This is a genomic window from Hymenobacter nivis, from assembly GCF_006439025.1.
GTDB lineage: Bacteria > Bacteroidota > Bacteroidia > Cytophagales > Hymenobacteraceae > Hymenobacter > Hymenobacter nivis_A.
This window is the reverse complement of sequence record NZ_RCYZ01000016.1, coordinates 1-50,505: the sequence shown is the minus strand read 5'-3', so window position 1 is coordinate 50,505 and position 50,505 is coordinate 1. Positions and strand designations below refer to the sequence as shown.

General features: G+C 61.4%; 46 protein-coding genes. 34 read left to right on the top strand and 12 right to left on the bottom strand.

What is annotated here, in order from left to right; all coding sequences use genetic code 11:
- Positions 1-228 precede the first annotated feature (228 nt).
- The 3 genes from EAH73_RS22495 to EAH73_RS22485 all read left to right on the top strand — a co-directional run bounded on the left by EAH73_RS22495 (position 229) and on the right by EAH73_RS22485 (position 4,712).
- Entirely contained in the window at positions 229-1,089 is an 861-nt protein-coding gene (locus EAH73_RS22495; RefSeq protein WP_140469686.1) for a universal stress protein, read from the top strand.
- A gap of 340 nt (positions 1,090-1,429) precedes the next feature.
- A complete protein-coding gene (locus tag EAH73_RS22490) occupies positions 1,430-3,994 on the top strand; it encodes a cation-translocating P-type ATPase (RefSeq protein WP_140469685.1) in 2,565 nt (854 codons plus the stop codon).
- Positions 3,995-4,046: 52 nt separating this feature from the next.
- Positions 4,047-4,712, top strand: coding sequence for a phosphatase PAP2 family protein (locus EAH73_RS22485; RefSeq protein WP_161599661.1), 666 nt, complete (start codon positions 4,047-4,049; stop codon positions 4,710-4,712).
- Positions 4,713-4,715: 3 nt separating this feature from the next.
- Here EAH73_RS22485 and EAH73_RS22480 read toward each other — a convergent pair whose 3' ends face one another.
- Complete coding sequence (locus EAH73_RS22480; protein WP_140469683.1) at positions 4,716-6,200, bottom strand: helix-turn-helix domain-containing protein; 1,485 nt, start codon at positions 6,198-6,200, stop codon at positions 4,716-4,718.
- 425 nt (positions 6,201-6,625) lie between these two features.
- On the opposite strand from EAH73_RS22480, the gene aceB reads away from it, so the two are divergent.
- The 3 genes from aceB to pckA all read left to right on the top strand — a co-directional run bounded on the left by aceB (position 6,626) and on the right by pckA (position 11,579).
- Positions 6,626-8,251 (top strand): malate synthase A, encoded by a 1,626-nt coding sequence (aceB, locus tag EAH73_RS22475; RefSeq protein ID WP_140469682.1) that lies wholly within the window; start codon positions 6,626-6,628, stop codon positions 8,249-8,251.
- Positions 8,252-8,507: 256 nt separating this feature from the next.
- Positions 8,508-9,791: an isocitrate lyase gene (gene aceA, locus EAH73_RS22470; protein WP_140469681.1), complete on the top strand. Its 1,284-nt coding sequence runs from the start codon at positions 8,508-8,510 to the stop codon at positions 9,789-9,791.
- A gap of 150 nt (positions 9,792-9,941) precedes the next feature.
- A complete protein-coding gene (gene pckA / locus EAH73_RS22465) occupies positions 9,942-11,579 on the top strand; it encodes a phosphoenolpyruvate carboxykinase (ATP) (RefSeq protein WP_140469680.1) in 1,638 nt (545 codons plus the stop codon).
- A 55-nt stretch (positions 11,580-11,634) separates the two neighbouring features.
- On the opposite strand, the gene EAH73_RS22460 is transcribed toward pckA, so the two are convergent.
- Both EAH73_RS22460 and EAH73_RS22455 read right to left on the bottom strand, forming a co-directional pair.
- Complete coding sequence (locus EAH73_RS22460) at positions 11,635-12,693, bottom strand: response regulator (RefSeq protein WP_140469679.1); 1,059 nt, start codon at positions 12,691-12,693, stop codon at positions 11,635-11,637.
- Positions 12,671-14,284, bottom strand: coding sequence for a PAS domain-containing sensor histidine kinase (locus EAH73_RS22455; RefSeq protein ID WP_140469678.1), 1,614 nt, complete (start codon positions 14,282-14,284; stop codon positions 12,671-12,673). Before EAH73_RS22455 ends, EAH73_RS22460 begins: the two co-directional genes overlap by 23 nt.
- A 157-nt stretch (positions 14,285-14,441) precedes the next feature.
- Here EAH73_RS22455 and EAH73_RS22450 point away from each other — a divergent pair, with 157 nt between their 5' ends.
- From EAH73_RS22450 to hemF, 12 genes are all read left to right on the top strand, one after another.
- Positions 14,442-14,750, top strand: coding sequence for a thioredoxin (locus tag EAH73_RS22450; RefSeq protein WP_140469677.1), 309 nt, complete (start codon positions 14,442-14,444; stop codon positions 14,748-14,750).
- Positions 14,751-15,004: 254 nt separating this feature from the next.
- Complete coding sequence (locus tag EAH73_RS22445) at positions 15,005-17,419, top strand: heavy metal translocating P-type ATPase (RefSeq protein WP_140469676.1); 2,415 nt, start codon at positions 15,005-15,007, stop codon at positions 17,417-17,419.
- A gap of 10 nt (positions 17,420-17,429) precedes the next feature.
- A complete protein-coding gene (gene ccoS, locus EAH73_RS22440) occupies positions 17,430-17,615 on the top strand; it encodes a cbb3-type cytochrome oxidase assembly protein CcoS (protein ID WP_140469675.1) in 186 nt (61 codons plus the stop codon).
- Positions 17,616-17,683: 68 nt separating this feature from the next.
- A complete protein-coding gene (gene ccoN, locus EAH73_RS22435) occupies positions 17,684-19,885 on the top strand; it encodes a cytochrome-c oxidase, cbb3-type subunit I (RefSeq protein ID WP_140469674.1) in 2,202 nt (733 codons plus the stop codon).
- Between the two features lie 36 nt (positions 19,886-19,921).
- A complete protein-coding gene (locus tag EAH73_RS22430; RefSeq protein WP_140469673.1) occupies positions 19,922-20,128 on the top strand; it encodes a hypothetical protein in 207 nt (68 codons plus the stop codon).
- Positions 20,122-20,454 carry a hypothetical protein gene (locus EAH73_RS22425; RefSeq protein ID WP_140469672.1) on the top strand — a complete coding sequence of 111 codons (333 nt, stop codon included), beginning with the start codon at positions 20,122-20,124 and terminating at the stop codon, positions 20,452-20,454. The genes EAH73_RS22430 and EAH73_RS22425 overlap by 7 nt, the downstream gene beginning before the upstream one ends.
- Complete coding sequence (locus tag EAH73_RS22420) at positions 20,451-21,323, top strand: cbb3-type cytochrome c oxidase N-terminal domain-containing protein (RefSeq protein WP_140469671.1); 873 nt, start codon at positions 20,451-20,453, stop codon at positions 21,321-21,323. Before EAH73_RS22425 ends, EAH73_RS22420 begins: the two co-directional genes overlap by 4 nt.
- A 43-nt stretch (positions 21,324-21,366) precedes the next feature.
- Positions 21,367-22,776 carry a cytochrome c oxidase accessory protein CcoG gene (gene ccoG / locus EAH73_RS22415; RefSeq protein ID WP_140469670.1) on the top strand — a complete coding sequence of 470 codons (1,410 nt, stop codon included), beginning with the start codon at positions 21,367-21,369 and terminating at the stop codon, positions 22,774-22,776.
- 33 nt (positions 22,777-22,809) lie between these two features.
- Entirely contained in the window at positions 22,810-23,268 is a 459-nt protein-coding gene (locus tag EAH73_RS22410; protein WP_140469669.1) for a FixH family protein, read from the top strand.
- 39 nt (positions 23,269-23,307) lie between these two features.
- Positions 23,308-24,033 (top strand): sulfite exporter TauE/SafE family protein, encoded by a 726-nt coding sequence (locus EAH73_RS22405; RefSeq protein ID WP_140469668.1) that lies wholly within the window; start codon positions 23,308-23,310, stop codon positions 24,031-24,033.
- Between the two features lie 109 nt (positions 24,034-24,142).
- On the top strand, positions 24,143-25,045 hold the full coding sequence (locus tag EAH73_RS22400) for a universal stress protein (protein ID WP_140469667.1): 903 nt from the start codon (positions 24,143-24,145) through the stop codon (positions 25,043-25,045).
- A 6-nt stretch (positions 25,046-25,051) separates the two neighbouring features.
- The gene (gene hemF, locus EAH73_RS22395; protein WP_140469666.1) at positions 25,052-25,975 is read left to right on the top strand and encodes an oxygen-dependent coproporphyrinogen oxidase; all 924 of its coding nucleotides are present in this window, start codon (positions 25,052-25,054) and stop codon (positions 25,973-25,975) included.
- A 39-nt stretch (positions 25,976-26,014) separates the two neighbouring features.
- Here the strand turns inward: hemF and hemA are convergent, their stop codons facing one another.
- Positions 26,015-27,280 (bottom strand): glutamyl-tRNA reductase, encoded by a 1,266-nt coding sequence (gene hemA / locus EAH73_RS22390; protein ID WP_140469665.1) that lies wholly within the window; start codon positions 27,278-27,280, stop codon positions 26,015-26,017.
- A gap of 261 nt (positions 27,281-27,541) precedes the next feature.
- Positions 27,542-28,483 (bottom strand): phosphatase PAP2 family protein, encoded by a 942-nt coding sequence (locus tag EAH73_RS22385; protein ID WP_140469664.1) that lies wholly within the window; start codon positions 28,481-28,483, stop codon positions 27,542-27,544.
- Between the two features lie 243 nt (positions 28,484-28,726).
- Here EAH73_RS22385 and EAH73_RS22380 point away from each other — a divergent pair, with 243 nt between their 5' ends.
- The 6 genes from EAH73_RS22380 to EAH73_RS22360 all read left to right on the top strand — a co-directional run bounded on the left by EAH73_RS22380 (position 28,727) and on the right by EAH73_RS22360 (position 32,922).
- Positions 28,727-29,125 (top strand): hypothetical protein, encoded by a 399-nt coding sequence (locus tag EAH73_RS22380; RefSeq protein ID WP_140469663.1) that lies wholly within the window; start codon positions 28,727-28,729, stop codon positions 29,123-29,125.
- A 20-nt stretch (positions 29,126-29,145) separates the two neighbouring features.
- Positions 29,146-29,313: a hypothetical protein gene (locus EAH73_RS23255; RefSeq protein WP_161599660.1), complete on the top strand. Its 168-nt coding sequence runs from the start codon at positions 29,146-29,148 to the stop codon at positions 29,311-29,313.
- Positions 29,314-29,353: 40 nt separating this feature from the next.
- Positions 29,354-30,274 carry a universal stress protein gene (locus EAH73_RS22375; protein ID WP_140469662.1) on the top strand — a complete coding sequence of 307 codons (921 nt, stop codon included), beginning with the start codon at positions 29,354-29,356 and terminating at the stop codon, positions 30,272-30,274.
- Between the two features lie 101 nt (positions 30,275-30,375).
- On the top strand, positions 30,376-30,609 hold the full coding sequence (locus EAH73_RS22370) for a hypothetical protein (RefSeq protein ID WP_140469661.1): 234 nt from the start codon (positions 30,376-30,378) through the stop codon (positions 30,607-30,609).
- Positions 30,606-31,733, top strand: a complete 1,128-nt coding sequence (locus EAH73_RS22365) for an Acg family FMN-binding oxidoreductase (protein ID WP_140469660.1) — start codon at positions 30,606-30,608, stop codon at positions 31,731-31,733. The genes EAH73_RS22370 and EAH73_RS22365 overlap by 4 nt, the downstream gene beginning before the upstream one ends.
- A gap of 241 nt (positions 31,734-31,974) precedes the next feature.
- Complete coding sequence (locus EAH73_RS22360) at positions 31,975-32,922, top strand: bestrophin family protein (RefSeq protein ID WP_240047372.1); 948 nt, start codon at positions 31,975-31,977, stop codon at positions 32,920-32,922.
- Positions 32,923-32,991: 69 nt separating this feature from the next.
- On the opposite strand, the gene tpiA is transcribed toward EAH73_RS22360, so the two are convergent.
- Positions 32,992-33,780 (bottom strand): triose-phosphate isomerase, encoded by a 789-nt coding sequence (tpiA, locus tag EAH73_RS22355; protein ID WP_140469687.1) that lies wholly within the window; start codon positions 33,778-33,780, stop codon positions 32,992-32,994.
- Positions 33,781-33,942: 162 nt separating this feature from the next.
- Here tpiA and EAH73_RS23940 point away from each other — a divergent pair, with 162 nt between their 5' ends.
- A complete protein-coding gene (locus EAH73_RS23940) occupies positions 33,943-34,074 on the top strand; it encodes a hypothetical protein (protein WP_262711103.1) in 132 nt (43 codons plus the stop codon).
- A 15-nt stretch (positions 34,075-34,089) separates the two neighbouring features.
- Here EAH73_RS23940 and EAH73_RS22350 read toward each other — a convergent pair whose 3' ends face one another.
- Positions 34,090-34,539 (bottom strand): BLUF domain-containing protein, encoded by a 450-nt coding sequence (locus EAH73_RS22350; RefSeq protein ID WP_140469658.1) that lies wholly within the window; start codon positions 34,537-34,539, stop codon positions 34,090-34,092.
- Between the two features lie 144 nt (positions 34,540-34,683).
- A complete protein-coding gene (locus EAH73_RS22345) occupies positions 34,684-35,019 on the bottom strand; it encodes a thioredoxin (protein WP_140469657.1) in 336 nt (111 codons plus the stop codon).
- 277 nt (positions 35,020-35,296) lie between these two features.
- Here EAH73_RS22345 and EAH73_RS22340 point away from each other — a divergent pair, with 277 nt between their 5' ends.
- The 5 genes from EAH73_RS22340 to EAH73_RS22320 all read left to right on the top strand — a co-directional run bounded on the left by EAH73_RS22340 (position 35,297) and on the right by EAH73_RS22320 (position 40,727).
- A complete protein-coding gene (locus EAH73_RS22340; protein WP_140469656.1) occupies positions 35,297-36,907 on the top strand; it encodes a PAS domain-containing sensor histidine kinase in 1,611 nt (536 codons plus the stop codon).
- Positions 36,885-37,937, top strand: coding sequence for a response regulator (locus tag EAH73_RS22335; RefSeq protein ID WP_140469655.1), 1,053 nt, complete (start codon positions 36,885-36,887; stop codon positions 37,935-37,937). The genes EAH73_RS22340 and EAH73_RS22335 overlap by 23 nt, the downstream gene beginning before the upstream one ends.
- Positions 37,938-38,091: 154 nt before the next feature.
- Positions 38,092-38,850: an MlaE family ABC transporter permease gene (locus EAH73_RS22330; protein ID WP_140469654.1), complete on the top strand. Its 759-nt coding sequence runs from the start codon at positions 38,092-38,094 to the stop codon at positions 38,848-38,850.
- 8 nt (positions 38,851-38,858) lie between these two features.
- On the top strand, positions 38,859-39,641 hold the full coding sequence (locus tag EAH73_RS22325; protein ID WP_140469653.1) for an ABC transporter ATP-binding protein: 783 nt from the start codon (positions 38,859-38,861) through the stop codon (positions 39,639-39,641).
- Positions 39,642-39,749: 108 nt separating this feature from the next.
- Complete coding sequence (locus EAH73_RS22320) at positions 39,750-40,727, top strand: MlaD family protein (RefSeq protein ID WP_140469652.1); 978 nt, start codon at positions 39,750-39,752, stop codon at positions 40,725-40,727.
- A gap of 225 nt (positions 40,728-40,952) precedes the next feature.
- Here EAH73_RS22320 and EAH73_RS22315 read toward each other — a convergent pair whose 3' ends face one another.
- Positions 40,953-41,954, bottom strand: coding sequence for a YhcG family protein (locus EAH73_RS22315; protein WP_140469651.1), 1,002 nt, complete (start codon positions 41,952-41,954; stop codon positions 40,953-40,955).
- Positions 41,955-42,103: 149 nt separating this feature from the next.
- Between EAH73_RS22315 and EAH73_RS23250 the strand changes: the two genes are divergently transcribed.
- On the top strand, positions 42,104-42,247 hold the full coding sequence (locus EAH73_RS23250) for a hypothetical protein (protein ID WP_161599659.1): 144 nt from the start codon (positions 42,104-42,106) through the stop codon (positions 42,245-42,247).
- A gap of 371 nt (positions 42,248-42,618) precedes the next feature.
- Here the strand turns inward: EAH73_RS23250 and EAH73_RS22310 are convergent, their stop codons facing one another.
- Together EAH73_RS22310 and EAH73_RS22305 are read right to left on the bottom strand one after the other, a co-directional pair.
- On the bottom strand, positions 42,619-43,872 hold the full coding sequence (locus EAH73_RS22310; RefSeq protein WP_161599658.1) for a hypothetical protein: 1,254 nt from the start codon (positions 43,870-43,872) through the stop codon (positions 42,619-42,621).
- 283 nt (positions 43,873-44,155) lie between these two features.
- Positions 44,156-44,860: a hypothetical protein gene (locus EAH73_RS22305; protein ID WP_161599657.1), complete on the bottom strand. Its 705-nt coding sequence runs from the start codon at positions 44,858-44,860 to the stop codon at positions 44,156-44,158.
- Between the two features lie 448 nt (positions 44,861-45,308).
- On the opposite strand from EAH73_RS22305, the gene EAH73_RS22300 reads away from it, so the two are divergent.
- The 3 genes from EAH73_RS22300 (at position 45,309) to EAH73_RS22290 (ending at position 49,965) form a co-directional block, all read left to right on the top strand.
- Positions 45,309-48,425 (top strand): CHAT domain-containing tetratricopeptide repeat protein, encoded by a 3,117-nt coding sequence (locus EAH73_RS22300; protein ID WP_140469648.1) that lies wholly within the window; start codon positions 45,309-45,311, stop codon positions 48,423-48,425.
- A gap of 402 nt (positions 48,426-48,827) precedes the next feature.
- Positions 48,828-49,484 (top strand): recombinase family protein, encoded by a 657-nt coding sequence (locus EAH73_RS22295; RefSeq protein WP_140469647.1) that lies wholly within the window; start codon positions 48,828-48,830, stop codon positions 49,482-49,484.
- Positions 49,485-49,665: 181 nt separating this feature from the next.
- Entirely contained in the window at positions 49,666-49,965 is a 300-nt protein-coding gene (locus tag EAH73_RS22290; protein WP_140469646.1) for a hypothetical protein, read from the top strand.
- 263 nt (positions 49,966-50,228) lie between these two features.
- On the opposite strand, the gene EAH73_RS23245 is transcribed toward EAH73_RS22290, so the two are convergent.
- The coding region (locus EAH73_RS23245) for a hypothetical protein (RefSeq protein ID WP_161599656.1) at positions 50,229-50,505 on the bottom strand (277 nt) is incomplete at its 5' end.

The following is a 50,505-nucleotide window of genomic DNA, read 5'->3' as shown; positions in this document are numbered from 1 at the left end:
GAGGTCAGCTGGTTGCTGTCCGAAAGGCAGTTAGCTATCCTGAATTAAGCTAATGTTCAAAGAGGCGCGGGCCTGCGCAACGACAACCGGTCGGCCGGCTCACGCCGGCGGACCGGAACCTAGCCACTCGCCACCCCCTCACCTGACAAAAATCACCTTCCCGACCTGCGCCTCGTCAGGAAGCCGCCCGCGCGCGGCCCGCACCTTTGGCTTCTGTAAATCAGCTGTTTGCTGCCTAAAGAAACCGTCATCGCCATGGAACTGAATTTTGTCGTGCTCACCGATGCCGCCCCGGCCGACGAGCCGCTGCTGGGCTACGCTGCCGCCCTGGCCGCCGCCGTGGGGGCCACCCTGCACCTGGTGCACGTGGTGTCAATGCCGCCCATCGCCACCCTCGAATACGGCTTGCCGCTGCTTGACAAGACCTACGTGCCGGCCGTGCGCGAGGGCCTGCGGCTGGCCGCCGCCCGCCTGCCCGTGCCCACCACCGTGGACGTGTTGGAAAGCGACTGGTCCGGAGCCCTAACCCAGGTGCTGGCCGCCCACCAGCCGGCGCTGGTGCTGGCCGGCCTCACCGCCACCAATGGCCCGCTGGATGAGCAGCTCAGCAACCGCGCCCTGTCCTTGCCGCACCAAACCGGCTACCCCCTGCTGCTGGTGCCCGAGCGCCTGCCCGCCGCCGCCCAGCGCCCCCCGCGCCACCTGGTGCTGGCCGTGGAGGACCAGCCCTTCCAGCTCACGCCGCCGGCGCGGGCGCTGGCCCCGCTGCTCGATGGCCTGGCCTGCCCCATCACGCCCGTAACGGTGCTGCCCCTGCACCACCCCCTGGCCGCCGGCGAGGCCGGCCTGCTCGCCGCCCGCACCTGCGGCCTGGCCGCCGCGCTAACCAGCGCCCAGCTGCGCCGGGTAGTGGGCGTGCGCCCCGCCACGGGCATCGGGGAGGCGGCCGACGCGCTGGAAGCCGACCTGGTGGCGCTGCTCGACCAGGGCCACGGCTGGGTGCATAAAGTGTTCAGCGGCAGCGTCATTGCCGATGTGCTGCGCTTCTCGCAGGTGCCCGTGCTGCTGCTGCCAGTGGTTACGGAGTAGCCGCGGAGTTGACTGCTGGCTGTAAACGGCCCGGTCCGCCGGCGCGAGCCGGCCGACCGGTTGTCGTTGGATGGCGCAAGAGGGTAGGGGGCACTACCAAGGCCACAACTGTGAGCCGGCAAACCAGCGGGGGAAGCAAAGGAGCTAGCCAGGGGCGCTTTCTCCCGCAACGACAACCGGTCGGCCGGCTCGCGCCGGCGGACCGGACACGTGTCTTCAAGTCTGAAGCTAAAAACTAGTCCCCCCTCCTTTTTGGAGAGGGGGCTATGCCCCATAGGGGTCTCATGAGGTCCGCGCCCGCCGAGCCCACGCCGGCCCCACCATAACGCCCCAAAATCCCATGCCTACCAGTACCCTGCCCGCCCCAAGCGCCGCCATTCAGCCGCCCGGCCTTACCACCGCGGCCGTGGCCGCCGCCCGCGCCGCGCACGGCCCCAACGTGCTGCCCGACAGCGCCCCCACCGGCCTGCTGGCCACGCTGAAAGACGTGGTGACTGAGCCCATGTTTTTGCTGYTGCTGCTGGCCTGCGGGCTGTACGTGGCGCTGGGCGAGGTGGCGGAAGCCCTCACGCTGGGTGCGGCGCTGCTCGTGATAGCCAGCATTTCGGTGTACCAGGCGCTGCGCAGTGACGCGGCCCTCGGGGCCCTGCGCGAGCTGACGCAGCCCCAGGCCCAGGTGCGGCGCAACGGCGCGCTGGCCACCGTACCGGTGGCCGACCTGGTGGTGGGTGACGCCGTGCGCGTGGCCGAAGGCAGCCGCCTGCCCGCCGACGGCATCATCACGGCGCTCAACGACTTTTCGGCCGACGAGGCCATCCTCACCGGCGAGGCCGTACCGGTAGCCAAGGCCGTGGGCGACCCGGTATTCGGGGGCACCAGCACGGCCTCGGGTAGCGCCTGGCTCACGCTTACGGCCGTGGGCGGGCACACCAAGCTGGGCCTGATTGGGCAGAGTATGGCGGCCATCGCCACCGAAAAAACGCCCTTGCAGCTGCAAGTGCAGCAGTTTGTGGCCCGCATGGCCTGGGTGGGGCTGGGGGCGTTTGCGCTGGTGTGGGGCGTCAATTATGCCAAGTCGGGCGACTGGGTGACGGCCCTGCTCTTCGGTCTCACGCTGGCCATGTCCATTTTGCCTGAGGAAATTCCGGTGGCCTTCAGCAGTTTCATGGCGCTGGGCGCGGCCCGCCTGAGCCGGCTGGGCGTGCTCACCAAGCAGCCCCAAACCGTGGAGAGCCTGGGCTCGGCCACCGTCATCTGCACCGATAAAACCGGTACTCTCACCGAGGAAGGCATGGCGGTCAAGCAGTTATACGACGGGGCCACGGCTAGCCTCGTGTCGTTGCCCGGCCCCCTGGGGCCCTCCGCCGCGCCGGTGCTGGCCTACGCCCGCTACGCCAGCGAAACCGACCCCTTCGACCCCATGGAAAAGGCAATCGTGGCTGCCTTTGCCACCGCCGACCCGGCCGCCGCCGCCGCCCCCGCCCCCATGCTGCACGAGTACCCCCTAGGCGGCACCCCGCCCATGATGACGCACGTGCGCCGGGTAGCGGGCCAGCCGCTGATTGCCGCTAAGGGCGCGGTGGAGCACGTGCTGGCCGTGTGTTGCCCCGCGCCAGCCGTGGCCGCCGAAATCCGCCGCGTCACGCAGGAGCTGTCGGGGCAGGGCTACCGGGTGCTGGGCGTGGCGCGCGGCACCCAGCCGGGCCTTGATTTTCCGGCCGAGCAGGACGATTTTGCCTGGGAATTCCTGGGCTTAATCGCCCTCGAAAATCCGCCTAAGGCCAACGCGGCGGCCGTTATCCGGGCCTTCACCGAAGCCGGTATTCAGGTGAAGATGATAACCGGCGACTTCCCCGAAACGGCCCAGGCCATTGCCCGCCAGGTGGGCCTGCCGGGGGCCGATACGCTGCTTACCGGCCAGCAAGTCATGGACTTGCCGGCCGCCGAGCTGCCGCCGCTGGCAACCCGCACGGCGGTGTTCGCCCGCATGTTTCCGGAGGCCAAGCTGAAGGTGGTAGAAGCCCTCAAAGCCACCGGCGCGGTGGTGGCCATGACCGGCGACGGCGTGAACGACGGCCCCGCCCTCAAGGCGGCCCACATCGGGGTGGCCATGGGACGGCGCGGCACCGAAGTGGCCCGCCAGGCCGCCTCCCTAGTGCTGGTCGATGACGACCTGGGCGGCATGGTCACGGCCATCGCCCAGGGCCGGCGCATCTACCAAAACTTCAAGAAAGCGGTGTTCTACGTCGTCTCCATCCACATCCCGATTGTGCTCACGGTGGCCGTGCCGCTGCTGGCCGGCTGGCGCTGGGAAAACCTGTTTACGCCCGTCCATATCATCTTTCTGGAACTCGTGATGGGCCCCACCTGCTCCATCGCCTTCGAAAACGAGCCCGCCGAGGCCGGCCAGATGCGCCAGCCGCCGCGCCCGCTCACCAGCACCTTTTTGGCCGGGGCCGAGCTGGGCCGCAGCATGGCGCAGGGCCTGGGCATTGCGGCGGCCGTGCTGGGCGTGTACTACTACTTTATGCAGCAGGGCGCGGCCCTGCCGGTGGTGCGCACGCTCACTTTCGCCACGCTGGTGCTCAGCAACATCGGCCTCACGCTGGCCAACCGCTCGTTCACGCAGTCCATATTCCAGACCCTGCGCGTGCCCAACCGCCTGCTCTGGCTGATGCTCGGCCTCACGCTAACCCTGCTGCTCGCCACGCTGCTGCTGCCGCCGGCGCAGCGGCTCTTCGGCTTCGCGCCCGTGCCGCTGGCGGCGTTGGGCTGGTGCGCCCTGGCCGCGCTGGTGGGCGTAGGCTGGGTGGAGGTGTACAAGGCCGTGCTGCGGGCGCGGGCGCCCCGCCCCATTACTAACGCCCCGCACGCCTATGAAAAGTCTGCCGGGGCCAGTGGATAGCGCCCGGTTGTGGCGCCTTTTGGCGCAGCTTTGGCTACGCTGGGCAAGTCGATTGTGGCCTTTGCTGCGGGGCCCGCTGCTGGGATTGCTGGGGCTGCTGCTGCCGTGGCTGCTGTTCATGCGGCTGGCCCACGAGGTGTGGGAGGGCGACGGCCTGCCGGGCGACCAGCGCCTGCTGGTGCTGCTGCACGCCCACGGTGGTCCGGCCCAGAACGCGGTGGCGGCTTGGTTGTCGCGGGCCGGTGGCCCGGTGGGAGCTTCCGCGCTGGCGGCCCTCGGGGCGCTGGGGCTGCTGGTGGCCCGGCGCTACCGCGCGCTTCGTTTTTGGGGCGCGGCTGTGGTAGGGGCCGCGCTGCTGAACCTGGCCGCCAAGCTGCTGCTGACCCGGCCGCGCCCGGCCCTGTGGGCCGTGCAGCCCCCCGAGCTATCGTACAGCTTTCCCAGCGGCCACGCCATGGCGGCCGCCGCGCTGGCAGCGGCCCTCGGCTGGCTGTTGTGGCCCACCCGTTGGCGCTGGGTGGCGGTGGGGTTGGGGGCCACCTGGGCGCTGGGCATGGGCTGGGCGCGCATGTACCTGGGCGTGCATTACCCCTCCGATGTGCTGGCCGGATGGCTGGGCGCGGTGGGCTGGGTGAGCGGCCTGCACCTGGTTTTAGTGGGTTATAAGCGCGCGCGGCCGTTGGGCATCGCGTTCGTGCCTAGCTCTCGTCGGGTGTGAAACTCACCCCTGCACCAGCGCCGCCACGGCCACCTCGAAGCTGGCGCGCTCGGTAGCGTGCTGCACCTGGGTGGGGGGCGCGGCGCGCACCTCGCAGTCGGCCAGGGGGCAGCGCTCGCAGGTTTCGTTCACTACTTTGAGGGGGAGGGCGGGGTCGGTGAGGAAGGCGAGCTGCTGGCGCAGGTTGTCGTCGCAGCGTAGGCCCACGGTCACGCTCATGGCGGGCTCGGTAGCGGCGCCCACGCGGGCCAGGGTCAGGCAGAGGTACTCGTCGGTGGTACCCAGGTACTGCGAGCGCTGAATCCCGAGCAGCAGGTGCGGGGCATTCCCCTCGGTTGGCAAAGCGCGACCCTCGGCCAGCAGGCGCAGGCTCACCCATCGGCGGCAATAGTGCTCATTCAGCTCGTTGCCGTGGGGGTTGTGCTGGCGCGAGAGGTGCAGTTCCTTGGTCAGCCGGTAGGGCGCGGCGGCCTGGGGCTGGTCAAAGCGCAGGAAGAACAAGCTGTTGAGCCCGAATTGCTTGGGTAGCAGCGTTGTGAAGCGTTGGAGTAGCATTTCGGGGCTCACGCCGTAGCGCGTGAGCAGGGCCAGTAGCGCGGCGGGCTGCCACTTTTTGGCACTGAATAGCCGGCGCAAATCGCGCACTAGGCTGTCCTCTTCCATCAGCAACGCGCTGGCGAAGTACGAGGCCCGAAAATTATTCAGTACTTCCTCAAACGAGCGGACTTCCAGCGGGTTAGGACTGGCGTAGTGGCGCTCTTTGAGACCTAGGTAGTTGTAGCCGATTTCGCGGCCCAGCACAAAGGCCTGCTGGCCCTGGCTGAGGCTGGGCAGCAATAATAGGGTTTTGGTCTTGGGCTGAAATACCGAGCGCAGCCGCCCCGCCGCCGCCACCGCATTATCAGCCAGGGCCGTGCGGTCAATGGTGTAGCCGTATTCCTGGGTCAAAATAGCTTCGAGAGCGGTGAGCGTTGGTACTAACTGGTGGCTCGCCACGAAGGCCCGCACGTCCTGCTCCAGGTCCTCAAAATAGTTGTCGTGCATCTCCTGGTACGAGCGTAGCGCGGCCAAGTAAAAGTGCTCCTGCCGCAGCTCGTAGTTGCGCGCAATCTCGAAGAGCGTGCTGATGAAGGCGTTGATTTTGGCCGGCGCGTTGGCAATCAGCTCGAAAAGCTGAGCCGGCTCCAAGCCGTACATGGCCAGCGGAAAATCTTGCAGCACCTTCGAGCTGAGCAGGTCGGCAATGGGCTCCAGCCGGCGCGGCAAGGCGGTAGAAATCAGCTGGTCGTAGCGCACGTTCAGAAACTTGCTAAAGCTCAGAATCTTGTCGGCCTTGGGGTATTTTTTGCCCTTCTCAATCTCGTTGAGGTAGCTCAGGCTCACGTCGCAGCCCCGCGCCAGCTCGGCCGGCGACAGTCCGCGCTCCTGCCGCAACTCGCGCAGCTTCAAGCCAAAAATAAGACGAACGATTTGGCCGTGATTAAGCATGGGAAGGGGGGTAGGGAAGTGGTCGAGGCTGGCAGTTGGCCCCGGTCCGCCAGCGCTAGCCGGCCGACCAATTGACGCTGTTAAGTCCGCCAGAAAAATTAAAGGAAGCAGCGCCAGCCAGCCAAACGATTCAACGATAACCGGTCGGCCGGCTGGCGCCGGCGGACCAAAGCCACTGTAAACAGCTATATCTAAATTTTATAAAAAATATTTTCAAAAGGCAAAAACTGCCTACACAAGCCGGAAAGCAAATTTCCGTCCCCCACAAAGCTACTCGCCGCTAGCAAATTATTCATCTTTAGCGAATATTCGCTAATTCATAAAATTCGCTGACGTATGTTTGTCATAGTGCTACTCGCTTCGGCCAGGGTAGCCGGCTGCTAGCCGGAATTGCGCGTCATTTTCCACCCTTACTCCCTATTCTCATGCCACTTACCACCACTGCCCCGGTTGCCGCGCCGGCCTACCGCACCCCCGAGCGGGTGCGGGTCACGGGAGAATTTCGTTCCGAATATGCGGAGATTCTGACCTTCGCGGCCCTGAATTTTGTGGCCGAGCTGCATCGGCAGTTCGACCCCACCCGGCGCGAGCTGCTGGCCCGCCGCGCGGCCCGGCAGGTGGAGCTGCGGGCCGGCCAGCTGCCCGATTTTTTGCCCGCCACCCAGAAGCTGCGCGAGCAGGACTGGACGGTAGCCCCCCTGCCGGCCGACCTGCTCGACCGCCGCGTCGAAATCACGGGCCCGGTCGAGCGGAAAATGATTATCAATGCGTTGAACTCGGGGGCTAAGGTATTTATGGCCGATTTGGAGGACTCCAACTCGCCCACCTGGGCCAACGTGATTGAGGGCCAGCGTAACCTGCGCGATGCCGTGCGCCGCACCATCAGCCTCACTACCCCCACCAAGGAGTATAAGCTGAATGCCGAAACGGCCGTGCTCATGGTGCGGCCCCGCGGCTGGCACCTGCTCGAAAAGCACATTCTCGTTGATGGCGAGCCGATTAGCGGGGCGCTGCTCGACTTTGGCTTGTATTATTTTCACAATGCCCACGAGCTGGTGCAGCGCGGCACGGGGCCGTATTTCTACCTGCCCAAGCTCGAAAGCCATCTTGAAGCCCGCCTCTGGAATGACGTGTTCAACTTCGCCCAGCAGGCCGTGGCGCAGGCCCGCGGCACCATCAAGGCCACGGTGCTGATTGAAACGCTGCCCGCCGCTTTCGAGCTGCACGAGATACTCTGGGAGCTGCGCACGCACAGCGCCGGCCTCAACTGCGGGCGCTGGGATTATATCTTTAGTTATATCAAGCGCCTGGGTCTGAATCCCGAGTTCCGGCTGCCCGACCGTGCCGAAGTGACGATGACCGTGCCGTTTATGGCCGCCTACTCGGCGCTCGTCATCCAGACTTGCCACCGCCGGGGCGTGCACGCAATGGGCGGCATGGCGGCCCAGATTCCCATTAAAAACAACCCTGACGCCAATGACATCGCCCTGGACAAGGTGCGTCAGGATAAAATCCGGGAAGCCCGCAACGGCCACGATGGCACCTGGGTAGCTCATCCCGGCCTGGTGCCGGTAGCGATGGCCGTCTTCAACGAGCTAATGCCCAATGCAAATCAAATAGACAACAAGCGCCTCGATGTGCAGGTGACCGCCGCCGACTTGGTGCGCGCTCCGCAGGGCCACATCACCGAAGGCGGCCTGAAGCTCAACATCGACGTGGCCATTCAGTACCTGGCCTCGTGGCTGGGCGGCAACGGCTGCGTGCCGATTTACAACCTGATGGAGGATGCGGCCACCGCCGAAATCTCTCGGGCCCAGGTGTGGCAGTGGTTGCACACGCCCGATACCTACTTGGCTGATGGCCGCCCCGTCACCAGGGAATTGTACAAGTCACTGGTGCCCGGCCAGCTGGCTAAAATCGAGGCGCTGGTGGGGAGCGAAGCGTTTGCAAAAGGTCATTTCACGGAAGCCGCTCGCATTTTCGACTGGCTAGTGCTAAGCGAGCATTTTATCGAGTTTTTGACCGTGCCGGCCTACGACGAGTTGGCCTAAAGCCGCCGCCCCGGTCCGCCGGCGCTAGCCGGCCGACCGGTTGTCGTTGAGTCGTTTGACTAGCTGGTCTTGCCCCCTTTTTTGGTGGGCTTAACAGCGTCAACCGGTCGGCCGGCTAGCGCCGGCGGACCGGACTCCTACCCCCTTAGATTTTCTGGTGGACTTAATAGAGTCAACTGGTTCGTCAGCACAAGCTGACGGACCGGAGCCTACCCTCTTTGTCTTTTCTTAACCCTCACTATTCACCCCCAACGCCATGACTACCAATGCAAAGCGCATGACTGAAATCACCCTTGACTGGGCGACGAACCCCCGCTGGGCGGGCATCGAGCGGCCTTACTCGGCCGAAGACGTGGTGAAGCTGCAAGGCTCGGTGCGCATCGAACACTCGCTGGCCCGGCAGGGGGCCGAGCGCCTTTGGAGCTTGCTGCACAGCGAGGAGTACGTGGCCGGCCTAGGGGCCCTCACCGGCAACCAGGCGGTGCAGGAAGTGCAGGCCGGTTTGCAAGCCATCTACTTGAGTGGCTGGCAGGTAGCGGCCGACGCCAATAACGCCGGCCAAATGTACCCCGACCAGAGCCTCTACCCCGTCGACAGCGTGCCGGCCGTGGTGAAGCGCATCAACAACGCCCTGCTGCGGGCCGACCAGATTCAGCACCTCGCCGGCAAGTCCGACGTGCATTACCTGGCCCCCATCGTGGCCGATGCGGAGGCGGGCTTCGGGGGCAACCTCAATGCGTTTGAGCTGATGAAGATGATGATTGAGGCCGGCGCGGCGGGCGTGCATTTTGAGGACCAGCTCTCCTCCGCCAAGAAGTGCGGGCACCTAGGGGGCAAGGTGCTGGTGCCTACCCAAGAAGCCATCAATAAGCTGGTTGCGGCCCGCCTGGCGGCCGATGTGCTGGGCGTGCCCACGTTGATTGTGGCCCGGACGGATGCCGATGCCGCCGACCTGCTCACGGCTGATGTGGACGAGCGCGACCAGCCTTTTGTGCGGCTGGAAGCCGACCGCACGCCGGAGGGCTTTTACCGCATCCGGTGCGGGGTAGAGGCCGCCATTGCGCGGGGCCTGGCCTACGCGCCCTACGCCGACCTTATCTGGATGGAAACCTCGGACCCCGACCTAGGCCACGCCCGCCGGTTTGCCGAGGCCATTCACGCGCAGTTTCCGGGTAAGTTGCTGGCGTACAACTGCTCCCCATCCTTTAACTGGGCCGCCAAGCTAAGCGTGGCGAAGATGGAAACCTTCCGGGAGGAGCTGGCCGCGCTGGGCTACAAGTTCCAGTTCATCACCCTGGCCGGCTTCCACGCCCTCAATACCAGCATGTTTGAGCTGGCCCAGGCTTATCGCAAGCGCGGCATGGCCGGCTACTCCGAGTTGCAGGAGCGCGAGTTTGCGCTGCAAAAGGATGGTTACCAGGCCGTCAAGCACCAGTCCTTCGTGGGCACCGGCTACTTCGACGCCGTGCAGCAAGTGGTGTCGGCCGGCAAGGCCAGCACGGCGGCCTTGGTGGGCAGCACCGAGGAGGCGCAGTTTTAGGTAGGGGTGCGCGGTGGGCTGGCTAGCTAGTTCATCACTGCCCTTGCTTGTCGGATAACTTATTTATTTCCTATCACTTAACGTGGTTTTTTAGGATGGGGCCGCGCTAGAACGGGCCCATCCTAAAACCATTTTACCCCCCTTATCCCCATGCCTACTTCGTCCATCCCCGCCCTGCTCGCCCGCCTGCGCCCGCTGGGCTTCACCCGCGCCGCTCGCGCCCACTTCAACTTGCCGCCAGCCGCGCTGGTCGAGGCCGCCCTGTGCCGCGTGGAAGGCGTGCTCACCGACACCGGCGCGCTGATGTGCGACACGGGTAAGTTCACCGGCCGCTCGCCCAAGGACCGGTTTATCGTGCGCGACGCCATCACCGAAGACAGCGTGTGGTGGGGCGATATCAACATCCCTTTTGGGCCCGATAAATTTGATGAGCTGCACCAGAAAATGGTGGATTACCTGGAGGACAAGGAGCTCTACGTGCGCGAGGGCTACGCCGGGGCGCACCCGGCCGCCCAGCTCAAGCTGCGCGTAGTCACCGAGCTGGCCTGGCACAACCTGTTCTGCTACAATCTCTTCCTGCGGCCTGCCGAAACGGCCGATACCAGCTGGTTGGCCGATTTCAGCATCATCTGCGCGCCCGGCTTCCTGGCCGACCCGGCCGTGGACGGCACCCGGCAGGCCAATTTTGCCATCCTCAATTTCACCAAAAAGCTGATTCTGATTGGCGGCACGGCCTACGCGGGCGAGATGAAAAAGGGCATTTTTGGGGTGCTCAATTTCCTGCTGCCGCACACCCAGGACACGCTGCCCATGCACTGCTCGGCCAACATCGGGGCCAGGGGCGATGCGGCCGTGTTTTTCGGCCTTTCGGGCACTGGCAAAACCACCCTCTCCACCGACCCCAACCGCCACCTGGTGGGCGACGACGAGCACGGCTGGCTGCCCGGCCAGGGCGGTATTTTCAACTTCGAGGGCGGCTGCTACGCCAAAGTCATCGACCTGGCGGCCGACAAGGAGCCCGAAATCTGGCAGGCTATCCGCTTCGGCAGCATTGTCGAAAACACGCGCTTCGTGCCCGGCACCCGCACCGTGGACTACGCCAACAAATCGGTGACCGAGAACACCCGCACGGCCTACCCCATCGACTACATCCCCAACATTGCCGTGCCGAGCGTGGGCCCGGTGCCCACCCACATTTTCTTCCTCACGGCCGATGCCACGGGCGTGCTACCCCCCCTCAGCAAGCTCGATAAAAGCCACGCCATGTACCACTTTCTCTCGGGCTACACCGCCAAGGTGGCCGGCACCGAAATGGGTATTTTGGAGCCCCAGGCCACGTTTTCGGCCTGCTTCGGGGCCGTGTTTTTGCCCCTGCACCCCACCCGCTACGCCGAAATGCTGGGTGAAAAAATGGACGAGCACCCTGTGAGCGTGTGGCTCGTAAACACCGGCTGGACCGGCGGCGGCTACGGCGTGGGCAGCCGCATGAAGCTGGGCTACACCCGTGCCCTCATCACGGCCGCCCTCACCGGGCAGCTCGATGAGGTGAAATTCCGCCCGCACCCCATCTTTGGCGTGCAGGTGCCGGGCGCGGTTCCCGGTATTCCTACCGAGCTGCTCGACCCGCGCCGCACTTGGGTCAACAAAGCCGCCTACGACCAGGCCGCTAGTACCCTAGCCAATAAATTCGTGGCCAACTTTGAGAAATACGCCGCCGCCGCCAGCCCCGACATCATGGCCGGTGCCCCGCTGGTCGCCGAGCCGGTAGGGCAGGTACTGGTCGGCTGAGGTAAGAATTCGATTAACCGCCCCGTCCGACCGGCTAAGGCCGGCGGACCGGGGACTACCAGTTGCTGCGGCGTAGCTTGTCAGGCAGTAGAACCTTGATAAACTTGGGCGTCAGCTCGATGCTCTCGTCCTGGCGAAACTCACTTAGGATGCGGCTCAGTGACTCGGGCGTGGTGCCGATGAGGGCGGCCATGTCCTCGCGGGCCAATTGGATGAGCGGGTCGGCCGGGGCCAGCAATAGCTGCTGAGCATGCAAGTGGAGGAGACTGTCAGCCACGCGCTTGCGCAGCGAGCCGTAGGCTAAGTCCAGCAGCTGGTCATCCTGCTGGTCGGCCCGGTTGGCCAGCATGCGCACAAACTGCTGGCTTACCTCGGGGTTGCGCAGCAGCAGCTGAGTGAAGTCATCGGCCGGGATATATAATAGGGTTGAGTCGTCGAGGGCCACGGCCGCATCGTGGTGGGGCGCGCCGGCCAGCAGGGCCCGGTAGCCAAAAAATTCGCCGGCGCCGCAAATGCCCGTTATCAGCTCCTTGCCGGCGGCGGTGGTTTTGCTGATTTTGACCCGGCCGGCCTGCACAAAGTAGAGGCGGGTGGCCTCGTCGCCTTCGGCGTAAATAATCTGCTTGCGGGGTACGGCGTGGGGCCGGCGGTCGGCCGAGAGGCTGGCCAGGCTGCCGGCTTTTTGGGCATCAGCCAGAAATTCGGGCAGGCCGTTGGCGCGCAGGTCGTAGGCGGGCTTCAGGTGCTGGAAGCGGCTGAGGCGGCCGCTCACGGCGCTCAGTAAATCACTCTTTTCGAAGGGCTTGGTGAGGTAGTCGTCGGCGCCCAGGGCCATACCGCGGCGCAGGTCGGCGCGCTCGGTTTTGGCGGTGAGGAAGATAAAGGGCACGCCGGTCAGGCGCGGGTTCTGGTTGAAGATGTGCAGCACGCCGTAGCCGTCGAGCACGGGCATCATGATGTCGCACAGCACCAGGTCGGGGCGCTCGGCTAGGGCCTGGGTCACGCCGGCCTGGCCATCGGCGGCGGTGCGCACGGTGTAGCCGGTGAGCTCCAGAATCTCGGCGGTGTTTTCGCGGATGAAGTCGTTGTCCTCAATCAGCAGAATGGTTTTCATACGGAACAGTAATAGTGATGGTAGTGCCTTGGCCCAGTGTACTTTGCAGGGCAATGCGGCCGTGCAGCAGCTCCAGGTAGCGGGCAATGATGTAGAGGCCCAGGCCGGTGCCGGGCACGTTGGTGACGTTGCGGGCCCGGAAAAACCGCTCGAACAGGTGCACCTGGTCTTCCTCCGAAATGCCCACCCCCTGGTCGGCCACGGTGAGCGTGAGCACGCCCGCCTGGCAGGCGGCGGCCACCGTCACCACCGAGTTTTCGCCCGAGTACTTGAGGGCGTTGGAGAGCAGGTTGACCAGGATTTTGCGCAGCAGCGAGGGGTCGAGCCACAGGGGCTCGGGGCAGTCGGTGGTTTGCTCGAGGCGCTGGCCGGGCTTGCGCAGGCCCTGCACGTCGGCCACCACGTCGCGCAACAGCGCGGGCAGGTCGAGGCGGGCCGGGTGGGCCTCAATTTTGCCCTCCTCGATGCGCCCCACCGATAGAAACTCCTCCAGAATATCGTTCAAATGCGTCACCGACGTGCGGATGCGCTCGATGTGGCGCAGGCGCTTGTCCTGCTGCGCGGTGGCCGGGTACTCGGCAATGAGCGCGGCCGAGGTGAGCACGGCCGTGAGCGGCGTGCGAAACTCGTGCGAGGCCATGCTCACGAAGCGCGACTTGAGCTCGCCCAGTTCCTGCTCGGCGGCCAGGGCCTTGGCCAGCTCGTTTTTGCGCAGCTGGAGCTGCTCCAGGGTGTTCATGAGGGCGTGGGTGCGCTCGGTCACGCGCTGCTCCAGGTCGGCGTTGAGAGCGGCCACGCGCTGGCTGCCGGCAATGAGCTGCTGCTCAAACTCTTTCTTATACGTAATGTCGAGAATGTACGACACGGCGTACAGCTCCTCATCAAGGTAGAAGTAGCTTAGGCTGACCTCGACCGGGAACACGGAGCCGTCGTGACGCAGGCCTTGCAGCTCCCCATTGTGGGCCCCCATGGTGCGCACCTGCGGGCGCGCCGTGAACGACTCGCGCAGTTTCTCGTGGCGGCGGCCAGCCGCCTGGGGCACCAACACCTCAATGAGCTGGCCGTCGAGCGCGCCGGCCGCATAGCCAAACAGCTGATGGGCCAGCTGGTTGGCCGACACGATGCGACCCCGCTCGTCGCATACCACAATGCCAATAGTGGCGTGCGTAAACACGGCCTCAAAGCGCCGCACGCTCTGGGCCAGTTCACGCTCGGCCTGCTGCAAGCGCCCCTGCTCGCTGAGGCGAACCAGCAGGTATTCAGCCCCTTTTACCTGAAAAGCCGTGAGCTCGACGCGCGCCCAGAACGACGGGCCCTGGCGCCGGCCCACCTCGGCCTCCAGGGCCTGGGGCCCCGTGCGCCGAGCCAGTTCGCGCAGGTGCGTCCAGCGGGCGGGCGGCACGGTGGGCGTAGGCAGCACCCGCGCGGGGTCGGCCAAAAAGGCTTCCTCGGAGGGGTAGCCCAGCAGCCGCACCCCGGCCGGGTTGACCCGGATAAACCAGCCCTCGGCCACGTCGTAGATGCCCACAAAATCGGGGGCCTGGGTGATGAGCACCTCGGCGGCGGCACTGCTAAAAGGGTCGCTGAGCATAGAAAAAAACGTGGTTAAGCTGGTCGCTCCGGTCCGCCGGCGCGAGCCGGCGTAGGGCGTAGGAGTTGATGACTATCAAGCGGCGGTCTATCAGGCATCATGGTTGGGCGGGGCGGGCCAAAATACTTTTGCTGCCCACTTCGACTCTCAGCCGCCCATGCCCATTGCCTTCTCCCCGCCCGACCTGCTGGCGCCCGCCGTGCTGTTGGTGCTGGTGCCGGCCGGCCGGGCCGGCCAGCTGCCGACCCTGGCCCAGCTCAACGACCTCCAGCGCCGCCTGGGCCCGGCCGTGCGGGTACTGCGCCTCGACGACGATGCCCACGCCAGCGTGGTGCGCAGCTTTGCCGTGGCGCAGCTGCCCGCCTGCGTGCTGGTGCGCGAGGGCATTGAGCTGTGGCGGCAGCCCGGCTGGCCCGAAAGCGACGCGCTTGTAGCCAGCCTGCTGGCAGCGGCGCGTACAGAGTAAGTTATTGATAACTTGAATTTTGTATTGAAAATGATGCCCGCCCGCCCCGGCAGGTGCAAAAGACAAAATTCAACCTTTTCCGCATGCGCAGCCGTGACAAAAAGCAAGCGTTTACCTGATTAAAATCAGGTAAACGCTGCCTTGGGCGCTCGGCGGCCACGCGCCAACCGCAATCAAGCGCGTGCCTGACGCGCATCATGGCTCCCGCGCAGCGGTGGCCGGAGCTTTGCGGCCCTACCCCCTTGTGTCCGCCCGTGCCCGCTATTCTAGAATCACCCGCCACTGACCTGGCCTGCGCCCACTGCGGCGATGCCTGCCCGGCTGAGCCACTGCGGCTAGCCGAGCTGCCGTTTTGCTGCGCCGGCTGCCGCACTGTGTATGAGTTGCTGAATGACAATCAGCTCTGCACCTACTACGCCCTGGACGAGCGGCCGGGGCTGAAAATCAAGGAAGTAGAGCTACCTGGCCGCTTCGATTACCTGGCTTCGGAGGCCGTGCAGGCGCAGCTGCTCTCGTTTCGCTCGGCCGAGCGGGGCCGCCTCACGCTGCACGTGCCCCAGATGCACTGCACCTCCTGCATTTGGCTGCTGGAGCACCTGCCCCGGCTGCACGCCGGCGTGGTGGAGGCGCGGGTGCAGTTTTTGCGGAAGGAAATCACTATCACCTATTTACTGGCTGCTATCAGCTTGCCCGGGGTGGTGCAGTTGCTGGCCTCCGTGGGCTACGAGCCGCAGATTACGCTGGCCGAGCTGGGCGCGCAGCCGCACCGCGCCAGCCACACCTTGTACTACCAGTTGGGGCTGGCGGCCTTCGCCTTCGGCAACGTGATGCTGCTGGCCTTGCCCGAGTACTTCTCGTTCGTGGAAGACTTGCAGGCCGGGTTCGGGCGGTTTTTTGGGTACCTGAGTCTGGCGCTGGCGCTGCCAGTGCTGCTCTACAGTGCCMGCGGATTTTTCCACTCTGCGGGGCAGGGGCTGCGGCAGCGCCACATCAACCTCGATTTTCCCATTAGCCTGGGCCTGGCCTCATTGTTCAGCATCAGCACGTTCGAGGTATTGTCGGGGCGCGGGCCGGGCTACTTCGACTCGTTTACCGGGCTGGTATTTTTCATGCTGATTGGCAAGTGGGTGCAGCAGCGCACCTACGATGCGCTGCGCTTCGACCGCGACTACACGGCCTATTTCCCGGTGGCCGTGACGCGCCTCACGCCGGCCGGCGAGCAGTCCATTTCGGTGCAGGAGCTGGCGGTGGGCCACCGCATCCGGGTGCGGCACCAGGAGGTTATTCCGGCCGATGCCGTGCTACTGCGCGGCGCGGGGCAAATCGACTACTCCTTCGTGTCGGGCGAGAGCACCCCGGTCGCCCGAGCCGCCGGCGACTTGGTGTACGCCGGCGGCCGGCAGCTGGGCGAGGCCCTGGAGCTGGAAGTGGTGCGCGGCGTGTCGCAGGGCTACCTAACCCAACTCTGGAACAACCCCGCCTTCACCAAAGACGCGGCCGGCCCCACCCTCGAAACCTACGCCAACCACGCCGGCCGCTACTTCGTGGCCCTCACGCTGCTGCTGGCCGCCAGCTCACTGGCCTACTGGGCCCCCCGCGACCAGACCACCATGTGGCGGGCCTGCACATCGGTACTGGTTATTGCCTGCCCGTGCGCGCTGTCGCTGGCCACGCCCTTTGCTCTGGGGGCGGCGCTGCGGGTGCTGGGCCGTCACAAGCTTTACCTCAAAAACGCCGTCGTCGTCGAAACCCTGGCCCGGGCCGACACGCTGGTGTTCGATAAAACCGGCACTCTCACCGACCCCACGCAGTCGGCCGTGCAGTACCACGGCCGGCCATTATCACCACTTGAAAAACAACTTATTGCCACTGCGGCGGCGCAGTCCACGCACCCCCTCAGCCAGCGCCTGGCATGCGAGCTGGCCACTGAGGCCCTACCCTTGGCTACCTACCAGGAATACCCGGGCCAGGGCCTGAGAGCCACAGTCGCCAGCGGACAAGCGCTGCGGCTAGGGTCGGCGGCGTTTGTGGGAGCTAGCACCAGCGGACCGGAAGGCGCCCCCGAAACCTGCGTTTACGTGGCGTTAGATGGGGAGCACGCTGGCTACTTCACCTTTCACAACGTGTACCGCCCAGCCCTGCCGGCCGTGCTAGCCGCCCTGGATAAGCGCTACCGCCTGGCCGTGCTCTCGGGCGATACCGACGCCGAGGGGTCCCGGCTGCGCGCCCTGCTTGGCCCCACGGCGGAGCTGCGCTTTGGCCAATCGCCGGCCGACAAGCTCGCCTACATCGCCGCCGAGCGTGCCCTAGGCCACACCGTGGTCATGATTGGCGACGGCCTGAACGACGCCGGGGCCCTGCGCGCCGCCGATGCGGGCATCGCCCTCACCGACACACTCACCAACTTCTCGCCCGCCTGCGATGCCATTCTGGAAGCCGGCGAGTTGGGGCGACTGGCCACATTCCTGAGCTTCTCGCGGGCCTGCCTGCGGGCGGTGCTGGCCACGTTTGCGCTCTCGCTGTGCTACAACATCGTGGGGCTAACGCTGGCCGTGCAGGGGCATTTCACGCCCATCGCGTCAGCCATCCTCATGCCCCTCAGTTCACTCAGCGTGATGGTGGTGGCCACGCTACTGGTGCGCTGGTCAGCCCGCCGCTATCAATTATAGCTCTGATTTTATGACGATTATATTCCTGTTGATTGGCCTCAGCCTGCTGGTGGCCCTCGTATTTCTGACGGCCTTTCTGTGGGCCGTGCGCAGTGGGCAATACGACGATGCCTACACGCCCTCGGTGCGGATGTTGTTTGACGATGAAGCGCCGGCGGAGCGGGGGGCGGTTGATACGAATCAAGCTCAGGCTTAAGCGGCGTCATGTGGCCCGGCGGGGGGCTGGGGGACCTTTGGAGCAGTAAATCACCTACTCCTCAGGGCATGCAAGCCGAACTTGAACTACCCGCTACCAGGCCGACGGCCCTACCCCCTCCCGCGCGGGGCGTGGAGTCGTTTTTCTACGACAATAAGATTGTCCGCGACTTCGGCGTGGCTACCGTTATCTGGGGCATTATCGGGATGCTGGTGGGGGTCATTGTGGCCTTCGAACTGGCCCGGCCCGAGCTGAACGTGACGCGCTACACCACGTTTGGCCGCCTGCGGCCCCTGCACACCAATGCCGTCATTTTTGCCTTTGTGGGCAACGGCATTTTCACGGGCGTGTATTATTCATTGCAGCGGCTGTGCAAGGCTCGGATGTTCTCCGACGTGCTTAGCAAAATACACTTTTGGGGCTGGCAGCTCATCATTGTGTCGGCGGTGATTTCGCTGCCGCTAGGGTACACTACCAGCAAGGAATACGCCGAGCTGGAGTGGCCGATTGACATCGCCATTACCCTGGTTTGGGTGGTGTTTGGGTGGAATATGTTCGGCACCATTGCCCGGCGGCGCGAGCGGCACTTATACGTGGCCATCTGGTTTTACATCGCCACGTTCATCACGGTGGCGGTGCTGCACATCGTGAACTCGATGGCGCTGCCGGTGAGCTTTATGAAAAGCTACTCCATGTACGCCGGGGTGCAGGACGCGCTGGTGCAGTGGTGGTACGGCCACAACGCGGTGGCGTTTTTCCTCACCACGCCCTACCTGGGCATGATGTATTACTTCCTGCCCAAGGCCGCCGAGCGGCCGGTGTACTCCTACCGGCTCAGTATCATTCACTTCTGGGCCCTGATTTTCATTTACATCTGGGCTGGGCCGCACCATTTGCTCTACACTGCCCTGCCCGACTGGGCCCAGAGCCTGGGCGTGGCCTTCAGCATCATGCTGATTGCGCCGAGCTGGGGCGGCATGATAAACGGCCTGCTCACCCTGCGCGGGGCCTGGGACCGGGTGCGCACCGAGCCGGTGCTCAAGTTTTTTGTGGTGGCCATCACGGCCTACGGCATGGCCACTTTCGAGGGGCCCATGCTAGCGCTGAAGAACGTGAACGCCATTGCGCACTTCACCGACTGGATTGTGGCCCACGTGCACGTGGGGGCCCTAGGCTGGAACGGCTTCCTCACCTTCGGGATGCTCTACTGGTTGTGGCCGCGGCTCTACCGCACGCCGCTGTTCTCCAAGAAGCTGGCTAACACGCACTTCTGGCTAGGCACGCTGGGTATTTTGTTCTACGCGCTGCCGCTGTACTGGGCCGGTTTCACGCAGGGGCTGATGTGGAAGCAGTTCAACGCCGAGGGCATGCTGCAATACCCCAACTTCCTGGAAACGGTGCTGCAAATCGTGCCCATGTACTATTTGCGCGGCATGGGCGGGGTGCTGTACCTGAGCGGCGTATTCTTGATGATGTACAATTTGTACCAGACCGCCAAAGCCGGCACGCTGCTGGCCAACGAGCCCGCCCAGGCCCCGGCCCTGCTGCCCGAAGCCCAGGACCCGCACGCCCAGGGCGGCCACTGGCACCGCTGGATTGAGCGCCGCCCGTTTCAACTGGCCGTGGGCGCCACGGTGGCCATTGCCATCGGCGGGGCCGTGGAGATGATACCTACCTTCTTGGTTAAGAGCAACGTGCCCACCATTGCGGCGGTGCACCCCTACCGGCCGCTGGAGCTGCAGGGCCGCGACCTCTATATCAAGGAAGGTTGCTCGAACTGCCACACCCAGATGGTGCGCCCCTTCCGCTCCGAAACCGAGCGCTACGGCGAGTACTCCAAGGCGGGCGAGTTTGTGTACGACCGGCCTTTCCTGTGGGGCAGCAAGCGCACCGGGCCCGACTTGCACCGCGTGGGGGCCAAGTACCCCAACTCGTGGCACTACAACCACATGATGGACCCCACCAGCATGTCGCCGGGCTCCATCATGCCGCCCTACCCGTGGTTGTTTGATAATCAACTGGATAAAAGCACGCTGCCCGCCAAAATTCGGGTGTTGCAAAAGCTGGGCACGCCCTACCCCGCCGGCTTCGACCGCCTGGCCGTGGCCGACGCCGAAACCCAGGCCCGCGGCGTGGCCGCCGCCCTCAAAACGGAGGACATCGACGTGAAATCGGACCGCGAAATCGTGGCCCTCATCGCCTACCTCCAGCGCCTGGGCACCGACATCAAGGTGAAGCCCGCGCAGGTGGCTGCCACGGCGGCGCAGTAGCGGGGCCGCCATGCTATTCTTAACTCGCTCATTATCATGGAAAAGAATGTTTTGCAATCCATCGCGGGCATCACGATTTACCCGCTCATCTCCTTCGGTATTTTCTTCCTCTTTTTCACAGCCCTGCTGGTGTACGTGCTGGTGGCCAACAAACAGCACCTACGCACCATGAGCCAGCTGCCGCTGGCTAGCGACGACGAGGAAATGCTCAAAACCACCCTTAACCACGACATTATATGCTAATCTTGCGCACCTGCTCATTAACTTTTCTGGGCCTGCTCACCGGCTTTATGGCCGCCGCCCAAACGCCCGGTACCGCCCCTACGCCCATTACCCTCCTGAGCTGGGTGGTGTGGTTTTTGGCCGGTATGGTGCTGCTCATGGCCGTCATGACCGCTGTTTCGGTGACCTCGACCGCCCAGCGCCGCTACGGGGCTGAGCAAGTTAAGTCGAATGATGCTGAAGTTGTTATGGCAGCGGCGGCACCGATTGAAATGGTTGCGGCCCAGGCCGTCACAACCGAAGCTGCTCCGCAAGTAGTCGCCATCGAAGAGGCTGTTTACGCATGATACGGCCCGGACACGCCCTGCTGGCGGCCGGCGCGGTGCTGCTGGCCACCCGCCCGGCCCTGGCCCAAACGGCGGCAACCAGCACCCCCGCGGCGGCCGACTCGACTTATGCGCTGGTCTGGTTCCTGTTGAGCACGCTGGTACTGGTGGGGATGGTGTTTCTGGTGTTGTTCGTGGCGCTCATCAGCTGGATGCGGCCGCAATTGCGCCAGCTCTACAACCTGCCCACGGTGCACGATACTTGGAGCAGCCGGGTGCTGGGCCTGCTGGTAGGCGATGCCCGACTGGTGCAAGGCGAGGTGCGCGACGAGGTGCTCAACCACGACTACGACGGCATCCACGAGTTCGACAACGACTTGCCGCCGTGGTGGAAGTGGGGTTTCGCCTTCACGGTGGTGTTCGCCCTGAGCTACGTAACCTACTACCACGTAGCGCGCAAGGGCCAGTTGCAGGGCGCCGAGTACGCCGCCGAAATGCAGCAGGCCGCGCTCTTCGTGCCCGTGGGTGGCGACGACCCCAACCAGGTAACAACCTACGTCGCCCTCACCGCCCCGGCCGACCTAAGCAGCGGCAAATCCATTTTCGCCACCAACTGCGCCGCCTGCCACGGGGCCAACGCCGAGGGCAAAGTAGGCCCCAACCTCACCGACGAATTCTGGCTGCACGGCGGCACCGTGAACAACCTCTACAAAACCATCAAGTTCGGCATCAATGGCAAAGGCATGGTGGCCTGGAAAGGCAAGCTTTCGGGCAAGCAAATGCTGCAAGTGGCCTCCTACGCCCTCAGCCTGCAAGGCTCAAAACCCGCCAACCCCAAAACGCCGCAGGGCGAGAAAGAAGCCGCCAGCAAGCCGGTGGCCAAGCTGTAGCTAACGCCGGTGGCCCGGCTCACGATTCCTTTTCAACTCCCTAATGCCCACTGCCCAGCCCAAACCCGATAATTCGTACCGCGACTCGCTCTCGACGATAGGCGCGGCGGGCGAGCGGGTGTGGCTCTACCCTAAGCAGCCGGGCGGGCGGCTCTACGACTACCGCAAGTGGCTGAGCTATGGTTTTTTGGCGGTGCTGTTTGCGGGGCCCTGGCTACGCATTCACGGGCTGCCGGTACTGCTGCTAAACCTGCCGGCGCGCCGGTTTATCATTTTCGGGCAGATTTTCTGGCCCCAGGATTTCTTCGTGCTGCTGCTGGCCACGCTCACGTTTCTGGTGTTCATCATCCTGTTCACGGTCGTGTACGGGCGCGTGTTTTGCGGCTGGGTGTGCCCGCAAACCATCTTTTTGGAGATGGTTTTCCGGCGCATCGAGTACTGGCTGGAAGGCGATGCCCCCCAGCAAAAGGCCCTCGATAAGCGCGCGCTGGACTGGGACAAGCTCTGGCGCAAAACCACCAAGCACGCGCTGTTCGCTGGGGTTTCCTTCTTGATTGCCAATACGTTCCTGGCCTACATCATCGGCACCGAGGCGCTGCTGCGCATTATCACCGACGCGCCCACGGCCCACCTGGAGGGGCTGGCCGCGATGGTGCTCTTCACGGGCGTGTTCTACGCCGTGTTTGCGCGGTTTCGCGAGCAGGTGTGCACCATTGTGTGTCCCTACGGCCGCTTGCAGGGCGTGCTGCTCGACCAGGACAGCCTGATGGTAGCCTATGATTACCAACGGGGCGAGCCACGCGAAAAGCGCCGCAAAAACGAAGTGCGCACCGCCGGCGACTGCATCGACTGCCACCAGTGCGTGCAGGTGTGCCCCACCGGCATCGACATCCGCGACGGGGCCACCCAGCTCGAATGCACCAACTGCACGGCCTGCATCGACGCCTGCAACAGCATCATGGACCTGGTGAAATTGCCCCAGGGCCTCATTCGCCACGCCTCGGTCAACGGCATTGCAGCCGGCACCAAGTTTCGGCTCACGGGCCGCGTCAAGGCGCTGTCGGGGGTGCTGGGGGTGCTGTTGGTGGTGCTCGTCGGCCTGCTGGCCTCGCGGGCCAACGTGGCGGCCACGGTGCTGCGTACGCCGGGCCAGCTGTTTCAGAAAACCGACCACGGTACCATCACCAACCTCTACAACATCTCGCTGCTCAACAAAACCAACCAGCCCTACCCCCTCACGCTGCGGGTGCTGGAGCCGGCCGGCGGCCACATTGCGCTGGTCGGCACCGATGGGCTGCTGCTGCCCGCCCAGGGCATCACGGAGGGCGTCTTTTTTGCCGAGCTGCCCCGGTCGGCCCTGCACACAACCAATCAGAAAGTCCGCATTGGGGTCTTCAGCAAAGGACAGCTAATTACGGAGACTGCTACCAAGTTTCTCGGCCCCAGTCAGTAACGCTGGCGGACTGGAACCTCACTTTTCTACCTCATGCCTACGCAACGCAACCTGTGGCCCTACGCCATCATTGCCACGTTCGTGCTGTTTGCCAGCTACATCGGCTACATGGTGCAGCAGGCCTTGCGCACCGACGTGGAGCTGGTGAGCCCCAACTACTACCAGCAGGAGCTGGCCTACCAGCAGCGCATGGAATCGGTGGCACGCACCGTCGCCCTGCCCGCCCCGGTGCAGATACGCTACGAGGCCGCCGCCCAGCGCCTGACGCTGGAGCTGCCGGCCGCCCTGGCCGGCCCCGGCATGCGGGGGCAGGTGCACTTCTTCCGCCCCTCCGACCAAAAGCTGGATTTCACGCTGCCCTTTGTGCCCACCGGTCAGCCGGGCCGGCAGCAGCTCAGCACCGCCCGCCTACGGCCCGGCCACTGGTGGCTGCGGCTGGATTTCAAGGCCAACGGCCAGGCGTATTTCATTGAACAAGAACTTTCTATTTAATCTAATGGCGCGCGCCGCGACGGCCGCGCTTCCTCGCTGATGTTGTGGGCTGGTTTCTTGTTTKGGTTGCTGGGCAGCTTCCACTGCGTAGGCATGTGCGGGGCCATTGCGCTGGCGCTGCCGGGTGCGGGCGGGCCGCGCTACCTGGCCGGGCGCGTGCTCTACAACCTGGGCCGCGTGAGCACCTACGCGCTGCTGGGCGCGGCGGCGGGGGCCCTGGGCCAGGGCCTGCGGCTGGCGGGCTGGCAGCAGGGGTTATCGCTGCTTTCGGGCGGGTTGATTTTGCTGCTGGTTGCCACGCCTGAGCGTTGGCTGGGCCGGGCGGCGGGCTTGCTGGGGCTAGCCGCCGGGCTGGGCCAGGTAAAAACGCAGCTCGCCTACTACTACCAGCGGCCGGGGCTGGGGGCGCTCTACACCACCGGCTTGCTTAACGGGCTGCTGCCCTGCGGCCTCGTGTACCTGGCCCTGGCCGGGGCCTTGAGCGCGCCGGGCGTGGGCGGCGCGGCGGCCTACATGGGCCTGTTTGGGCTAGGTACGCTGCCGCTGATGCTGGCCCTCTCGCTGAGTGGGCAACTGGTGCCCCTAACCTGGCGCCAGCGCCTGCGCCGGGCGGTGCCCGTGACGGCATTGGCGCTGGCGGGGCTGTTCATCTTGCGGGGACTGGGGTTGGGCATTCCCTACGTGAGCCCGGTGATGGGAGCGGGCTTAGGGGCTATCTCAGGGAAAACCGCGCGCCAGCCAGCTTCGGTTCACTACTGCCACTGAGGGCTAGGTACCGGTCCGTCAGCGCGCGCCGACCGACCCGTACCCGTTCTCCTGAAAAGTAGTTTAACTATCGATTGTCAATAAATTACCATCAAGCGTCATTCCCATCATGCCGACGGCCCTGCAAACCATTCTCGTTCCCGTTGACTTCACGCCCGCCTCGGAAGATGCGCTGGTGTACGCCAACAAGCTCGCCGTGCGCCTGCCCGCCGAAATCGTGCTGGTGCACGCCGGCACCGGCCCCGGCCTGCCGCCCGATGAGCGCGCCGCGCTGCTGCGCCGACTCGAAGCCCTGGCCGAGCGCCTGCGCTACCAGCAGCTCACGCGCCAGAACGGCCGCCGCATCAACTACCTCTGCCACGTGGCCGCCGAGCCGCTGGCCGCCTGCCTCCAAGTGCTGGTGACCGGCTACTGCGCCGACCTGGTGGTGACTGGCCAAGCCCTGCTCGACTGCGCCGCGGCCGGGGCCGCTTGCGCGCCCGTACTGCTGCTCCCCGAGCGCGTAAGCTGCCCGGTGCTAGTGGTGCCGCCCGGCCACCCCGAGCTGCCCGGCCGCCTGGTCGTGGCCGGCGATTTTGCCCGCCTCGGCGGCGCGCAGCTTGCGCCCCTGGCCGCTCTGGCCCGCACGGCCCCAGCGCACTTCGACCTGGTGCAGTTTTACCCGCCCACCAGTGCGGGCCTCGCGCCCCTAAAAAAGGCGTTGCGGGCCGCCTGCGCCCACCTGCCCGGCGCCATCACCCACCTGCTGCCCGACGACGATGCCCTGGAAGGCCTCAGCGAATTTTGCGCCCGCCAGGAGGCCCAGCTGCTGGTGCTGGGCACAGCCGATGGCTGCCTGGTGCGGCGCTTCTTTAATCCGCACTACCGCCAAACCAACGCTTTCCACCTAGGTATTCCGGTGCTGCTGCTGCCCACCAGCACCCTGCCCACAACCGCCTGCTGCGCCAGTTGCAGCCTGCGCCAGGCCGCCGAAGCCCGGCTCGTGGCGCAGCCTTCCACGGTAACGTTTTAGCTAGCAATGATTAGCGAACCCACTCTGGCGACTGCCACCGCCCGCGCCACCGTTGAGGCTTGGATGCGGGAATTTCAAAACTGGCTGTGCCAGCAGCTGGAGCGCGCCGATGGCACCGCTATTTTTCAGGAGGACCAGTGGGCGCACGCGGGCGGCGGGGGCGGGCGCACCCGCGTCATCCTGGGCGGGGCAGTGCTGGAAAAGGGCGGCGTGAATTTTTCGGCCGTGCGCGGCGAATTGGGCGAGGCTGCCGCCCACCAGCTACTGCTGCCCGATGCCCGCTACTTTGCCACCGGCGTGAGCGTGGTGCAGCACCCGCGCAGCCCCCACGTGCCCATTTCGCACATGAATGTGCGCTACTTCGAGGCCGGCAACGGCGAAGCCTGGTTCGGCGGCGGCCTCGACCTGACCCCCGTGTACGTGGACGAAACCCAGGCCCGCTGGTTCCACGCGCAGGTGCGCGCCGCCTGCGACCGCCACGACCCGGCCTACTACCCCCGCTTCAAGCAGTGGGCCGACGAGTACTTCTACCTGCCCCACCGCCAGGAAACGCGCGGCATAGGTGGCATTTTCTTCGACCGGCTGAGGGTGGGCGTCGATGGCTCGTTCGACGAGCTATTCGCCTTCGTGCAGGACGTGGGCGAAGTCTACGGCCGCACCTATACCGCCCTGATGCGCCAAAACCGCACCCGCCTCTACACCACCGCCGAGCAAGAGTGGCAGGCCGTGCGCCGCGGCCGCTACGCCGAATTCAACCTGGCCCTCGACCGCGGCACCAAGTTCGGCCTCGAAATCGGCGGCCGCACCGAGAGCATCCTGATGAGCCTGCCGCCGCAGGCCGCCTGGGCCTACAACCTGACGCCCGTGCCCGGCTCGCCCGAGGCTGCAACCCAGGCTTGGCTGCGCCAAGGGGTAGCGTGGACTGAGTAGGCTACCGGCTTTGTTCTTAGTAACGCAATTGCTCTATACTTAGAGTTTAACTAGCTCTTCCAAAGCAAACAGCTCCGTTAGAGCGGCGGCCAGCTGGTCGGCTTCGCCGCGTTGGCAGGCGGCTTTGAGCTGCAACACGGGTAGCTTGAGAAACTTCTGGGTCAGGGCTTTCGTGACTTCGTCCACCCGCCGGGCCTCGGCGGGGCTCAGGGGGGGGAGGCGGCTGATTTCCTGCTGGCGCAGCTGCTCCAGGATGCTTTTCAGCTTTTGAATGGTGGGCGACAACTGCATTTCGCGGCTGCGGTCGCGCAGGTCGGCCAGGCTGTCGGCGATGATGGCGCGCACCTGCGGAATGGCCGCCACCCGGCCGGCCAGCGCCGCCGCCGCTTTGCGCTGAATGTCGTCAATGTTATAAACCAGTATGCCCGGCACGGCCTCGACCGCCGCCGCCACGCTGCGCGGCACCGCGAGGTCGATAAAAAACTGGTGGTGCAGGTTGTGCAGCCCCGCCACCAGCGCCTGCGTGAAAACCGGTGTGGGCGCGGCCACGGCCGAAATCACCACGTCGGCCGCCCGCAGGCCCTGCGCCAAGTCGTTGAAATCGAGCACTGGCAAACCGCACTCGGCTGCCAGGGCTTTGGCCAGGGCGGGCGTGCGGTTGCAGAGCGTGACTTCGGCAAATCGCTTGCTTTTGGCGAAGTGCCGGGCCACGTCGGCCCCCATTTCGCCTAGGCCCACCAGCAGCACGCGCGGCCGGTCGAGGGCGGCGGTGAGCTCGGCCACCAGCTCCAGCGTGGCCGACGAGGTAGATGCGGCCCCGTCGCGGAAAGCCGTTTCCTGGTGCACGCGCTTGTGGGCCGCAAACACGGCGTGCAGCAAGCGGTGCAGATACGGCCCCGCCACGTCGGCCGCGGCCGAGCGCTGGTACGCCCGCTTCACCTGGTTGCCGATTTGGGGGTCGCCCACCACCTGCGCATCCAGCCCGAGAGCCACCTCAAACAAGTGCTGCGCCGCGGCCCCCGCCGCATCAAACGCCGTGAAACAGGCCCGGTAATCCCGCACATCGGCCACGCCCGCCACCCGCCCTATGGCCTCCACAATGGCTAGCTCTTGGTTGGCAGCGGCGCTGTAATACACCTCGGTGCGATTGCAGGTGCTGAGCACCAGCAGGTTATTTAAGTCTAGGTCGTGGTGCAGCGCTTGCAGCAGTTGGCTACACGCCGTTTCATCCAGGGCTAGCAACTCCCGCACCGCTAAGGGCGCTTTGTGGTAAGAAAGGCTGAGGGCCCGAAAGGGGTATTTCATGGGGGAAAGCTGGCGGGGAGGGCTGGCAAAAAGCGGCGGCCGGGCTAGGGTGCTAGCGGCTCCAAAGGTCCCCCGGCCCGGTGGCCGCGCGCGATGCGCGCGCTCAAGCCGCCGGTTGATTGTGCTTAATTMGAACCGATTGGTCAGCGCTGGCAGGCTGGTCGCCGGTGAAGAGGCGCCAGCTGATTGTTGGGAAAGGAGCTGCTAGTCCTTCGCCGCAGGTGGCCGACCGGCACTCGACCCTAAAGTCGATTCGACCCGCTAGAGTGGCCGCGTCAGGCGCACGCCGCCGTAGGCGTAGCCGTTCACGTTCAGGCCCTGCACGGGGGTGAGGGACAAGCTATTGCCGTGCAGCTTCTTGTAGAAATGCAGCACGACTACCCCCGCCGTAGCGCCTACTGCGCAGCCGATAAGCGCATCGGTGAAGTGCTGCGGGGGGAGGGCCGCGCCGTCGTAGCTGGCCGCCGTGCGGTGCAGGCGGGGCACCAGCACGCCCACTGTGGCCCCCACGGCGTAGCCCACCAGATTGTCGGTGAGGAAGTGCTTGCCGGCCCGGATGCGGAAGTAGGCCACCACCGCCGGCACGGCCGCCGCCGCGCCCCACACGTAGGGCTGCGCCCGCGAGCCGGGGTTGAAATCGTGAAACACCTGGGCCGCAAAAAACGTGGCCGTGGCCGTGTGGGCCACGTGCCCGCCAAAAAACGAGTCGGCCGCCACGGCCCCGCTGCGCAGGGCGCCGCCCTCGGCCCCGTAGAGGTAGGGCCGGTAGCGGTACACGGTGCCCACGGTGAGGGTGAACAGGGCGGCCGTGGTGGCCATCGTTTCCAGGTAGAGGCCCGCCACCTGGCCGTAGCGTCCGTGCACCGGCGCGTCGAAGGCCAGCAGGGCGGGCACCAGCGCCAGGGTGCCGTAGCAGAGCGCGTCGCTGGTGGCCTGGGCGCGGGCGCTGTAGGTGCCGGCCGAAAACCGGTCGAGGGCCGGCACGCGGGCGCGGTCCAGCACCGCTAGCTCGGCGGCCGGGGCCACGCGTTTGTGCTGCACCAGGTATAAGCCCGTGGCGCTCAGGCCGGCCAGCCCCAGCGTGAGGGGGGCGTCCAGGGCCAGCCGGGTGTGGTAGGGCGAGGGCCCTTGCTGGGCCAGGGCCGCCGCGTTTAGCCCTAGGGCTAGCAGCCCGGCCAGCCCGAATACCGCAAAACGCTGCATGGGAAAAGAAGAAATAAGTGGGCGGAGTGCCCCTTCCTACGGCCGGCAAGTACCGATTTGGGGCCCGCATTTATCCTGCTATAAAATCCGAAATTCACTGATTTATGTCAGGTTTTGGGATTCGTTGCCGCGGTAGCTTTGGGCTAGCCCACCTCCTAATCAGCCCCCAGAGCACCTGGCTACTTCGGGTCGCCCCAGCCCGCCTTAGCGCCTCCCGTGCCAGCGGTGCTTTCCGTTTCTGTCATGCGCCACCGCTTATTATCCGAATTCCCCACGCTCGTGCTCGACTACGACGCGGTAGACGACCTGCTGCACGCCCGCTGGGGCCCCGCCCAAACGCTGGCCTCGACCCAGGCCGGCTATGAGCAGATACTAACCGTGCTGCCGGCCCAGCACTGCCACCGCCTGCTCGACGACCGCCGCCAATCTCACCTGATGTGGGACGAGCTGGCCACCTGGATGGCCACCGACTGGTGCCCGCGCGCCCACGCGGCGGGCCTGCTACGCCACGCCGTGGTGTTTGCCGAAGACTTTTTTGGGCACCTTGCCACCGAGCTGGTGCTGGCGCGGGTCGACGGCTACGGCCAGCTCATGGGCTTCAGCTCGGAGGCTGCCGCCCGCCACATGCTGCTGGCCTCCTAGGCCCCGTGCCCCCTGCCGCTATGCCGCTCGATACCAAGCTCCCCGCGTCCTACATCTTCCGGGGCACCTGCCCCGCCCTGGTGCGGGCACTGCTGATTTCCAGCTTCTTCCACCTGCTCAAGCTGTCGATTTGGGCCTTTTTGCCGCCCGTGCTGCTCGCCGCGCAGACGGGGGCCGTGGCGGAATAATAGCTTTTCTACTCCCATTCCTTCGTCAACCTTCCCTATTATGGCCCTTACCCTCGTTGTTTTTGCCGGTTTCTACGCCGCCGCCCGCCACGCCGAACGCTACGCCGACACGCTGGGCCAGGCCCTGGCCGGCAAGCTGGTGCTGCTGCACGTCAACCGCGCCGCGCTGTTCGATCCTTACCTAATAGTGGGTGAGCGCTTCCGCCAAGCCGAGCTGGCCACCGAAGCCGATACCACGGCCGCCTTGCACCGGCAGGCCGCCGAGTTGCGCACGCCCGCTACCGTAGTGGTCACCACCGATCTGCTGCCCGTCATTGCCCGCGACCTGGCTGCCGGCTACCACCCGGCCTTGTTCGTGCTCAGCCAGCCCGACCCGGAGCACCCCGCCGCCGGCGTGGTGGCCGACTGTGCCGAGCTGCTGCGTGCCGGCCAGCACGCACTGCTGGTAGTGCCCGCCCACGCCCCGGCCGGGCAAGCCCCGCGCCGCATCTTAGTGGCCGCCGACCGCGAGGCCTTTGCCCTGGCGCCGGCCGCCCGCCCCCTGCACGCGCTGCTGGCCTTGCCCGGTACCGGGCTGGTGGTGGCCCACGTTTCGAGCGGGGTGGAGGATGATTCGGGCTGCGCGGCGGCCCTGCGCGCCGTGCAGGATAGCGGCCTGGTCGATGGGCTACCTACCCCCGAGGTAAGAGGTTATCTGAAAGATAATTACGCCGAGGGCGTGTTGGCCGCCGTGCGCGACACCCAGGCCGACCTGGTGGTAGTGTTTGCCCGCCAGCGCAGCTACCTGGGCGAGCTGTTTCACCGCAGCGTCACGGCCCGGTTACTATCCGACTGCCCGGTGCCGGTGCTGGTGCTGCCCACGGCCGCCAGCACGGCGCCAGCTGCTCAGGCGCCGGCTAGCTCGGTTACCGCCGCCCAGTACGCCAGCGTAGTACTCACCGGGCTCAGCCCGGCTGCTTAGGGTTGCGCCCCAGCCTGCCGAGCGGGGCCTGGATGTTGGAAAGAGCTGCTGCACAGGCCACCGTCGTCATTTGATTCACCTATTGTTTTTCACTTGGTATCATGAAAAAGAGAGCCTTGGTTAAGTCCACCCCGGTGGTTCTGCCCTCCATTCCTCCTATTATTGCTACCCCTGCGCTAGCCACCAAAGCCCACGGGGGCCCGCCCCGGTACGGCGACTACGGCTACCCGCCCGCCGCCCCCGCGCTACCCGCGCCCAACCACCGCGCCGAGGGTGGCAACGCCTACGACCTGAGCCACGAGCAAACCGGGCTGTATGCACCCACCTACTCATGAAGCGCCGCCACTTCCTGCCAGTAGCCGCTGCGGCGGCCACCGGCACCGGCCTGCTGGGTTATTACGCCTGGGACCAGCGCGCCGCCGGTGTAGCGCAGCGCCAGCCAGTGGCCCCCGATGCCCCGCTCACCGCGCCCCGGCTGCCGCCCGATGCGCGCCGCATCCTGTACCTGGCCTCGCTGGCGCCCAGTGCCCACAACACCCAGCCCTGGACGGTGCGCCTGCTGGGGCCCTACTACTGGGTTATCGGTAACGACCCGCGCGGCTGGCTGCCGGTGGTGGACCCCGGCCAGCGCGAAACCATGCTTTCGCTGGGGGCCTTTGCCCAAAGCCTGGAATACGCCGCCGCGCACTTCGGTTACCAGTGCCGCTGGCGGGTGCTGGCCACTACCTGCCAGGCCGCCGAGGTGCTGGCGGTGCAGCTGGAGCGCCGCCCCGGCCCCGCCTACCCCGACCTCACGGCGCTGCTGGGCCGGCGCACGCTGCGTACGGGGTTTTCAACCGTGCCTATCCAGCCCGCTGATGTGCAGCGGCTGACTGCTGGTGAGGCGGCGCATTGCCATTTTCTGCCCCCGTCTTCGGAACCAGGTACTTACCTCACCGCCGCCACGCGGCTGGCCAACCAGCGACAAACTGCCCACGACCCCGCCCAGCGCGAGCTGGCCCACTGGGTGCGCTGGACGGCCACCGCCGTGCAGCGCCACCGCGACGGCCTCACGGCCAGCAGCATGGGGATTGAGGGCCCCGCCGGCTGGCTGGTGCGGCACTTCTACGACAGCGCCCGCGTGCTTACGCCCGATTTTCGGCAGCGCGGGCTCACGCAGGTAACCGACCAGCTGGCCACGCACGGCGGCTGGCTCGTGCTCACCAGCCCCGACGAGTCGGTGCCCGCTTTGCTGGAAGCCGGCCGGCGGCTGGTGCGCATCTGGCTGCGGGCCAAGGCGGTGAATATCGCCATTCATCCCATGACGCAGGTATTGGAAGAAGCGCCTGGCCCCGCCGGCCTGGGCCCGCGCCTGGGCCTGGGCGCGCCCGTGCAGTTCGTGCTGCGCCTGGGCTACGTAGAGGGCTACGATGGCCCTGTGAGTCCGCGCCGGCCGGTCGAATGGTTTGTGCAGGCCTAGGGTGGGGAAGGGGGGCAGCCTGACAAACGTCATCCTTTAAGTAGATTATCGTCAGGGCCGGGAGCAACGGTGAATTTTGCTGTTGCCGCTTCACTGGCAAAGCCCCGCAAGTACTGGCGCAAAGCAAAGGCTGGCAAAAATCTTGTTTTTCACTGATTTATGTCAGGCTAGGCGCTGGGTGGGGCCGCTAGCTTTGGCTGGGCTCGCGCAAGCCCGGACTGCCCCCGGGCGGCCCTATTCAGTGCCCAATTATCTCTGCCGCCACCAGGGCCAGCCCCGCCATATGCTGCTCGATACCAAGCTGCCCGCGTCTTACCTCTTCCGGGGCATCCGCCCCGATTTGGTGCGGGTGCTGCTCATTTCCAGCTTCTTCCACCTGCTCAAGCTGTCGATTGGGGCCTTTTTGCCGCCCGTGCCGTTGCAGCTGCCCACCATTCTGGGTAGCCTAATCTCGCTGCTGCTGGCCTTCAAAACCAACCAGTCGTACGAGCGGTGGTGGGAGGCCCGCAAGGTGTGGGGGGCCATCGTCAACGACTCGCGCACGCTGGTGCTCCAGGCCGGCGGCTTCGTGCCCGAGGCCGTGCTGGCCGCCGCCCCGTGGCCGCTGCGCGCCCTGGCCCACCGCCAGATAGCCTGGTGCTACTGCCTGGGCGAAACCCTGCGCGGCCTCGACCCCACCGCCACCCTCACCAAGTTCTTGTCCCTAAGTGAGCTGGAGTATACTCAACCTCAAGCTAATAAGCCCCTGGCGCTGCTAGCCTTGCACACGGCGCAGCTCAAAGCCCTCTACGCGCAGGGGTCCCTCAATGCCTATCAGCAAGTGCAGCTCGATGCCACGCTGGCGCGCCTCTGCGACGCGCTTGGCCAGGCCGAGCGCCTCAAGAGCACCGTGTTTCCGGCCAGCTACCGGCGACTGGTGCATTTTTTCATCTATCTGTTTTTGCTCACGCTCTCGCTGGGGCTGGTGCAAGCTATTGGGCTCTGGGAAATTCCGGTGCTGCTGACCACTGCCTCCACCTTTTTCCTGCTCGAGCGCACCGCCCGCCACCTGCAAGACCCCTTCAGCAACCAACCTACCGATACACCGGTAACGGCCCTGGCCCGCACCGTCGAAATCAACCTGCGCCAGCTGTTGCTCGAAACCGCCGTGCCCGCGCCGCTCGCCCCCGAAGGGTTTTACCTGCTGTGATGGAGTAGCTGGTAATGGGCAACAACCTAATACTTTGGCAAAATAGCAGGCTTGCGGCAGTTAGACTGCCTAGGGCGGGGGGACAGTCTGAGCGGCTCGTGCGGCCCGTACTAGGGCGATAAACTCTCGTGAGTAGAGGGAAGCTCCGCCAATGAGGCCCCCGTCTATGTCGGGCTCCCGAAATAGGGCGACGGCATTTTGCGGGGTAACGCTGCCGCCGTACAGGATGGGGATTTCCTGCGCCACGAGCACCCCGTAGTGGTCAGCAATGTGCTTGCGCAGGGCGGCGTGCATCTGCTGCGCCTGCGCCGCCGGGGCGGCTATCCCTGTGCCGATGGCCCACAGCGGCTCGTAAGCAATGATGATAGTCCTAAACGCCGCGGCCGGCAAATGAAAAAGGCTGTCGCTCAGTTGTTTTTTGACAAATCCAAGGTAGTCGCCTTGGGCGCGCAGTTGGGGTGACTCGCCACAGCAGAAAATGGGTATCAGGTTGCTGGCGAGCGCGCAATTCRCTTTCTCAGCCAACAGCGCACTAGTTTCGCCAAAGTAATGCCGCCGCTCGCTATGACCGAGTATAACATACGCTACCCCAACGGAGTGAAGCATCGGGGCGGAAATCTCGCCCGTGTAGGCCCCCGCAGCTTGCGGCGCGCAATCCTGGGCGCCCAAAAAAAGCCCGTTATCGGGCCGCATGAAGCACAGTGCCGGCACGAGGTACAGCGCCGGTGGGCACACGACCACCGTAACCCCGGGTGCCGCATCGGCGGACAGCCCATCGGCAATAGCGGCTAGCAAGGCAGTGGCCTCAGCCAGCGTCTTGTTCATCTTCCAATTGCCAACAATGATTTTCCTACGCATTGCGACTTTGGTTAAAGACAAAAGCAGCCGTCAATTTGCCCGGCGAAAAGACGGAACTAGGGCACGTATAGGTTATGGCCCCGGACTGATACTGCCACCTCGGCTGGCGAGTGGGTAAAACAGCACGGCTCCGTTCTTCACCAGCAAATGGGGGAGGGATGCGTGAAAAGAATGCCCATCAGCTTCGGTGGTTGCGGCGAGCAAGACGCACTGCAAGAGTACGCCGGCCTCAACGCCGCCCCCATGAGCAAAATCAGCCAGAAGGGTGACAAGCCTCAGCTTCAGCCCAACTAGTTAGTAGTCAAAATATTAAGATTCGCTACTCGATTCTAATTCGTGGTCCGCCACAAAATCTAGCAGCAGCGCCAGCAGCTCGGGACGCACGCGTGGTAGCGGGGCAGACAGTACCAGTTCATCGAGGGGCGTCCCGGCTAGCAGCGCGTGCAGCTCCGTGGCATCGGCCACGCGGAAGCCCATGTTCCAGTCGGCAAAGCTGCGCTCGAGGCAGGGCCCGGCCCCAATCAGGCGGCAGCGGCGGTGGCGCGGGTCGGCCACGATGCGGTCGTAGTAGAGCGCCCGCACCACGGTTTCCTCCCCTTCCAGAATCTGGAAAAACCGGCCGTTGGGCGTGTGCAGCAGCAGGCCCGAGAGGCGGTGCGCGCGGTTGTAGGCACGGGACTGGTGCAGCAGGGCCGTGCGGGCGGGCGCGTCGAAGGGTAGCCGCGCCTGGCTTTGGTAAAAGAGGTGGTACAGGCCCATAGTGGCAAGGAGTGAGGAAGAGCCCGCCGCGGGCAGCTACCCTGCCGGGCCAAAGCAGTCCTTTCGGTAGGGAAGCTACGCCTTAAGAATTGATAATCAATTAATTTTAACTAAATTAAAGTACTAGCTAGCCTGGCCGTTGGCCTAGCCGGTGGGGGGTAGGGCAAGCCGGGCCAGCAGCTGCGCCACGATGGCCTCGCCCTCCGGCAAGCCCTGCTGGCGCCATAGTTCCACGCCCCGGCGCACCAGCACGAAGGCCGGAAGGTCAGCAGAATGGAAGCTGCGCACCACCGCCGGGTGGGTGGCCTCGTCGACCGACAGCACCTGCGCCGCGCTGCCCAGCTGCTGCTGCAAAGCCCGCAGGGCCGCCAGCGTGGCCGCTCGCACGGGCTGCGCCGTGCCCACCGCCGGCAGCAGCACCAGCAGCACCGCGGCATCGGCGGGCAGGGCAGGCAGGGGAGCGGGGGTAGGGGTAGGCATAGCGGGATTGGCGGCACTAAGGGTAGGGGGCAGCGGCAAAACTAGTGCGCCGCCACCGCCGCTAGCATGAGGCTACTGCCTTAATTAGCTGACGTGTATCAGCTTAATTGGGGCCCTAGCGCACGGCCGGCCCGCCCCACCACGTACGCCGAGCAAGCCCCTGATGGATGCCGGGCAAAGGGATGACGTTTGTCATGGTGAGGGGGCCCACTTACCGCCGACCTTTGCGAAGGGCAAGGTCCAGCTTCAGAATTACCGGTTTTCCCGCCACCCACTCATGCTCGCCGCTGCCTATACTAACATCCTCTCCGACCTGCTCTACATCCACTCGCAGGAGTTTGTGGGCATCTATGACGTGGACCTGGGGTGGTTTACGCAGGTAAACCCTCGGGCCGTGCAGCTGCTGGGCTACGCCTCGGAAGCCRATTTTCTGGCCGACCCCGACCACTCGCTGCGCACGCCGCCCTGGACGACTAACGAGTGGGCGGCCCTGTGCGCACTCACCCGGCGCGAAGGCCACCACGAGCTAGAAGCCACCATCCGCCGCCACGCCGGCGAGCCTTTTTTGGCCTATTTGCGGCTCACGCATTTTGAGGCTGCGGGCCGTGCCGCGCTGCTCGTGTGCCTCACCGAGCAAAGTCCCCTGCAGCGCGCCGAGCGCGCCCTGGCCCACAGCGTGCGGCGCTTCGAGGCGGTGTTTACCAACGCTACCATCGGCATCGTTGTCTGCGATAAGGCCGGTACCATAGTATCGGCCAATGAGTTGGCTAGCCAGCTCTTTGGCTACGCGCAGCCCGCGCTGCTGGGCCAGCGCATCGAAGTGCTGGTGCCCGACGCTGCCGGCTGCCACCACGAGCAGCTGCGCGCCTCCTTCAACCAGCACCCGCAGGTGCGCAGCATGGGGGCCCACCGCGCCCTGCTGGGCAAGCGCCAGGACGGCTCCGTGTTTCCGGTCGAAGTCAGCCTGAGCTACTTCTACCTCGACGAGGAGCTGTACGTGGTGGCCTACATCCTCGATACCAGCCTCAAGCAGGCCGCCGAGCAGGAGCTCATCACCCAGCACCAGCACGTGGCCCGCCTCAACGCCGAGCTGGAGCAGAAGGTGGCCGACCGCACCCACGCCCTGCTCAGCACCCTGGCGCAGCTCGAAAAGCGCGGCCAGGAGCTGGCCAAGGCCCTGGCCGCCGAGCAGGAACTGGGCGAATTGAAGTCGCGCTTCGTGAGCATGGCCTCGCACGAGTTTCGCACCCCGCTCACGGCCGTGCTCACCTCGGCCACGCTCATCGGCAAGTACGCCGGCGCCGACCAGCAAACCCAGCGCGTGCGCCATCTGGCGCGCATCGAAGCCTCCGTGAACCACCTCAATGCCATCCTGGAAGAGTTTCTCTCGGTGGGCCGCATCGAGGAAGGTGCCATGGAGGCGCGGCCCACCACCCTCGATTTGGCCACGCTGCTCACCGAAACCCTGGCCGATGTGCAGAGCCTGCGCAAGCCCGGCCAAACCATTGTGCGGCTGGTGGAGTGCCCCGTCCCGTTTCGGCTCGATTCGTCGCTGCTGCGCAAAATCCTGGTCAATCTGCTCTCCAATGCCCTCAAATATTCGGGCGATAACTCAGTGGTGACGGTGCGGGCTAGCTGCCAGGATAATGAGCTGCTGCTGAGCATTGAAGACCAGGGCGTAGGCATTTCTCCGGAAGACCAGGCGCACCTGTTCGAGCGGTTTTTTCGGGCCCGCAACGTCAGCACCGTGCCCGGTACCGGGCTGGGCCTCTACATCATCGCCAAGTACCTGGAGCTGATGGGGGGTACCATTGCCCTGCGCAGCGCCCTGGGCCAGGGCACCACCGTCACCGTCACCATTCCTTATGAAAACGATTCTGCTGATTGAGGACGACGTCTTTATCCGGGAAAACACGGCCGAGCTACTCGGCCTGACGGGCTACACCGTGCGCACCGCCGAAAACGGCAAGCTCGGCGTGGAAAGCGCCCTGGCCGCCCGGCCCGATTTGGTTATCTGCGACATCATGATGCCCGTGCTCGACGGCTACGGCGTGCTGCACATCTTCAACCAAAACCCCCAGCTTGCGGGCGTCCCGTTCATTTTCCTCACTGCCAAAACCGAGCGCACCGACCAGCGCCGCGGCATGGAGCTGGGCGCCGACGACTACCTAACCAAGCCCTTCAGCGAGAATGAGTTGCTGAGCGCCATCAGTGGCCGGCTGACCCGTTTCCAGCACCTCAAGCCCGACTACGACTTGCAGGCCGGGGGCCTTAACGAGTTTCTGGACGATGCCCGCGCCGTGGGCCAGCTGGCGGGTCTTTCGGCTGACCGCCGCGCCCACCCCGTGCGCCGCAAGCAGGACGTGTACCTTGAAGGCGACGAGGCCACGCGGGTGTATTTCGTGCAGGCCGGCCGCATCAAAACCGTAAAGACCACCGAAGCCGGCAAGGAGCTGATTACCGGTTTTTACGGCCCCGGCGAGTTCTTCGGCTACCTGGCGCTGCTGGGCCACACCCCGCATGCCGACTCGGCCGTGGCCGTCGACGACTCGGAGCTGGTTTACATTCCGCAGGACGATTTTTCGCAGTTGCTGCTACGCAACCCGGCCGTGGGTCAGCAATTCATTCACCTGCTGGCGGGCCGCGTGCGCGAGCGCGAGCAGCAGCTGCTGGCCATGGCCTATAACTCCATTCGCCGCCGGGTGGCCGACATGCTGCTGCGTCTCTACGAGCCTACGGCCGCCGACCCGGCCGCCAGCATCCAGCTCCTGCGCGACGACATGGCCGCCCTGGTCGGCACCGCCCCCGAATCCCTGATTCGCACCCTCAGCGAGTTCAACCAAAACGGCCTGATTGAGCTGACCCCCAAGCACGTTCGGGTATTAGAGCCGGAGAAGCTGCGCCGGGCGCACTGGTAAAGGTGCGGGACGCAACGTCGCGGTCGGGGCGCTCGCTCCGGCAGGGCGTTTCCCTGACAATTGTCAGGGAAACGCCCGATTTCCGTCATATCCGCCCCGCTAGGGTTACGGCACCTTTGCAGGGTAAATTTCCTTGATTCCCTGACCCTTAACTATGCCCGGCAGCCCCTTTTTCGTAGAGTTGCGGGCCATGCTGGGCTTTGCCGGCAGGTTTTTGCGCGAAGGGTTCCGGCCGCGCTACGAGTGGCTGGAGCTGGTGAACCAATGCTACATCATTGGCTACCGGTCGCTGCCACTGGTGGGCATCACGAGCTTCATCATGGGGCTGGTGCTCACGCTGCGGCTGCGGCCCACCATGGTGCAATTCGGGGCCACATCCTGGATTCCGGTTATGGTGGGGCTCACTATTATTCAGGAGCTGGGCCCCATCATCACGGGCCTGATGGTGGCCGGTAAGGTGGGCTCCAGCATCGGAGCCGAGCTGGGCTCGATGCGCGTGAGCGAGCAGATTGACGCCATGGAGGTGTCGGGCACCAATCCATTTAAGTACTTGGTGGTCTCGCGCATATTGGCCGCTACGCTCATGGTACCCATCCTCACGCTACTAGCCGATGCGGTGGGCCTAGGAGCCTGCTACCTGGGCATCAACCTGCAAGGCGTAACCTCGGTAGCTCTGTTTGCTAACAACATTCTGGGCCGCCTCACCTTCGGCCAAGTGCTGCCGGCGGTGGCCAAAACCTTCTTTTTTGGCTTCGCCATCGGCCTCATTGGCTGCTACAAAGGCTACAACGCCGCCAAAGGAACCGAGGGCGTGGGTGTGGCCGCTAATTCGGCCGTGGTGCTGTCGTCCTTGATGATTTTCCTGCTCGACCTGGTGGCGGTCGGCGTCAGCACCGCGTTCGGTTTTATTTAATGCTACCCATGTCGCCTGTCACCTCGCCCGCCCCAGCCGCGCCGCCTACCCCCGCTTCAGTGATCGAAGTCGTGCTGACTGTGGCCGGCATCAGTAAATCGTTCGGCGAAAACCACGTGCTGCAAGACTTTTCGCTGACGCTGCACCGGGGCGAAAACATGGTGGTGCTCGGCAAGTCGGGCTCGGGTAAGTCAGTGCTTGTCAAGTGCATCATCGGCCTGCTCGCGCCCGATGCGGGCACCATCACAGTACTCGGCCAGTACGTGGCCACCCTCGACCATACCGCCCTCGACGCGCTGCGGGCCAAGGTAGGCTTCCTCTTCCAAAGCAACGCCCTCTACGACTCCATGACGGTGCGCGAAAACCTGCTTTTCCCGCTGCGCCGCCACTGGCTTGCCGACCGCCGGGGCCAGGAAGACCAACTCGTGCGCCAGGCCCTCGACGACGTGGGCCTGCCCCAAACCATCGACCAGCTGCCCGCCGAACTCTCGGGCGGCCAACGTAAGCGCATCGCCCTGGCCCGCACCCTCATCCTACCCCCCGAAATCATCCTCTACGACGAGCCCACCACCGGCCTCGACCCCGTTACGGCCCGCGAAATCGACCAGCTCATCCGCCACGTGCAGCAGAAATACCACGCCTCGGCCCTCATCATTTCGCACGACATGAATTGCGTGCGCCTTACCGCCGACCGCGTCATCCTGCTGGCCGAAGGCCGCTGCTACGCCGAAGGCACCTACGACGAATTGGCCCAGAATCCCGACCCCACCGTCCACGCCTTTTTCGCCTGAGTTGAGGCTGAGTAGGTCTTTAAGCCCTCATGCTGAGCGTAGCGCAGCATGAGGGCTTAAAGACCTACTCAATTTATGATTTCTATTACATAACCCGTAATCAAAAAGATGCCTACCCCCAGCCACCATATCCGCCTCGTCCTGTTTGTGCTGTCGGGCTTGGCGTGCCTGGCCGCCACGCTGGTGCTGCTCGGGCAGCGGCAGAATCTGTTTGGCGCTTCACTGACGGTGCGGGCCGATTTTCGCAACGTTTCGGGCCTGCTCACCGGTAACAACGTGCGCCTGGCCGGCATCACTGTGGGCACTGTTAAGGCAATTGATATTCTGAACGATAGCACCGTGCGCGTGTTGATGCACCTCAATAGCGTCGTACAGCCCTACGTGCGCCAAAATGCCGTGGCCTCGGTCGGCACCGACGGCTTGGTAGGCAACACCATCGTGAACCTGACCGCCGTGGCCGCCCCCGCTCCGCTCATCGCCGACGGCGACGTGCTGCGCACGACCACCCCGCTGGCCATCGACGAGATGCTCAAAACCCTCAGCGTATCCAACAAAAACCTGGTCGGTATCACCCAGGATCTGCACCAGATTACGGGCAAGCTCAACGGTAGCCAGGCGCTCTGGCAGTTGCTCGGTGACCAGCAGGTAGCCGCCAACGTGCGCCAGAGCCTACTTCACCTGGCCAGCACCACGGCTATGCTTCAGATTTCCGCCACCGACATCAGCCAGCTTACGCGCGGCATCCGCCAGGGCCGCGGCCCGGCCGGCTACCTGCTGACCGACAAAGACTTTGCAGGCCAAATGCGGCACGTGACCCGCCAGCTAGCCCGCAGCACCGACACCCTGGCTAGCACCCTGGGCAGTCTCCAGCGGCAGGTGCAAACTGGTGCTGGCCCCCTGCACACGCTGCTCACCGACACCGCCATGAGCGGGCAACTGCGCCAAACCCTCAGCCACGTGGAACAGGGCACGGCCGGCTTTAACCAAAACATGGAAGCGCTGAAGCACAACTTTCTCCTGCGTGGTTACTTCCGCAAGCAAGCCAAAAAGCAGGCGGAGGCTCCGGGCCGAGACGCCACTTTTTAGGCCGCGTTTAGTCTAAGTTGTTGTCTCAGCACTGCGGCTAAATAAAATAATGCACGTGCTGGCCCTTATTGGATGGTTTTGACGAGTGCCTGTGCAGTGCGTGAAGGCACTTTTTCCAGGCATTTCTCGCTGACCCTTATTGGAGTACCTCAAGGCAGTACTACTTGCGCACTGATGACACCTCGATAGGTTCCACCTGATGTTCTGTAGGCGGCGTAATACTGGCTACGCCTGGTCCAGCTTATCCATTTCCTTGCGCACCTCCGCCAGCAGCTGCTGCTGCGTGGGCAAGTAGAGCTGGTACTTGCTGGCGACAATGGTCTGGTTATCGGCCGGCAAGCTGATTTTCACCACCGCGTCGTTCTTGTCGGCGCAGAGCAGGATGCCGATGGTGGAGTTTTCGTGGGGCAGTTTTTCCAGTCGGTCGTAGTAGTTGACGTACATCTGGAGCTGGCCCAGGTCTTGGTGGGTGAGCTTGTCGGTCTTGATTTCGACCAGCACAAAGCACTGCAACAGCCGATTGTAGAACACGAGGTCCACGAAGAAGTCGTCGCCGTCGAGGTGCAGGCGCTGCTGCCGGGCCACGAACGAAAAGCCGTTGCCCAGCTCCAGCAGAAACTCTTGCAAGTGGGTGATCAGGGCGGTTTCCAAGTCGCGTTCGTAGTAAGCGGCTTCCCGTTTCAGGCCCAAAAACTCCAGCACCATGGGGTCCTTGATGATATCCCGGGCTTCCGTGGGCAGCTTTTCCTGGCGGGCCACGGCCAGCACGGCCGCCACGTCGTTGCTCAGCAGCAGGCGCTCGAACAACTGGCTGTTGACCTGCCGCTCCAGTTGGCGGGCCGACCAGTTATTTTTAGTCGCTTCGGCTAAGTAAAACTCGCGCTTATCGGGGTTGTCGAGGCTGATGAGCGTTCTGTAGTGCGTCCAGCTCAATTGCGTCCGCAGTGCGGACGCAATTGGGAAGGTGCGGTAAAATTGGCGGTAGCGCTCCAGTTGCCGCCCAGAAAACCCGCTGCCAAACTGCGGCTGCAACGCCGCGGCCAGGCCCTTGATGAGACTCGTGCCGTAGGCGGCCCGGTCAGCCCCGTGCTGCTCCTCTTCCAGAATCACCTGTCCGATGTGCCAGTACAGGAGGACCCGCTCGGCGTCGACGGCCCGCACCGCCTGCTGGCGCGCCTGCGTGATGAGGCCGCGCACGGTGGCGAGTAGTTCTGGGTTAAGACTCATACGGCACTGGTTGCGGGGGTGAACGGCTCAGGAACGCCTTCTGATAGCCGCGAAGGAGTAAAATTACGGCAAATAATTACGAGCAAAGGCCACAAAGTCATGACCTGCTGAGCTATACCTGGAGCGCCAACCACATCAGTCACGTCGAAATGCCGGTGGGGCCCTGGGGCGCCGGGCTGAGCGTGCGGGCTGTTGGCGGTAACACCGGCGGGGGCGGCCTGGGTGAGCGCGATAGCACCGGCCACCTGGTGGCCGGCGTGGTGCACGAAGGGGAGTGGGTGGCCCCGGAGTAGATGCTCCAACAGCCCAAGTAGGCCAAGTCGTGGGCTACTTGGAGGCCGAGCGTAAGGGCTACGCCAGCGGCGGTTACACTGGGCCGATCAGCTTACCGCCCAGTGCGGCAGGTGGGGGCAGCCGGGCCAGCGACGAAACTGCAGCGCTAGTGAGCTAACTCATTGCCGCGACCGAGGCCCAGCACGCAGCGGTGGCCGAGTGGGCTAAGAACCTCAAATTGGATTACCACGCCGGCAACGCCGAGGAGGCAATGGGCTTGCGAAACCAGATAAAGAGCGCGGTACGATTATAATGAAATAAGCCTGGTCGTACTAGCCAGGCTTATCCTATTGTAATCCTGCATCAATTATTCCGTGTCAAAACTACAGAATTATACAACGGCGTTGTCGCGTTCTGACATAAGCAATAAGGTTCTTCTGCAGTACTCCTGAATGGATTGTGAAGCTATGAAACTCAACAATCTATGATTAGCTATTGTGATGTTTTTTTCCCTAACACAATCTCTACCTCCTTCTGAGTAGAACTCAACGTCGCTAATTAAGTCAAAATAGCTAGTTGTTGAATCTGGAGAAATATGAGGCGGAGACTCGCCAGAATGAGTAAACCTAGAGCGATAATTATAAGTATCTGTCAACAGCTTTTCAAGCACAGGCTTTTTTATTTCTGATGGATAAATGTCCATGTTCATATTTCTATACAAATTATAATGTGGTGTATTATCAATTTTAGGCCATCCGGGAATTTCTGCAACCCTTTGGTCATCAAGTTCTTGTGCATYTTGATAATATGTTCCAAGTTCTTCCCAACGGTTCGGTGGAAAATATTCAAAGATAAATTTTTTGAATCTTTTAGTTAAATATGTTTTTTTGCTCACCTCATTTTTATAGGCATCTAATAACTCTTTAAAGTCACTGTCCTGTTCCGCCTTACTATTCCAATGTGATAATTTTGGATCATCAAATTTTACATCATCAACGCTAAGTGCATGTAGTGCCACCGTTTCTATAGCAGATATGAGCAGGTAATGTGATAATGAAAAATCATTTTTTCTGTTAGAATGCGCCAGACTCACAAGTCTAATTGCCCTCATAACTTTACTGTATTTGTCTTCCGGTAGCTGAGCTAAGTTGTTAATTAGTGATTCTAATTCGTTTTTGACTTTCGAAACTGCAATGTGAGACAGACCACCATGACTCATATCTGCAACTGGCATCAATATAGATAGCGCTTGTTTAGCCCCTTCCGACGGCATATGCCGGGTAATTAAATAGTCCGGAGAGCAACCAACTGGTCTTCGCAAAACACAAGAAACGATCGACGYCAAAGCAATGGTGTAGAAAGACGACGTATGAATCCCACGGCCATTGGGAAGAACAACTGGGGTGATGTAGGAGGTGTATCCTTCGCTAAAATGAATTGGCTCCGAAGGTTGGATGACAAACCCGCACACTGCAATTTCCTCTTGTAGTTGAAAGTCTAATAGCAAATGGCTCGTAACGCCATTAGTGACGTGTTGGTCAAGCATTCCTATTCCGCTGATATCTATTGTCCGAAAGTGATGCATGCACTCTTCAAACATTACAAAATCATTGGTAAAGTTTCGGGTATAAGGGCGCGGGCTCATATTGACATATTGTTAGTTGAACGAGTCGGGTTGGTGTCATTGAGAAAGGTGACCGCAAGCTAAAGGTTGCCTAGCGATATTCAGTTGTCTCCCGAATGGTTATTCCTGCCCATTTCAATTCACACTACTATAAAAATAGCTAATGTATTTGAAGCTTATGTTACATATTATTTAAAAATACGCACACAAAAGATATATTTTTATAATAATAAAGATATATTTTTTATTATAATCTATAAAATAAATAACTACAAGTATAGTATTGAATACGTAAATATTTATTTTACGAATTCAGTAAATAATTAATATTTATTTTCTCAAAAGGATTGATATCTGAAATACTTTTTCCGCGAACTGGAACGAAACTTGGGTGTCTATTATACCAAGAGTCGGAAACTTTACAGCATGAATACAAAGGAGATAATTCTGTATTCCCAACTATTTGCAGCATTTTACCTCGCGTTGATTTTATTGTTAACTCAAYATTAGGATCTGCAAGCGATACCCCTGGCAAATTGATTTTAGCATCTACTTGTAAAGTAAGACTTGATGAGCTATCGTTAGATATTATCACAGTTGCTCGTTTTGCAGTATACAGCGACTCGATTAAAATCCATTCTTTATTCCATTTACCATCATGGTAAGCCTTTAAAATATCGTCGGCAACCCTACTACGATTGTTAAGTCGGTGCATACTTAGTCCAGACGCATTAAAGACAAAAGCACCTTCACGAGAAAAATCAATTGTGATTTCACCCTTAGCATCCGAAAGGGTCGACATACCTGTTGAAGTCGTGATGTGGATCCCTTCTGTTGAAGTATACTGTATATCTTGCTCTGCTTGATCAGCAACCACATCACATTGAATACTAAGATCCTTCAGTGTAGTTACGAGTCGAAAACGTCCATTTTCCAATAGTCCTAAATCTCCCACAGCGATGGGGTCACCTGGGAACCATGTTGCAAAGAAACCAAGGTTATTGTGCATCTCTTGCTGATAAAGCTTTGCGGGGCTTGCCATGTGTTAGCTGAGAATTAAAGTATTAAGACGATTGGTGGGGTATCACTTGTATCAGTATTACTTCATTCACTAAAGAGTAGAGTGGCTATGTGATAATGCAGCTACCTTGGCTAGATATAAATGTAATCAATTAAGCTAATAGTGAAGATTAAACTCCTTTAATATTCTTATAAAGTAATTCCATGTAAAATACGGAAACAATTTTAGTTGTTTAGTAAAATATTCATATTATAGTATTTAAATATATGTATTATATATAATATTTATGCTAAACAAAAGAGCATATTTCATATCGTTACAAGACCTTATCCCGACTAAAACAACTTGCAAAGAATTTAATAAGGTTAATTAGCAAAATCAACTACGGAAGCATTTTAAATCAGTCAACCATTGCGTTACTAACGGAAATAAGTCAATGATTAAGTCGGAACTACAAATTCTATTGCAACAAATTGATGAAATTGAAGGCGATGCTTGCATTCAGTTGATCCGACGTGCACTAATAATCATGCAAGAGACTCGGGATATAGATTGGGCTTTTCTACAGCTAAAATTAGGAGTTAGCCTAAAAAAATCGTTTACAGGCAATAATGCCCAGAATATAGATAATGCTATTAAAGCATTTTATTTAGCACTGCAAATTTATACACGTGAAAAACACGCTTATCACTGGGCCATAACTCATGGTAATTTAGGCAATGCTTATTTAGACAAACTTACTGGTGATACAGCACAAAATATTGAGAAAGCCATTCAATTGCACGAACAGGCGTCAGAAATATTTACTAAAGAAATCTATCCAGAAGAATGGGCTAACACACAATATAATTTAGGCAATGCTTATTACAAACGTGCAAAGGATAAAAATCTAAGCATGGAAAACGCCATCCAAGCTTACCGAAATGCATTACAAGTATTTACTATTGAACATTTTCCATTCAAAAGAGGCTATATACTAAATAATTTAGGTTTAGCATATTTAGATCGATTAGAAGGAAATAGTGATGAAAACCAAGATTTAGCAATTTATGTCTTTGAAGAAGCCTCACAAATTGATGATTATAAAAACAATACTCAGGAATGGGTTAAAGTACAGGTTAACTTAGCAGATACCTACGCGAAGCGTATCAACGGTGTCCCAGCTGAAAATTCAGAATGCGCTGTAAATGCATACAAGCATGCATTAGAGGTGTATGCACTACCAGGTTATTCTAAAGAATTGGCTGACACTCAACAAAAATTAGGCACTGTTTACCAGTTCCAGCCCCATGGCGAACGTTCTAAAAATTTAGAAGATGCCTTAGAGATATACAACTCTGCCCTGCAATTTTTTACAAAAGAAACATACCCTGAAGAATGGGCTGATATATCAATTAACTTAAATGGTGTATATATACACCGATTAAGAGGTGATTGGAAGCAAAATCTAGAAATTGCACTTGAAATATCTAAATCAATTCTAGAGATATTTAATAAAGAGAATAATATAAAGATTTGGGGCGATGCTCAACTAGGTCTAGGAACTACTTATGCTAAGCGTCTATTGGGTGATCGTCCAGAGAATTTAAAACATGCTCTCGAAGCATATAACTTGGCATCACAAGCATATGAACAGGACAAAAATATTGAGCAGTGGGCCGGCGTACAGATAAACATAGGAAACATATATTTAGAGCCTTTAATAAAAAGTCGCTTTCAAAATGTGGAAGTCCAAAATATAGAGAATGGCATTAATGCATACACACTGGCCCTTCAAGTTTTTACACAAGCTAATTATCCTGAACAGTGGGCGATTATACAAATCAATTTAGGTGCTGCTTACAGATGGCGTTTACAAGGAAACAGACCTGAAAATATAGAAAAATCCATAAATGCATACAAATCAGCTTTGCAAGTGTATACTAAAATTCACCATACAAGGCTACACTTAGACACATCTTATTATTTGGCAGACTTATTATACAAAGAAAAGCAGTGGCCTGAAGCAAGAGAAGTATATGAAAATGCTCATCAAGCCCTAGTTTTATTGCGTGGAGATACGTATCATCAAGAGAGCAGGAAATATCTATCATATGAAAATGCTGAGCTCTATGCAAATCTCATTCATTGCTGCTTGTTATTAAATGATCATGCCGCAGCTGCTACTTACGCGCTATCCAGTAAAAGCCGTACGCTTACCGAATTAATGGCGGAAAGTTCTTCATCACTTGATATCTTATTAGCACAAGATCCTCTCCTTAGAGCAGCGTGGGCTCCTATACAAGAGCTTAAAAAAAGGTTAGATTTTCTACTCAATTCTTTTAATCTTTTCGATTCATTTACTTCAAATACTAGGCAATGGCAAAAGCGACAAGCAGATCATATTGACACAGAAATTGCATCATTGCAACGAGATATCAATCAGCTTAGTGACACTATGATATTTCGTTTCCCTGCATTAGCAGGTATTCGACCCTTACCACAGCTATCCATCAATCAAATCCAAGAATTACTAGTAGAATTGAATAGTATACCATTAGTCGAATATATTCAACATGGTGGTGGGTGGTGTGCTTTCATTTTTACTCCTGCCGAAGTCTATTATGTACAATTAGCAGGTAATTTATCAGAACTTTTATTTGATTCGCTTTTTGCTATCATAGCAGATACTTTTTGGGTTCGAGATGGACAACTTATTGATCAATCTACTGCCTTAAAAAGCATGTACTCTCTGCTCATAGCTCCTTTAAAGGCTCATACTTCTATTGTAGGTCCACTGGTACTGGCTCCTACAGGACCACTTCATTTGGTGCCATTTCAGGCATTAGCTGACGAGCAAGGACATTATCTGAGCGAGGATTGCGCACTCAGTTTTATTCCTAGTGCAGCCACAATGTACATACTTCACAAACAAATTAGGGAACTGAATATAAAAAGGAATGGCGTGATAAAGCAAAGACTACTCAGCGTCGCATACTCAGATTCTAATGGTAATTACTTACCTCATGTATTGTCCGAAGCCAAGGCTATAAGTAAGCATTTCACCGAGCTCGTAGAATTATTAGAAGAAGAAGCTTTACCTGAACGAGTAATTCAAAAGGCTAGTCAACCTTTTGAAGTAATTCACATTGGGTGCCATGGCAGTTTTAACTATGATAGCCTCTTAGATTCAGGCTTGCTTTTGGCACAACAGCGTCTACTTACAATTAATGATATCCGGTTACACATTCGGTTACAAGGACGACCGTTAGTTACCCTTAGCGCTTGTCAGACTGGCCACACTCGGCCTGAGCGAGCCGATGAAACCAATGGATTGTCTTGGGCCTTTTTAGCAGCAGGTGCATCCGCTGTAGTCTCCAGTCAGTGGTCAGTGGCTGACGAAGCTACTCGCGAGCTATTTGAAGCCTTTTACTTCAGCCGTCGTCAAGCTGATATTAGTGATGCCGAAGCTTTACGCCAAGCTATCCAGCATCTTCGGCAGAATCCAGTTTATCAAGAGCATCCTTTCTTTTGGGCTGCATTTCAGGTAATGGGAATACCATTGCCAGCTTGATTAGCTCGGTGCAATACAGAAGAATCTATAAAATGAGACGGGTTGTACTGAGTAAACCAGTTGGCAGTAGAGACAAACGTGTTTTTACTGCTGCCTACCGCACGGCAACTGATCGGGCTTCGATTCGGAAACTAAACTAGTCTTGACGGGCAATGCCCGGGCGATGAGGAGAAAGTAGCCGGGCAACTGGAGGAAAAGTATTAGATATATAAGAGCGGTTCACAGAAACGGGATGTGGTCACTTTCTAAACGTCAATTAGTAAACGGGGGGAGGAACATTGACAACTGTCGCAGCGACACTAGCGGCGGGGTTTTAGTGATTTCACAGGGTTTAAACGACCGTTTAACCAATGTGAAATAAGACAAACCGAGGGTACTTTTGCCCAAACTCTCCTCAATTCCGTGAAGTCTTACGTCGCCTACCTGCGCGTCTCCACCCAAAAGCAAGGCCAGTCCGGTCTGGGCCTTGCCGCCCAGCGCGCGGCGGTGGCCGCCTTCGCGCCGGGGGGCCAGGTGGTGGCGGAACTGGTCGAGGTCGAGTCGGGCAAGCAAAACCAGCGGCCGCAGCTGGCCGCCGCGATGGCGCTGGCCAAGGCCCGGGGCGCGACGCTGCTCATCGCCAAGCTCGACCGGCTCTCCCGCAACGCGGGCTTCATCTTCGCACTGCGCGACGCGGGGGTGGACTTCGTGTGCTGCGACATGCCCGACGCCAATACGCTCACGGTCGGCATCTTCGCCGTGCTCGCCCAGCACGAGCGCGAGCTCATCTCGCAGCGCACCAAAGCGGCGCTGGCGGCTAAGCGGGCGCAGGGCGCGCGGCTCGGCACGCCGGCCAACCTGACGCCGGCGGCCACGCAGAAGGGGCGGGACCAGAACCGGGCCAATGCGCACGCCAACGAGCACAACGAGCGGGCGGCGGCGCACATTCTGTTGTTGAAGGAGAAGGGGTTCAACTACTCCCAAATTGCGGCGAAGTTGAATGCGTTGCGCTTTGTCACCCGCACCGGCAAGGCCTTTCGCGCCGAGCAGGTCAAGCGCTTGTACCTGCGCGCTACCTAGTCCCCGTGGCGGGGGCGTGGAAACGTCCGGTGCGGTACCTTTCGTTATAAACTCGGACTTAGTTTGCCACCCGCCACGGCAAAGGGCCTGGCTGCTAGCCGTCTTTTCGCTGGCTTCTCCCATCAAGTAGCCGCCCGGTGCGTGTCGGGTGAGCGCCTTTGCTTAAACGTCCCTCGCCCTTATGGAACCTGCGCCTTCTTCAGCCGCCAGCGCCGTGCGGCTCAACGGCCTGCTCTGGTTCAGCATTGCGCTGCTGTACCTGTCGGCGTTTGTTGGCCGAAGCGAGTACGCCCTGGTGTACGTCCTGGTGGTGATCCCCGCCGTGGCCGGCGCCGGCGCGTTGCTCAACCTGGGCCTGGGCCTGTGGAACTACGCCACGGACCGCCGCCGGGCACTGCCGTACCTCCTCGGCGCCATTCCGTTAACCGTCCTGGGGGGGTGGCTTTGGTACAGCTTAAACCACTTGGAGAAAAGCTGGTAGCCCGGAAGTAGTCGAGCGAAAAGGCAGAATGAGACCGCCACTGCCCGAACACGTAGAAAAGACGTGGGCGAGGCGGTGCGGAAGGGGCCCTTTCAAGGGCGACCATTCACGGGTTTGCCCGGCGTCCACGGGGGGCGCCACGTTGTCTTCCTCGTGGTTACAAGACCACCCCCACTTTTTTTGCTTAACCGCCCCCGTCACCGACTTGCAAGGCCCTTTTTTCTCATTGGTAGCGCGAAACCACCGTTTCAATGAACGCTGTATTATTCGTCTCCTGAATAGAGCCACATGACGGTCAGGGTATCGTGGGCAAAAATGAAACAGTGACTGGCATTTTGTTCACTGGGCACGACCTCGACAGTGTCGCACGGCGTGGACGGAGCCCCAACCAAGCGCAGAAAGGCGGCTTTGGACATGCCCACTTCCACGCCCGGGTACACCACGAGCGAGCGGTCCCGCACGGTTGCGGCTATCCAGTACGGCGTCGAATGGGTGGGATTTAATGGGGTGATGCCCCCAAATACCAGCTCGCTGTTGCCC

Bases quoted from the DNA above. Each gene is read 5' to 3' on its own strand.
- pckA (WP_140469680.1), top strand. From the start codon at position 9,942: ATGCCTACTTCGTCCATCCCCGCCCTGCTCGCCCGCCTGCGCCCGCTG.
- EAH73_RS22365 (WP_140469660.1), top strand. From the start codon at position 30,606: ATGAAGCGCCGCCACTTCCTGCCAGTAGCCGCTGCGGCGGCCACCGGC.
- EAH73_RS22315 (WP_140469651.1), bottom strand. From the start codon at position 41,954: ATGAGTCTTAACCCAGAACTACTCGCCACCGTGCGCGGCCTCATCACG.
- EAH73_RS22450 (WP_140469677.1), top strand. From the start codon at position 14,442: ATGCCCATTGCCTTCTCCCCGCCCGACCTGCTGGCGCCCGCCGTGCTG.
- EAH73_RS22350 (WP_140469658.1), bottom strand. From the start codon at position 34,539: ATGGGCCTGTACCACCTCTTTTACCAAAGCCAGGCGCGGCTACCCTTC.
- EAH73_RS22425 (WP_140469672.1), top strand. From the start codon at position 20,122: ATGCTAATCTTGCGCACCTGCTCATTAACTTTTCTGGGCCTGCTCACC.
- aceB (WP_140469682.1), top strand. From the start codon at position 6,626: ATGCCACTTACCACCACTGCCCCGGTTGCCGCGCCGGCCTACCGCACC.
- EAH73_RS22345 (WP_140469657.1), bottom strand. From the start codon at position 35,019: ATGCCTACCCCTACCCCCGCTCCCCTGCCTGCCCTGCCCGCCGATGCC.
- EAH73_RS22480 (WP_140469683.1), bottom strand. From the start codon at position 6,200: ATGCTTAATCACGGCCAAATCGTTCGTCTTATTTTTGGCTTGAAGCTG.
- EAH73_RS22400 (WP_140469667.1), top strand. From the start codon at position 24,143: ATGCCGACGGCCCTGCAAACCATTCTCGTTCCCGTTGACTTCACGCCC.
- EAH73_RS22460 (WP_140469679.1), bottom strand. From the start codon at position 12,693: ATGAAAACCATTCTGCTGATTGAGGACAACGACTTCATCCGCGAAAAC.
- EAH73_RS22330 (WP_140469654.1), top strand. From the start codon at position 38,092: ATGCCCGGCAGCCCCTTTTTCGTAGAGTTGCGGGCCATGCTGGGCTTT.
- EAH73_RS22375 (WP_140469662.1), top strand. From the start codon at position 29,354: ATGGCCCTTACCCTCGTTGTTTTTGCCGGTTTCTACGCCGCCGCCCGC.
- EAH73_RS22380 (WP_140469663.1), top strand. From the start codon at position 28,727: ATGCGCCACCGCTTATTATCCGAATTCCCCACGCTCGTGCTCGACTAC.
- EAH73_RS22325 (WP_140469653.1), top strand. From the start codon at position 38,859: ATGTCGCCTGTCACCTCGCCCGCCCCAGCCGCGCCGCCTACCCCCGCT.
- EAH73_RS22455 (WP_140469678.1), bottom strand. From the start codon at position 14,284: ATGCTCAGCGACCCTTTTAGCAGTGCCGCCGCCGAGGTGCTCATCACC.
- EAH73_RS22335 (WP_140469655.1), top strand. From the start codon at position 36,885: ATGAAAACGATTCTGCTGATTGAGGACGACGTCTTTATCCGGGAAAAC.
- hemA (WP_140469665.1), bottom strand. From the start codon at position 27,280: ATGAAATACCCCTTTCGGGCCCTCAGCCTTTCTTACCACAAAGCGCCC.
- EAH73_RS22290 (WP_140469646.1), top strand. From the start codon at position 49,666: ATGGAACCTGCGCCTTCTTCAGCCGCCAGCGCCGTGCGGCTCAACGGC.
- ccoS (WP_140469675.1), top strand. From the start codon at position 17,430: ATGACGATTATATTCCTGTTGATTGGCCTCAGCCTGCTGGTGGCCCTC.
- EAH73_RS22430 (WP_140469673.1), top strand. From the start codon at position 19,922: ATGGAAAAGAATGTTTTGCAATCCATCGCGGGCATCACGATTTACCCG.
- hemF (WP_140469666.1), top strand. From the start codon at position 25,052: ATGATTAGCGAACCCACTCTGGCGACTGCCACCGCCCGCGCCACCGTT.
- EAH73_RS22370 (WP_140469661.1), top strand. From the start codon at position 30,376: ATGAAAAAGAGAGCCTTGGTTAAGTCCACCCCGGTGGTTCTGCCCTCC.
- EAH73_RS22410 (WP_140469669.1), top strand. From the start codon at position 22,810: ATGCCTACGCAACGCAACCTGTGGCCCTACGCCATCATTGCCACGTTC.
- ccoG (WP_140469670.1), top strand. From the start codon at position 21,367: ATGCCCACTGCCCAGCCCAAACCCGATAATTCGTACCGCGACTCGCTC.
- ccoN (WP_140469674.1), top strand. From the start codon at position 17,684: ATGCAAGCCGAACTTGAACTACCCGCTACCAGGCCGACGGCCCTACCC.
- EAH73_RS23250 (WP_161599659.1), top strand. From the start codon at position 42,104: ATGCCGGTGGGGCCCTGGGGCGCCGGGCTGAGCGTGCGGGCTGTTGGC.
- EAH73_RS22420 (WP_140469671.1), top strand. From the start codon at position 20,451: ATGATACGGCCCGGACACGCCCTGCTGGCGGCCGGCGCGGTGCTGCTG.
- EAH73_RS23255 (WP_161599660.1), top strand. From the start codon at position 29,146: ATGCCGCTCGATACCAAGCTCCCCGCGTCCTACATCTTCCGGGGCACC.
- aceA (WP_140469681.1), top strand. From the start codon at position 8,508: ATGACTACCAATGCAAAGCGCATGACTGAAATCACCCTTGACTGGGCG.
- EAH73_RS22320 (WP_140469652.1), top strand. From the start codon at position 39,750: ATGCCTACCCCCAGCCACCATATCCGCCTCGTCCTGTTTGTGCTGTCG.
- EAH73_RS22385 (WP_140469664.1), bottom strand. From the start codon at position 28,483: ATGCAGCGTTTTGCGGTATTCGGGCTGGCCGGGCTGCTAGCCCTAGGG.
- EAH73_RS22300 (WP_140469648.1), top strand. From the start codon at position 45,309: ATGATTAAGTCGGAACTACAAATTCTATTGCAACAAATTGATGAAATT.